We start from the raw sequence: 55,147 nt of genomic DNA, 5'->3' as shown, positions 1-55,147 counted from the left end.
GTTGCAAAGAAAGAGATCGAGCGCACATGGATCGTGAAACTGTCTGCAGTGGCCGTCATACTGGTCACGGTTTGGCTTCTCATTACCACGTTTGACAAAGGGGCGCTCTATTCGCCTGCTATTCCCGCCGAGCCGGTGGGGCTCGTCATGTTCATCCTCGAGATGCTGATCGCGGTTTTCATCCTCTATCTTGGTATCCGGCACCGGAAGTACCATGTAGTCGCTCTCATCCTCGTGCAATCCGTGATGATGATCTTCTTCGAGCTGACGTACGCCCACTCTGCCGATATCACGTCAAACCTGTTCGTGGACGAGTTCTCCAATATCCTGGCACTGATCATCGGTATCATCGGAAGCCTCATCTGCGTGTACTCGCTCGGCTACATGAAGCACTTCCACGAGCACCACGCCACAATTCCTGACAAACGAAACATCTTCTTCTTTGTGATGTTCGTCTTCATCTCCGCAATGTTCGGCCTCGTCTTTGCCAATAATATTCTCTGGGTCTACTTCTTCTGGGAAGTGACCACTCTCTGTTCGTTCCTGCTCATTGGTTATACGAAGACTGAGGAGGCAACCAACAATGCGTTCGATGCCCTCTGGATGAACCTGCTGGGCGGAATTGCCTTTGCCGGCGCCATCCTCTGGCTCGGTATGGCAGGCAACGGCGTGATGGGCATTGACCAGCTCCTGATCTCCGGCAAGGCAATCGCTCTGATTCCCGCAGCGCTTATCGGGTTTGCCGGCCTGACGAAAGCGGCCCAGATGCCCTTCTCGTCCTGGCTGGTTGGGGCGATGGTTGCACCCACACCGGTATCGGCACTCCTCCACTCCAGCACCATGGTGAAGGCCGGTGTCTATATCCTTGTCCGGCTGGCACCTGTCTTCCACGGGACCGTCACCGGCTATATGCTCGCCCTGGTAGGGGCACTCACCTTCCTGATCGCATCGGGGATTGCCATATCGCAGAGTAATGCGAAACGGGTGCTTGCATATTCAACGATCGCCAACCTCGGCCTGATCACGGCCTGCGCCGGTATCGGCACCTACGAGGCAATTTGGGCTGCTATCCTCCTGATTGTATTCCATGCGATCTCCAAGTCACTCCTCTTCCTTGCCGTGGGAACCGTGGAGCACCGGATCAGGAGCCGTGAGATCGACGATATGAACGGCCTGATCGTGCGGATGCCGAAGATCGCTGCGATGATGGTGATCGGTATCGCCGGCATGTTCCTTGCCCCGTTCGGTATGCTGATCTCGAAGTGGGCGGCGATACGGGCGTTCATCGATGCCCCGTTCGGCTTTATTTTCGTAGTCATCCTAGTGTTCGGCAGCGCAATGACGGTCTTTTTCTGGGCAAAGTGGATGGGAAAGCTCCTGACTGTCACGTCCGACAGCAAGCGGATCGAAGGGGAGGTGGACAGGAGCGAGTGGGCAGCTCTCGTCTCGCTGGCGGGACTCTCGTTCATCACTACGCTCGTCTTCCCGCTGGTTTCGGTTAAACTCCTCGAGCCGTTCCTGATGGAGAACTACGGGCAGGTGGCCCAGTTATCACAGGACAATATCCTCATCATGATCCTGATGCTCTTCCTGATCCTACTCCTGCCGCTCTCGATCCTGCTCCCCCACCGGCAGCACCGGCACCTTGCGCCTTACATGGGCGGCAGGACAACCACGCAGGACCTGCGCTTCTCGGGCTCGCTGGGAGTCCAGAAAAAAGCGATCATGTCTAACTACTACCTCATCCCTTACTTTGGTGAGGCGAAACTCCGGCCCCTCGGGGTCTGGATCTGTTCGGCCCTGATTGGCATCATGCTCATCGCTACGGTCTTACGGGGGGTGGTCATGTGATCAACCTCGTCTGGGGCCTCGTCTTTGTCCTCGTTGCTCCAGTTCTTGGGGGCCTCATTGCCGGTATCGACCGGAAGATCACCGCCCACATGCAGGGCAGGGTAGGTCCGTCCATCCTCCAGCCGTTTTGGGACGTGGGGAAGCTCTTCGAGAAAGAGAATGCGGTCGTGAATGAGACGCAAATCTTCTATGCAATCTGCTACGTGCTCTTCATGGCATTCACGGGAGCACTCTTCTTTGCCGGCGGGGACCTTCTGCTCGTGATCTTCGCTCTCACGCTTGCCCAGATCTTCCTCGTGCTCGGTGCCTATTCAGCGAATTCCCCCTACAGTTATGTCGGAGCGGAACGCGAGCTCCTCCAGATCATGGCTTATGAGCCGATGGTGATCCTGACGGCAGTCGGCATGTACGCGGCAACGAAGAGCTTCAACGTAAGTGATATCGCTGCAGCGACCACGCCGGTGGTTCTCCTCATCCCGGGGATCTTCCTCGGCTTCATCTATGTGCTGACCATCAAGCTCCGGAAGTCCCCGTTCGATATCTCCACCTCCCACCATGCCCACCAGGAGATCGTCAAGGGCGTGACCACGGAGTTCTCCGGCCCCTCGCTCGGCTGGATCGAGATCACCCACTGGTACGAGACGGTTTTCCTGCTGGGGTTCGTCTGGCTCTTCTTTGCGTTCAGCCCGGTCATTGCCGCAATCGCGGTAATCGTCATTTATCTCTTCGAGATCCTCATCGACAACACGAATGCCCGCGTCAAGTGGCAGCTCGCCGTGAAGAGCTCGTGGGCGATCGCGGCAGTTATGGGTATCCTCAACCTTGCCGCCCTCTACTTCCTGAACGGAGGCATCTCATGACCTTCATGGCAAAATCCCCCTGGATCATCCACTACGATGCGTCGAGTTGTAATGGCTGCGATATCGAGGTGCTGGCCTGTCTGACCCCGATGTATGACGTTGAGCGGTTCGGTATCATCAACACCGGCAACCCGAAACATGCCGACATCTTTGTCGTGACCGGCTCGATCAACGAGCAGAACCGGGAGGTAGTAAAGAACATCTACGACCAGATGCCCCGCCCGAACGTAGTTGTAGCCGTTGGTATCTGTGCCACATCAGGAGGGGTTTTCCGGGAGTGCTACAATGTTGCCGGCGGGATTGACAAGGTGATCCCGGTCGATGTGTATGTGATGGGCTGCGCGTGCCGTCCCGAATCCATCATCGATGGGATCGTAACGGCACTCGGGATCCTCGAGAAGAAACGGACGAAGATGGTGCTCGATACCGATGCAAAGGAAGACCACCGGCATGCAGGATTGCGTCCTGAACATATCTCGCAGACCGGAGGCGCAGAATGACGACAGGAAAGGCAGCACAGGTTATTACCCCGATTAGCGTTAGTGAAGTGGTGGCAAAGGCCGCACAGGCAAAGAAGGATGGTCACCGGCTCGTCCAGATCGGGTGCACGAAGATCGGGGATGATTACGAGATCATCTATGTGTATGACAAGGACTACCAGTTGCTGAACTACCGGATCACCGTGAAGCACGACGAGACGATCCCGAGCATCAGCGGGGTGTACTGGGGAGCATTTGTGTACGAGAACGAGATCCACGACCTCTATGGCCTTCACGTCAGCGGCATCAACATTGATTTCAAGGGCACGTTCTACAAGACGGCAATCAAACATCCGTTTTCTGTGACCATAACGAAGGAGGACGACGCATGTCAAAACAAATAATTGTTCCGTTCGGCCCGCAACACCCCGTCCTTCCAGAGCCCATCCACCTCGACCTTGTGCTTGAGGACGAGACTGTGGTGGATGTGATCCCCACGATCGGCTACGTGCACCGCGGGCTCGAGAAGCTCGTGGAGAAGCGGGAATATACAGAATATGTCTATATCGCGGAGCGGATCTGCGGGATCTGCAGTTACATCCATAGCCAGACCTATGTGCAGGGCATCGAGGCGATCATGGGTATCGAGGTGCCGGAGCGGACCCAGTACCTCAGGACTATCTGGTCGGAGTACTCGAGGCTGCACTCGCACCTTCTCTGGTTAGGACTCTTTGCGGACAGCATGGGATTCGAGAGCGTCTTCATGAACGCGTGGCGCCTGCGCGAGCATATCCTCGACGACCTCGAAGCAACCACGGGAGGACGTGTTATCCAGGGAGTTAACAAGGTTGGTGGCGTTCGCAGGGACATCTCTCCCGGGAAACTGGATGAGATGGTGAAGGGGCTCAAGGGAATGGAGAAAGATCTCCACGATCTCACGAACGTCTTCCTCCACGATAAATCGGTCAGCCACCGGCTAAAGGGTGTTGGCGTACTGGGGAAAGAGGACGCCTATTACCTCGGGGCTGTTGGACCAACAGCGAGGGGCAGTGGCGTCGCCATCGATATCCGTGAGACCGGTTACGCGGCATTCGGGAAGATCAATTTCAAACCGGTTGTCGAACACGGCGGCGACTGCTATGCCCGCTGCGCAGTCAGGGCAAAGGAGATGTTCACCTCGATTGATATTATCGATCAGTGTGTTAAAAAGATCCCCGACGGCCCCATAGATGTGAAAGTGACCGGTGCGCCTGACGGAGAATACTTCTCCCGGACCGAGCAGCCCCGGGGTGAAGTGATCCATTACATTAAGGGTAACGGGAAGAAGAACCTTGTGCGGCACCGGGTACGGACTCCGACGTTCACGAACATCCCGCCGCTCGTCAGGCTCCTCAAGGGTTGCGAGCTTGCGGACGTGCCGGTGATCGTCCTGTCCATCGATCCCTGTATCGGCTGTGCGGAGCGGTGAACACGATGACTTTCTTCCAGATGACCAAGACCGTCATAAAAAGTCTGTTCTCCCGCCCGTCAACGCTCATGTACCCGGCCAGACCGGCCAAGAAGACAAACCTCACCCGGGGCCATGTATCCATCAACCCGGCAGGGTGCATCACCTGCCGGTCCTGCCAGCGGAAATGCCCGACAGGGGCGATCTGCGTGGAAGTGAAGGAAAAGACCTGGCAGATCGACAATATGCGCTGCGTGGTCTGCTCTGCGTGCGTGGATGTCTGCCCCACCAAGTGCCTTACCATGGAGACCCAGTACCGTGCGCCCCTGACTGCCCGGGGCGGGAAAGAGATGTATACCGTGGCAGGGCCGAAGAAGAAGGAGCCGGTTGCTGAGAATAAGGAGTAATCCTTCTCTCCGCTCATTTTTGGGGTGTCTGATCACGTCGTGACATTTCCCACACCTTACGGGGTCACCCGGCTATATTTCGGGGCCTTGCTGGGCAGCGAAGTAAGTAATCCCCCTATTTCCACGTATGATATCGTTATGCAATTACGATGACCAATTCCCGGAAAAGTAATAGGGTGTAATCACCCTTGGGGAAGCAACAGCGACAGGGACTGCTGACTGCAGTGGAGAAGATTTTCATCAGAAATCCTGGACCGTGAAACCCCCGGGAGCAACTGAATACAGTCTCACGCGAAACTGAACGTCTCCGGTATCAGCGTCTGCAGGTCAACCGTCACCGCAAGCGCCGGTGTGGGATTCACGTTCATCTGCTTCTGGAACTTGGTCTGTGACTGCCAGGTCCCCGCATTGATCCCGAGCACGCCCCGGTACGTGGTTATGCCCTTGATGTGGACATGACCGGTATGCAGGATCTCGGGCAGGGGATCGATGATAAGCCGGTCGGTCTTGCTGGCGGCAATCGGGGTCCTGCGACCGTACGCGGGAGCAAGGTGGCGGCGCTGGAGCATCTCCTCCATCATAAGCCCGCTCTGGTCGTAGGATGCTCCCGGGATCAGGCCGATCATGTCGTCTATAGACCGTCCATGGTACATCAGGACACGGACACCCTGCAGGCGCACGAGCGCCGGGTTCTCGACGAGCACGCAGTTGGAGGGAAACCTCCGCGTGAACTGCTCGGGGAGGACCGGCTGCGGCTCTGCACCCCTTACCACATCGTGGTTACCGGGCGCGACGATGATCTTCATGCGGGAGGGAAGATTTCGCATCATTGTTGCAAACGCATCGTACTGTTCATAGATGTTCCTGATGGTCAGCTCCGTTTCCTGCCCCGGGTATATGCCGATACCGTCCACGAGATCGCCAGCAATGAGAAGATAGGAGTAATCGGAGTCCGAGAGCCAGTCCGCGAACTTGTTCCAGCATGTTTCAAGGAAAGTGTCGCTGCCCACGTGGACATCGGAGATGAACACGGCTTTTCCCGGCTGTTCGCTTTTAAACGGGGCGTTGTCGATCCGGATATCGGGGCGGTAGAGGATCTCGGCAAAAAAGAGCCTGCCATCGCTTGAGAGTTTTCCCTTGACCCCGATTACCTCGTCGGGAATGATCCGCTCGGCATCGGCAAAGGCCGGCCTGTCCTTGCGGAAGAGCACCGGAATGGTGCCTGAGGAGTCCTCGATCTCGGCGATTCGGTGGCCGTTTGTGGTGGTTTTCACCTCCACGACCATCCCGATGACCGTGCACTCCTCCTGCCGGTACCGGGTGTTCCTGATCAGTCCCTCTATAGGCATAGAGCCGGCCCTGCTCCGGATCATCCCACCGAGCCGGGCATACCGGTCCCGGAAATAATGGAGGTAGTCGCTTGTCCCGTTTATTGCGCCAGAGGTACCGGCGGAACCCGCGACCACTTCGACTTCGGGGTCGACAAGGAACCGGGTCCCGTCCCGGGTGGGTCGGATGCCCGGGATATGTTTTGCGGAGACGACAATCGCGTCCCTTGGTACCGAAGCGAGGATGCGCTCGATCAGATCCGGTTCGTTATTTTCCAGGATATAGCGGACCACCTCCGGGTGAACCTGCAGTTTGGTATCGAGGAACCGGTGGGTGATCTCCTGCGCATCCAACATACCAGATCATGGGCGGCCGGTAAAATATAGCCTGCCCTTCCTGCACGATTCCCCCCGCGGGAGCATGTGCGGCGTGCAGGTTGATATTGGAGGGCGGCGATATCTGGTACGGCCTCACCCGGATGGACTACGCACAATGTACGAGATTGCTTCCACGCTGGCGCTGGGATTTCTGATCGGGCTCACCGGGGCGCTCGCGCCCGGCCCCACGCTGGTAGCCACCATCAATGCCGCCCTTGCCGGGAACTGGACTGCGGGACTCAAGGTGTCCCTTGGGCACATCGTTGCGGAACTCGTTATCTTCCTGTTAATTATCCTCGGCCTCGCAAGCATGGCCGGTCCGTATACGACCGTTATTGCAGCGGTAGGCGGGATCGCTCTCGTGATCTTCGGCATCATGACCATTCTGGGAAGCAGGACCGCGACACTTGGTGCTGCGCCATCCCGTACCGTGTCCAGTCCCTACATGGCCGGGTTCCTGACCAGTGCAGCGAACCCCTTCTTCTGGATCTGGTGGCTCTCTGTCGGGAGTGCTCTCGTAATTAAAACCCTCGAGGGGGGCATCCTGCTCGCTTTCGTCTTCATGATCGGTCACTGGTGTGCCGATACCGGGTGGTTCACGTTTGTATCGACCGGCGTCTCCCGGGGAAAGACTGTTATTCCCGACACGACCTACCACCGGATCATGGCGGGCTGTGGGATCTTCCTCATCCTCTTTGGCCTCTATTACTTCTCGGGGGTCTTTGTTCCCCGTTGATCCGGCGCCCCATCATGGGTCCCAGTTTCGCGTACGCCCCCTTATCAGCACCCGTACGATGCCGCATGGTTAATGTGGAACAGGATTAACACTATACAGGCATTACAGGCTCGCTATGGCAGACAAGGAAAAATCCCGGGATATCCGCACGCTGATCGCACAGTTCAGGACCAGTGACAACTGGGTGGTCTCGCTTGCCCGCGACCTCCTATGGGTAGCCGGCGTTGTCGGCACCATCGCGCTCATCCTCTTCCTCGTCTGCGGCACGTGGCCCGCCGTGGTCACTATCGAGTCGGGAAGCATGACACCCAACATGAACATCGGCGACCTCGTGGTCGTGGTCCAGAAGGACCGGTACGGGGAGTTCATGACATGGGAGCAAGGGAAGCAGGCGAACGTCACCAGGTTCAACAGCTACGGTGACGTGATCATCTACAAGCCCAACGGGATGACCTCGGTCCACCCGATCATCCACCGGGCAGTAGCGTATGCCACAACCACCACCCCTCTGACCGAGATCCGTGGCAACCAGCTCAAGGAGAACTATACGGTCGCCCATGACGGGTACATCACGTGGGGTGACAATAATCCGATCCCGGACCAGTTCGCCTCATACGAGGGAATAGGTACACCGGAACCGGTAAAGGATGAGTGGATCGTGGGCAAGGCACTCTTTACCATCCCACTGGTCGGGTATCTCCCCCTTCACATCGTGGACGTGGTCATTGTTGTTGTCGTGATCATGATCCTCCACGAGCTCTATCTGCGGTCCCGCGAGAACAAGGGAACGGAAGAAACCGGCGGCAAACAGAAAAAGAAGGCCGGAAAGAAGAAAAATTAAGGAAAACTCAGATGGAATTGGACCGGCCCATGGCAGAAGTTAAAGGAAGAGAGATGATGCAGGAACACGGGCCATGACCACGATACAAGAACTTCTCGCGGATGTGCTCAGTGGCCACCGGCTTACGGAAGGCGAAGCAGAACTCCTGCTCAAAGCCCGGGGGAGGGACGTCTGGAATATCACTGCGGCCGCTGACGAAATGCGGGAGCGCCGGGCAGGGGATGTCGTCACGTATGTCAGGAACCAGAACCTGCATGTGACTAACATCTGCAAGAACCTCTGCGGGTTCTGCGGCTTTGGCAGGAAGACGACCGATCCCGGGGCGTACTGCCATGACAAAGACGGGATCCAGGCGCAGGCCCGGCTTGCGTACGAGCGGAAGGTGACAGAAATCTGTCTCCTCTCCGGGGTCCACCCCGCGTTCACCATCGATACCTTCGTTGATCTGATCCACTGGGTGCATGCAGCGGCACCTGGTGTCCATATCCATGCATTCAGCCCCGACGAGGTAGCCTTTGTGGCAAAGAAACTGCACTGCCCCACAACGGACGTGCTTGCCCGGTTGAAAGACGAGGGGCTCGGGACCATCCAGGGCACGGCAGCGGAGATCCTTGTCGATTCCGTCAGGGAAGTGATCTGCCCCCGCAAAGTGCCCACTGCCGACTGGGTTCGGATCATTAAGGAGGCGCACAGGATGGGCCTGAAGTCCACGGCGACCATCATGTACGGCTCGTACGAGTCACCGGCGGACCAGGCTGAGCACCTGGGACTCCTGAGAGATCTCCAGGATGATACGCACGGGTTCACGGAGCTGGTAACCCTGCCGTTTGTCCACACAAACACCCCGCTCTTCCAGCAGGGTATTGCCCGGGCCGGGCCCACCGGGCGCGAGGACCTCCTGATGATTGCGGTGTCCCGGCTGTTCCTTGATAACTTTGACAATATCCAGGTAGCGTGGGGAAAAGTCGGGCTGAAGATGACCCAGCTGGCCCTTCTTTCGGGGGCCAATGATCTTGCGGGAACCATGTTCACGGATGATGTGACCGGCGACGCAGGGGCTGCGGGTTCCGATTACCTGGATCCCAAAGATATGGAACGTATCGTCACCGATCTTGTGCGAAAGCTCCGGCAGCGGAGTACGCTGTACGAGCTGATCTAAACACAGCTCAGTCCTGTGTGCACCTGTAAAAAGGGTTTGAATAAAAAGAAGACGAAACAGAGGCCGGATAATCAGAGCAGTTCCAGCGCCTGCCGGCCGGTCATACCGGTTTTAATCCCGCGTCCCATGGCGGAGCGGTTCGCTTCCTTTACGATACCCATGAGGATATCGTTCGTATCCACGATTGACGGCCCGAGCACCGGCCGCACTTTCACTGCCGGGTAGCTGAATGAGTCGAGGGCTGCCACATCGAACGCCCCGCATCCCACCATTCCTATATCGGTCTTGATTGCAACAAGATTTGCCGGGCCAAGGGGAACGACAAATCCGACCGCTTTCTTGTTATTCAGTTGAATATCTACCTGATGCATAGCTCCCACAGATATAGTTGACGCACAGGATTATAATCCTGCGGCATGCGGATTCCCCGGGTACGACACAGGGTTCGATAGCTTTACCTCATCTGCGGGGCTACACTGCGTAAGAGAACCGGGGGAGCAGTCATGGATCAGACACTCAGGCGGATACTGGACGATGCGAGGGCCGGCTACCGGCTGGGGGAAGAGGAGGCACTTGCTCTTTTCTCGACCCGGGACCGGCATGTCTGGGCAGTTGCTGCCGCCGCAGACGAGGTGCGGGAGAAACGGGTAGGCAATGACGTAACCTGGGTCCGGAACCAGAACATCAACGTCACCAACCTCTGCGTGAACGCCTGCGGCTTCTGTGGTTTCTCAAAGAAACCCGGGGACGAGGGGATCTACTTCCATGACAGGGAGGAGATCCAGAGGAAGGCCCGGATGGCAAAGGAACGGCAGGTCACGGAGATCTGCACGGTGAGCGGCCTTCACCCGGCCTTCACCGCACAATCCTATATCGACGTGTACCGCTGGATTCACGAGGCAGCCCCCGGAGTGCACCTCCATGCGAGTAATCCGATGGAAGTGGCCTACGCGGCCCGGAAGAGCAGGATGACGAGCGGGGAGGTGCTGGCGGCGATGAAGATGGCAGGGCTCGACTCGATGTGCGGGACTGCCGCCGAGATCCTCGTGGACACGGTCCGGGACCGGATCTGCAAAGAGAAGATCCCGACACAAGAGTGGATCCGCATCGTCCGTGAGGCCCATACGATGGGGATCAAGACCACGGCAACCATCATGTACGGGCATTGCGAGACCGATACGGATATTGTGGCGCACCTTGCGATCCTGCGGAAGATCCAGGATGAGACACAGGGGTTTACTGAGTTTGTCCCTCTCTCATTCATCCACATGAACACGCCGATCTTCCGGGCAGGCAAAGCCCGGGCAGGGGCTACGGGCAGGCAGGACCTCCTGATGGTCGCCGTAGCACGGCTCTTCCTCGACAACTTCCGGAACATCCAGGTGAGCTGGGTGAAGGAAGGGATCAAGATGGCCCAGCTTGGGCTGATTGCGGGTGCCAATGATCTCGGGGGCACGATGTTCGAGGAGAGCATCTCCAAGGGTGCGGGAGCCACAAATACCGACTACCTCGATCCTGCCGAGATGCAGCGGGTGGCAGAAGACATAGGCCGGCCCCTGCGCAGGCGCACGACGCTTTACGATCTCGTATAAATGGAAGGGCAGGAATACGTGCGATCATGAGGAGAAAAGACCGGGAGATCACGGGCCGGGCAGAGATGGAAGCGATTCTTGCAGAGGCACCGGTCTGCCGGGTGGCAATGGCTGACGAGGGAGAGCCCTATGTTGTCCCTCTCTGTTTCGGTTACGAGGATAATGCAATCTATTTCCACTCCGCGAGGGAGGGAAAGAAGATCGCCATGCTCGCACAGAACCCGCGCTGCTGCGTCGAGGTGGATATCTGCGGCGGCCCCCTTCCGGACAAAAATCCCTGCAGCTGGGAATTCCGGTACAAAAGTGTCGTCTGCACCGGGACTGCACGCATGCTGTCTGATCCAGAAGAGAAGAACCGGGCGCTCAACTGTATTATCCGGCATTACGGGGAGAACGACCACCAGTTCACGGAAAAGGAGCTGGAGCGGGTCTACGTCATCAAAATATCGATCGGGGAGATGACCGGGAAGAAGCACGGGTACTGACGGCGATTAAAAGCCGCCAGGAGATTCAATCATGGTGAGGCTTGAGAAGCCTCACGATACGGTCTCCGATCTTCCGGGCCCGCTTTAATGCCTCATCATCATTTAGTATGTCCCCTTCGTGGTACCCGGTCCCCTTCACCGACCCGAGAGACGAGAACTCATGGGTGGAGAGGAATCCTTCGATCGTCTGGACGGTCCGGCTTGCTCCCTTGTTGGCGTGCACGGCCACCGCGACTCCCTTCTTCCCTGCCAGTTTCCGGTCATGGTAGAGGGAGTACGTGCGGTCGATAAAGTTCTTCAGATGGCCGCTGACATCGTAATAATATGTTGGCGACCCGATGACGAGTACATCGCACTCCATGACCTTCGCGATGATCTCGTTCCAGTCATCGTTCTCGATGATGCACCACTTCTTCTCTTTGCACTTCTCGCAGCCAAGGCAGGGGTGGATCTTCATACCGGCCAGCGAGACGAACTCGGTCTTCACACCCCCGTCCTCGCAGCGCCTGAGGATCTCCCTGACAAGGATCGCAGTATTCCCGTTCCTCCGCATGCTTCCCGACAAACCCAGGACTTTCATAGGTTACCCTTACTGCATTATGGGCTGATGATGGTTTTGGTGACCGGGACAAGGCCGAGACCCCGGAACGCGGAGAGAATCTCTTGATTGGGATCCGTTCTTCGGGAGAGGAGGTGCGATGGGCATGTGCAGTCGCTGCACCCAAAGCGGGGGATGCCCGGGCCCCCGAGTGCCTCTGCGAGCCGGCACTCGAACCGGTTATCCTTTACCGCGTGGATTGTATACCTGAGCACAAAGTGGTTGTTTGTTGAAAGATAATCAACATGCCACGTCGGCGTCCTGTCTTTTCCTCTTGAGAGGGTAACATGGCGGAAGAGCCGGGCAAGGCCGCCGCTCCCGAGTGCTGAACCGATATAGATGTGCCAGCCGGCAGGGAACGGGACCGGACCGAGTGCGCCGATCCCGATCGTGCAGGTCGGGTTCTCAAAAATGAGGCAGTAAATTCCCTTATCCATACCCGCTCTTCATCAGGCCCTGAGCCGCGGCAATGCACCGGCTCCCGCCTTCATCCGTCGGATCCCCGTGGCCCGCGTATAAGCCCTCTACATCGAGCACCGAGAGACGGTCGAGCGACCGGGCCAGCTCGGTTCTGCTCCCGCCAGGGAAGTCGTACCTCCCGAAGTAGCCATCGGCAAAGACCGTGTCTCCTGATATGAGGACATGGTCAGCCTCCGACCAGAGGCAGATACTTCCCGGAGTATGGCCCGGGGTATGGATGACCAGGAGGTCACCTACCGTATCCCCATCTGCCAGTTTGATGTCGGGCAGGATTCCCGGCGATCGCGCCCCGAAATGCATCGAGAGGCTCCGGGCATCCTCGACAAGGCCGGCTGCATCGTTTGCATGAATGGCGACCTTGGCCTTGCACATGTGCGCGATCTCCTTTACCCGTGCAATATGATCGAAATGGCAGTGCGAGAGAACGATCGTCTCGATCTGTTCCTTGTACGGAGCCACTGCCATCGGCATCACCCCCGCGTCCACGAGCACGCTCCCGTAAAGGTACGCGTTGGCAAATGCCGATTCACCGGCAATCCACCTGACCTGCATGCACAATAATAAGGACTCCCGACAGATGTTTCTTATGGATTTGCTCATCCGCAGGTGCCGTAAGGGGCTTCCCCGGGAACTGGAGGCAGTGGCACGGGCGGAAGGAATGGAAACGGCACAGCTTGCCCGGGGCATCGCGGACGGACGGATCGTTGTTCCGCACAACCCTGGCCGGAAGCACAAGCCCTGCGCGATCGGCGAGGGATGCACGGTCAAGATCAATATCAATATCGGGACCTCGGGCTCCCGCTGCGATCCCGCGCTCGAGATGAAGAAGGCGCAGGCCGCGCTCGACAACGGCGCCGACGCGCTCATGGACCTCTCCACGGGAGGCGATCTTGTCGCAATCCGGAAAAAGATCCTGAAGCTCGATACCACGGTCGGTACGGTCCCCGTATACGAGGCAGTCCGCAGGGCGGGCAATGCCGGCGACGTGACCGCGGATCTGCTCTTTAAGGTCATACGGGAGCATTGCAAACAGGGCGTGGACTTCCTCACCCTCCACTGCGGCGTGAACCGGCAGGCGCTCGATGCGCTCAAGGCTGACCCCCGGCTGATGGGTGTCGTGAGCAGGGGGGGGTCGTTCCACTGCGCGATGATGATGCAGCGGGAGGAGGAGAACCCGCTCTATGCCGAGTACGACTACCTGCTGGAGATCTTGGCGGAGTATGACGTCACAGTCAGTCTCGGCGACGGGATGCGGCCCGGTTGTTTGCAGGACGCGGAGAAACTGGCGAAATCGGTGGAATACAATACCCTCGGCCTTCTGGCCAAGCGGGCGCAAGCCGCCGGTGTCCAGCGGATGATCGAGGGTCCCGGTCACATGCCCCTCGACCAGGTGGGCTACAATGTGCGGATGATCAAGGAGATCACCGATCACGCCCCGCTCTACCTGCTCGGCCCGCTCGTCACTGATATCGCGCCGGGCTATGACCACGTGGTCGCGGCGATCGGCGGGGCAACGGCCTGCCTGAACGGCGCCGACTTCCTCTGCATGGTCTCGCCGAGCGAACACCTCGCCCTCCCTGACGTTTCGGATATCATCGAAGGCACCCGGATCGCGAAGATCGCGGCGCATGTCGGCGATACCGTACGCAGGCCGGAAGGGTTCCGGATGGAACGCGAGGTGGAGATGGCGGAGGCCCGGCACAACCTCGACTGGGACGAACAGTTCCGGCTTGCTTTGTATGGGGAGCATGCCCGGAAGATCCACGAGCGGGATGGGGAGACGGATACCTGTTCGATGTGTGGGGACCTCTGTGCGGTCAAGATGGTGAATGAGCTGTTCGGGACTGGAGCGAAAAAGAAGGGGAAGAAGTAATTTTTTGATTTGGGTAATGCAGAATATTTTTTTATCAGATCTTAAATGTCCGATGGCAATCCGGACGCTCTCGGGAGCTTCATCCCCGCCGCTGTGGCATCCCCCGATTGCGATAACGCCCGAACAGGTAACTCCCGCAGCATCGCAAAGCGCAGGGGCGGTGCGGGGGGACAGGCACTGTCCCCTCCGTCAACCTGCGGCTGATTAAAAGGATAGAGCAGGGGAATTCTCCGCCCCGTTTGTTCATCGTGCGATCCCTATAGGTGATAAGATCGCCTCGTCCGAGAATGAGGTGAGGGTCACCTGCCTGCGACTGAAGTTCACGAAGTAGATCTCGTCATTGGCATCGTGGCACCACAAGGTGGCCGTGAACCGCTCGTTCCCGGAGTCCCGGGTCGCCCCTAGATCGGATGATCTGTCCCCCATGGATCAACCTCCAGCCCGTATTTCTGGATATCTGCCACTGTATCGTTGCTAAATGTGGCTATTTCTCTGCCCATAAAGGCATTCAGATCGCCAATACGCGGCTGAAATGGCCGTTTCCTGAAATCAGAGGGCGTCATTTCGCTGAAATGTTGTCTGCCGGACTCCCGGAGGGGGTAATCGGAGGCTGAAATGGGCTCTGTTGAATGCATCTCAGATTCCCTTCCCCTGGTACAGGTAGTGGGGGTTACCGGCATACCCCCCTTCACGGGTGCGCCGGGCCGGCACTCACTCTTTCTTCGTCTGCCCGGCAAGGGAATCTGCAATCTGCTCAATCGTGACCGGCAGGGATTTTGAAAAAAGTACCGACCAGCCGAACAGGAGGCAGTCGATGATCGCTGTCCCCGTGATCGTGACCTGCACGCTTCCCCGGGTCACGAAGGCGGCAAGCGCCCCGATGAGTGCCGCGTTCTGCGACCTGACCGGGACATGAAGCAGGGTGCTGTCCCGGGCAGCGATCTTCACCCGGCCCATATTCCCGGCAGCGATCTGCAATTCCCGGTCGCCAGCATAGCATAGTACGGTGAACGGCAGTTCCCGCAGGGTCACGCCAAGAGGATTTGCGTTCTGCACCCGGATCGCCACGTCCAGCTCAAGGGACGAGAGCGAGAGGGTCCGGAGCTTCACGTCTTCAAGGCTGACGACCGGTTCGTGCAGGACGGGCATTGTTAGGAAGTTCGACGAATGTGTTCATAATCCTGTCCATGCTCCGAATGATTTCCCCGCCCGTTGCACGTTGTCTTCCTGTAAAAATGGTGCAGTATTATTTCAGTTTCAGTATCCGGATCGCCAGCCACGCGGCATTGTCCCCGTTGTCCACGCCCACGCAGGCGACCGGCACGCCTTTTGGCATCTGGGCGATCGCGAGGAGTGCATCGAGCCCGTTCAGTGTCCCGCTGACAGGAACGCCGATGACGGGTTTATCGGTCTTTGAGGCGATCACGCCGGGCAGGGCGGCGGAAAGTCCCGCAATCGCGATAAAAACCTTCGCCTTACTGCCCTTTAGGTATGCATCGAGCTTATCGGGATCACGGTGGGCCGAGATGATCTGGGCGTCGTACGACACATTGTTCTCTTCAAGGACTTTGGTTACTTTGTCCGTGATCTTAGCGTCAGAAGCGGATCCTGAAATAACTGCAACGTCAGCCATACTAGCCATCCAAACATATATTGTGCTTATCCAGATATACTATGAGCAGATCCACATGGAAAAAGAACCACTCCTGATGCTGCCGGGCCCGGTGCCGATGCCGGAACGGGTCAGATTCGCGATGTCGCGTCAGGCAATAAACCACCGCAGCGCCGAGTTCGGCGCTGCATATGCCGACTGTGTTCGGGTACTGAAGACCACGTTTGGGACCGCAAACGATCTTTTTGTCATCAGCGGGTCCGGCACGGCCGGCATGGAAGCCGCGGTCGGAAATGTGGGAAAGGACAAGGAGATCGCCTGCCTCGTGAACGGTAAGTTCGGCGAGCGGCTCTTCAAGATCAGCCAGCGCTATGGCAAGGCGCACGAGATCAAGTCCGAGTGGGGCACCCCGCTCGATCTCGCGGCCCTTGAAGCGCAGCTCGAGAAAGGAGCAGAAGTCGTCACGCTCGTCCACAACGAGACCTCGGCGGGTATCAAAAACCCGGCGCAGGAAGTCGGCAGGCTCGCCCGGAAGCACGATGCGCTCTTCATCATGGACGGTATCACCTCCATCGGCGGCGATCTGGTCGAAGCCGACAAGTGGGGTGTTGATATCACCATCACCGGCTCTCAGAAGTGCCTTGCAGCACCCGCCGGCCTTGCGATGGTCTCGGTGAGCAACCGGGCATGGGAACGACTCACGAAGAACCCGCCCTATTACCTCGATCTTGCCGCATACCGGAAGAGCGCCGCAGGTACCCCGATGGAGACGCCATACACCCCTGCCGTGCCGCTCTTCCTCGCGCTTCGCGAGGCGTGCCTGATCATCGAGGAGGAAGGCCTCCCCGCACGGATCGCCCGCCACCAGAAGATGTCGCAGGCAGTCCAGGCAGCAGCAAAGGCATGGGGCCTCTCCCTCTTCCCGAAGACCGATACGCTGCACGGATATTCGACAACCGTGACGGCAGTGGAGTACCCCGCGGGAGTCAAGGACGCCGATATGAGGGGACACATCAAGAAGATGGGCATCATCATCGCGGGCGGCCAGGACCACCTGAACGGGAAGATCTTCCGGATCGGGAACATGGGCGCAGTGAGCGCACCCGAGATACTTGCCACCCTCGCCGCGACCCAGATCGCGCTGAAAAAGTCGGGATACACGCCAAAAGGCGACGGTGTCCTGGCAGCCGGCGAGGTGCTGGTATGAAGGTGGGCGTGGCCGATACCACCTTCTCACGCGTCAACATGGGAGCTGTTGCCATAGACGAGCTCAAAAAACATGCAAGTATTGCGATTGAACGGGTGACCGTGCCCGGTATCAAAGACCTGCCGGTAGCCTGCAAGAAACTGATCGAAGAGCGCAGGTGCGATATCGTGTTGGCGCTCGGCATGCCCGGGGGAAAAGACAAGGACCGGATGTGCGCCCACGAGGCCTCGCAGGGCCTTATCATGTGCCAGCTCATGACGAACACCCATATCATCGAAGTGTTCGTGCACGAGGACGAGGCAAAGGACGGCAAGGAGCTGGCATGGCTTGCCGAGCAGCGCACCCGGGAGCACGCGGTCAACGCGATCAAACTGGTGCTCCACCCAAAAGACCTGGAAAAGGAGGCTGGTACCGGCCAGCGGCAGGGATTTGCCGACGCCGGTCCAGCCCGCCGCTGACCGTTCGCTCATGACCGGGCGTACGGATTTATGACCATTCACAAGAGATGATCTGCTATGTGTGATACAAACCCGATAAAACTGGGATTCGTGGTCGCGGAGTTCAACCGCGACATCACGTACATGATGGAGATTGAAGGCCGCGAACATGCAGCATTCCTCGGCGCGGAAGTGACCGAGACCCTGTATGTCCCCGGGGCATACGACATGCCGCTTGCGATAAAGAAGATGCTGACTGGCGGCAAGGTGGACGCGGTCGTGACGATCGGCTGCGTTATCGAGGGATCGACCCAGCACGACGAGATCGTGGTCCAGCATGCGGCCCGGAAGATCATCGACCTCTCGCTTGAGTTCGGCAAGCCGGTCACGCTCGGCATATCAGGGCCCGGCATGACCCGGCTCGAAGCGAACGAGCGGATCGATTACGCGAAGCGGGCCGTTGAATCCGCCATCAAACTTGTCAAGCGATTGAAATGAAGTCCCTCTCGGCAAAGATCGCGGCCGTGGCACCATCCGCCACTATCGCCATCTCCGATAAGGCAAAAAAGATGGAGCGGGAAGGCATCGACGTCATCAGCATGTCGATCGGCGAGCCGGATTTCGATACCCCGAAACACATCACCGATGCCTGCATCGATGCCCTGAAGCGGGGGGAGACCCATTACGCCCCGAGCAACGGGATCCCCGAACTGCTCAGTGCGATCAGCGAGAAGATCAACCGCGAGAACGGCTTCCCCTGCACTCCCCAGCAGGTGATCGTTGCCTGCGGGGCAAAGGACGCGATCTATGAGGCGATGGAAGCCGTCCTGAATCCCGGAGACGAGACGATCCTGCTTACCCCGGCGTGGGTCTCTTATGAGCCCTGCGTCCAGATCGCAGGCGGGAAAGTTGTCAAGCACGCCGTCAACCAGAAGACGTTCCAGCTTGACGATTCGATCCTCGAATGGGTCACGGCAAAGACCAAGATGATCGTGGTCAACTCCCCGTCCAATCCCTCGGGGGCTGTCTTGGATAAGGGCTCGCTGAAGCTCGTGGCCGATCTCTGCCTGGACAAGGATATCTACGCGATGTCCGACGAGATTTATGAGAAACTGGTGTACGGGAAGGAACACATTTCGCTCGCGTCCATCGGGGACATGGCGCAGCGCACGATTACCATCAACGGTTTCTCGAAATCCTATGCAATGACCGGGTGGAGGCTTGGTTACGCGGTGGCCCCGGTCGAGATCATCAAAGCGATGTCCAAGGTTCAGCAGCACTCCATCAGTCAGGCCACGACCTTTGCTATGTTTGGCGGGGTCGCCGCGCTCAGGGGTGACCAGCTGTGCGTTGAGGAAATGCGGAAGGAGTTTGATCGGCGGCGGAAATACGTGATCTCCGAACTGAACGCGATGGGATACGAGACTGCACCCGCAGACGGGGCGTTCTATGCCTTCGTCAAAGTGGCGGGAGATGACACGGAGATTGCCACCCGCTGGCTTGAGAAGGCCCATGTGGCGGTTACCCCCGGCAGTGCGTTCGATGCGCCGGGATGGCTCAGGCTGTCTTACGCCACTTCGATGGAACGGTTAAAGGAAGCGATGGACCGGATCCGTAAGATCGACGCACATTAAAATATCTTTTTTTACTGCTTTTTCCACCAGATCTTCGCGAATGTGGAGTCCCCGGAGATCACAATCTCGTGCCCCACCTCCCGGATCAGCGGCGTGAGGTATTTTTTCACGACCTTCTGCTGCTCCGCGGACTGTGCATTGAACCGCTGGTTGAAGAAAGCACTCATCTCATCCCGAGAAGAGAACCGGTACTCCTTTGAGAGCGGCATCATCTCCACGTTAGCATAGATCCCCATCTGGTACAGGACATTGAAGAGACAGTCTGCCTTCGGGCCGGAATAATACAGGCTCCCGTGGAGGGGCTCCCAGAGATCCGCATACATCCGCTCCCAGAACGGCATGTCCACAAACCAGTAGAGGCAGACGAAACCTTTCGCCACAGAGTCCATCTTTTCGAGGGCTGCCTGGATATCTTCCATAGTCAATGAGAGAGAGGCGATCACGACGTCATAGGGACCGAAGAGATTCCGGGCTGGATCGACGTCCTCCCACTGTTTTTGTACGCAGCTGATGTTCGTGATCCTCTCACGTGCAGCCCGCTCCTGCATGATGGACACCATGCCGGAGCCGGGTTCGACAGCTGTAACGCTCTTCACCCTGGGTGCAAGCGGGATCGCGAGCGTGCCCGGCCCGGCGCCGATGTCCAGTACCCGTGAATCCCGGGTAACCGCGAGCCCGTTGAGAGTCATGCGGATGCGGGCATCGTACTCGCCACGGGAATTCGCATCATACCGCTCTGCATTCTCCCGCTTGTCCCAGTTGTGGGTTTTGTCCTCAGTAACTTTGGAGATTTCATGGTTGGCCTGGCGACACTTCCAGATCTCGTTCCAGTCGGGTTCGGCACATTCATGTCCGGGAGTGCGGCTCATCACACTGAGTATCCCTCTGGCCGGTAATAGTTGTTTTCCAAGAGGAATGGAGAGAAAACACTACCGGAACGGGATCTGTTCCTCTTTGAAAACCAGAAATGTCGCGAAAAAGAGGGGGAATTACCCCCCATCCGGGGAGGGGGAGTCCGGTCACTCGTGCCTGAGTGCATCGATGGGATTCAGGTTTGCCGCCCGCCAGGCCGGGTAAAGACCACAGGCAAGGCAGATCATGATCCCGAATCCCATGCCTTCGGCGACAGACAAGGCATTTGCAACCGTGAACAGGTGCTTGGTGGTGTTCAGGACCAGGGCGCTGATCGCATAGCCGGCCATGACACTCAGGACTCCCCCGATAGTGCTGCCGACGACCCCGATAATCGCAGCCTCGTAGATGAACATACTCATCACCTCTTTTTTCTGCGTGCCGATGCTCCGCATGATGCCGATCTCTTTAATCCGTTCAGTCACGGACATCATCATGACGTTGAAGATCGAGACGCCCGCGACAACCATGGAGATACCGCCAATAGCAGTGACGAATGTCGTTACCATACCAAATGTAGAATAAATGGTCGCCAGCGTTGCTTTGCTGTCCATCACGGTGACGATCTTCTGGTCCTTTCGCTTGTTGAGCTGATTCTCTATGGCGGTTTTCATGCCCGCTGTGTCACCATTCTTGACTTTCACGACAACTTCGTCGTAATCGGCATTCCGGTTATACGTATTTTCAAACCACTCTTTGGTAACGACAACGGCACTATCAGTGCTTATATCGAAACTCATGCCCCGCTCCTCAATAATCCCCGTGACCCTCAGCGTGCCCTTCTCGCCATCGGTACCGATCGAGATCCGGGATCCCACTTTGAGATTGTGATCTTTGGCAAAGGTGGGCCCAATGAGACAGCCGGAATTCCCGTTGTTGTAAACCCCGTCCTGGAGTTTCAGCAGGTCCGGGACGTCTTCTGAGGGAAGACCATAGATGACTGCTACAATGTCATCGCCACCGACACCGATCTTCATATGTTCGGCAGTCTGGTACACGGGTATTGCCACGTTCGGTGCAACGACCCGTTTGATCTGCTGGAAATTCTGGTCGGTGATCTTCAGGCTGTCGGAACTGCCTGCAGAACTGAAACCCTGCCCTCCCCCGCCACTATAGGGGGTAACAATTACGCTGTCACCGACAGAACTCAGGCTGTCGGCGACTGAGGCAACCAGGCTGTTACCTAAGATTCCCATGGATGCAATGGCAACCACGCCGATGACAATCCCCAGCATAGCGAGGGAAGATCGAAGCACGTTGATCCTGATATTCCGTTTCGCGATCTCCCAGAAGATCATGGGACGATCCTCCCGTCAGCAATGCGGATCGTCCGCCGCGAGTATTCAGCGATATGCGGATCATGGGTGACCATGATGATGGTGGTTCCTTTCCGGTTGAGCTCGGTCATCAGGTCCATGATACCGGCGCCGGTCTTTGAATCGAGGTTCCCGGTCGGTTCATCGCACAGAAGAATATCCGGATCATTAATGAGGGCCCGGGCGATCGCGACGCGCTGCTGCTGACCGCCGGAGAGCTCGGTGGGAGTATGGGTAAAGAGCGCATCGTCCAGCTGGACTGACCGGAGCACTTCCCTGCCTCTCTCCGGGTCCACGGCCCTCTGGGACTTGAGCATCATGGGGAACGTCACGTTCTCGATGATGTTGAGGAGGGGGAAGAGGTTGAAGTACTGGAAGATGAACCCGATCCGGTCCCTGCGGAGGCTCGTAAGTTCCGTGTCGGGCATATCCCCGATATGAGTTCCGCTGATGAAGATATCGCCGGTAGTCGGGGTATCGAGGCATCCCATCAGGTTGAGGAGTGTTGACTTCCCTGAGCCGGAGGGTCCCATCACCGAGATGAACTCCCCCCGGTCCACCTGGAACGAGACTCCGTCCAGTGCCGTTACGTCCCCGGCCGGGAGGGGGTACACCTTGGTCACGTCCCGGAAGAGCATGACCGGCTGGGTTTCCATGGGAGGGCTCACTGCTTTTTCTTCCTGAGGTAAACGAACCAGCCACCGATGAATACTACAAGGATAACGATACCGGCAATAACCGGGACCGTGGGGGGATCGCTGTTCTTCTGCTGGGTGAGCCCGGCCGAGGCGATATTCACGTCCTGGCTCGCATTGTAGATGTTACCGTCATCGTCCTTGTAGGAGAGCTGGATGGGAACGCTCGTCACTGCCGGATCTGCCGTGAACGTCACTTCAAAACTCCCGAAGTCATCGGGCTTGAGCGCCCCGACCACGTAGGTTTTGTAGGGGTCCTGCGGAACCGCGGGTGAGAGTGCAGAGACGGTTACCGTATTTGCGTTTTCAAGGCCTGCGTTGTTCACATCGCCGGTCACATGAATAACAGTCCCGTCATTCTTGACGAGGACATTGCTCATGACCGGGTTTGCCAGCATCTTGTCAGTTCCAAATGCGATCGGGATATTCAGGGTGACTGTGTGGGGATTGTTACCGTTGTCGTAGTTAAGGGTCAGGTCAAGGGTCGTCTCCTTATCCGGTGTCATGGATACATTCACCGGTATGCTTTCACCCTGGTCGAGGTCACCGATAAAGGTCCGTGATGGTATTGCGGTGATCCCGTCACCTGACACCTCCAGTACGACATTCCTGACATCATTTTTCCGGGGATTTGAGACCTTCAGGTAGATCGTCTTCTTCTTTCCGTGCGTGAAGGCATCCGGCTGGTCAACAACGGTCAGCTCCAGCGGCCGGTTATCGATCTCCACCGTAGCCCGGTAATAGAAGCTGTCGGCGTCCCGGAAGTTCATGGAGAACGTGGGGTAATACGTACCCTCAAGAGCATCCGCAGTGACGGAGAACACGAACGGCTGTGTCTGGAGCGGTCCGATGTTGGTAGTGCTGTCGTACTGTTTGCTGGTCATCTTGATATTCTGGTCCCCGAAGGAGGCGTGATTCACCACAGAGCTGATGTTGTTGTTGCTGTTGGTGACCGCTACATTGACCGTCCCGGTATCACCGGTGAAAAATGCCCCCGGATCGAATGTGATCGAGGAGATGTAGACTTTGCTCGCGGCAACAATGGATTCAGGCGTCTCGTACGCGCTTGCTGTTCCGAGGATGGCGCATAGTGATAGGAGTATGCAGGTGAAGATAACAATACGGCTGACTTTCATTTATTGTGCTCCGAGTTTGTAGATTAGGAAAATAACATATAATACGACAGGAATGCCAACACAGAGAGCCGCGTCCCGGGGTGATAATTTCCGCGCGTGCTTTATACCGAAGATCCAGATGTGGGCACTCCAGAGCAGGAAGACGATGGTAACGAGGCTCGTGATCTGGATGAACTCTGCCATGGCAGGATCGTGCATCATTGCGTTTGTGGCGTCCTGGACTACTTGGCCAAGTTGATCAGCGGAAACACCCGCAGTCGAAATTGCAGTTACATGGACTTTTGGCAGGTACTCAAGTGCTGCACCGAGGGTGATCACCGAACCGATCACCTGAGGAAGGAATCCGTATCCAATGAATTCCAGGGTCCTCCGGAACGACCCCTCTCCTTTAAAAGCCGACGAAATACCATAGATCAATCCTGCCCAGATGAGCCATAATATGAATGTGCCAATCAGGGCTCCCGCGAGGGCGGCGATCAGGATGATCGATTCAATCCCCGGCATCATCGTTGACATCATCCTTGCGGAGAGCTGTGCCATCAGTACTGCATAGATAGCACCCACGACTCCCGCAACAAGTACGATAAGGGCAGGTATCCTGAGATCTTCTTTACTGTTGACCTTTTCCTGGAAAAATGCATCCGGATTTATGAGAATGGACAATATGGAATTATTCATGGATTCTCCGTAAGAACGCATCTGGTTTTTCTCGTTTCCCGTATTTCCTGTCAGCTCTTTGAAAGTGCTGCACTAAAATTTTTCTGGTGAAATATGCGTCATTGGAATATAAGCTGCAGATTGAAGGTTGTTCCAGCGTTTTCGGCAGGGTTTTTTGTTACAATATTTCCCGACGCGCAGGATCTGCTGTGATTTTTTCAGCAAATTTCACTTATGTTGGTGCAGTATGGCGATAATTCTATGGATGGCTGTCTTAAAACCGAGATCATATCAGGTAGTTGCTGGGAATATCCCGGATTCAGAAGTTTCAGAATCCCGACTCTGTTATCCTGTGACCGATTTCGCCGAATGGCAATATTGGTCCTTCTGATAATATATTTGGCATAATTCTGAAATCCTTTCCTGATTTTCCCGATCGAGTGAGAACGAAAAAATGTATAACAATCCACGTTAATACGCAATTCTGTTCCACAATGTATTTATTTATACAAAGTAAGTATTGTATATGCAGACAAAAATCCTCCTCGATGAGGAGCAGATGCCAAAGAAATGGTATAATGTCCAGGCAGATCTGCCCTCCCCGCTCGATCCCCCGCTTCATCCCGCCACGCACAAGCCCATAGGCCCTGACGACCTGAAGGCAATATTCCCAATGGAACTGATCCGGCAGGAAGTGACCACGGATCGTCATATCGATATCCCCGAAGAGGTGCAGGATGTCCTGCACCTCTGGAGGCCCAGCCCCCTGTACCGTGCCCACCGCCTGGAGAAATTTCTCAAGACCCCGGCGAAAATCTTCTACAAGTGGGAAGGAGTCAGCCCTGCAGGGAGCCACAAGACCAACACCTCCATACCCCAGGCATATTATAACATGAAGGCCGGGATCGAGAGGATCGCCACCGAGACCGGCGCAGGGCAGTGGGGATCGGCGCTTGCCTTTGCCACGATGCTCTACGATATCGAGTGTACGATCTACATGGTAAGGTCAAGCTATACCCAGAAACCCTACCGGAAATCGATGATGCAGGTCTGGGGAGCGGAGTGCATCCCGAGCCCCAGCACCACAACGAATGCCGGGCGTGCGGTACTTGAAAAAGATCCGGATACACCGGGTGCGCTGGGTATCGCTATCTCCGAGGCAGTTGAAGACGCGGCAACGCATGACAACACCAACTATGCTCTGGGCTCCGTGCTGAACCATGTCTGCCTCCACCAGACCGTGATCGGGCTCGAATGCCGCGAGCAGCTGGCGATGGTGGATGAGTATCCCGATGTGGTGATCGGCTGTGTCGGTGGCGGTTCAAACTTTGCCGGGATCTCGTTCCCGTTCGCAGGTGACAAGATGACCGGAAAGCACAAGGATGTGGATCTCATCGGTGTCGAACCCGCTTCGTGCCCCACGCTCACGAAGGGGCTCTACACGTACGATTTCGGCGATGTGGCCGGTCTCACGCCGCTCATGAAGATGTTCACGCTGGGCCATGATTTCGTCCCACCGTCAATTCATGCCGGGGGCCTCCGCTACCATGGGGATTCCCCGATTGTCTCACGTCTTGTTCATGACGGTGTAATGCGGGCAGTAGCCTATCACCAGAGCGAAGTCTTTGAGGCGGCCCAGACCTTTGCCCGGACGGAAGGGATCATCGTTGCACCCGAGACCTCCCACGCGGTCAGATCCGCGATTGACGAGGCGCTGAAGTGCAAAAAGAGTGGGGAGGAGAAGACGATCCTCTTCAACTGCTCGGGCCATGGCAATTTCGACATGTCGGCGTATGATGCCTACTATGCCGGCAAGCTGGTGGACTATGAATACCCGGACGAGCTGATCAAACAGGCCATCGGACGGATCCCCAAAATCTAGATCTTTTTTATGTACCGGATCGGTTTTGTCATCAATCCCGTAGCTGGCATGGGAGGAGCAGTCGGCCTCAAGGGAACCGATGGCAGGGTCGGCGAGGCCAGATCGCTGGGAGCGATACCGCAGGCGGGGAACCGTGCGAAGATGACCATCGACCTGCTGAAAACGGATCAGGATCTGCTCTTTTTGACCTGCTCGGGTGATATGGGAGAGACGATCCTCAAAGAGGCCGGGATACCCGGCTTCAGGGTAGTTTTTACCGGTAAGAACGAGAGTTCCGCGGATGATACAAAAGCTGCCGTGCAAAAGTTCCTCGTTGAGGGTGTGGATCTCGTCCTTTTCTGCGGGGGAGACGGGACGGCACGGGATGTTTTTTCTGTCGCAGGAAGGACATTACCCATGCTCGGAATACCCGCCGGCGTGAAGATGTACTCGGGAATTTTTGCGATCACTCCCGCTGCGGCATCCGAATTGGTCGCCGGGTCAGGAATGACTACCTTGCGGGATGCAGAGATCATGGATGTGGACGAAGAGGCTTACCGGTCCGGGCTCCTCACTACCCGGCTGTTTGGTGTCGCCCGGGTCCCCACCCTCGCCGGTATGGTCCAGGTTTCCAAGCAGGTGTTTGAAGAGGCGGACGAGGAGCGTGCAAAGAACGAGATCGCCCGGTTCATCCGCGAAGTGATGTTACCGGACACGCTCTACATTCTTGGGGCCGGTACGACAACAGAAGCGATTGCGCGGAACCTTGGGGTTCCAAAAACCCTCCTTGGCGTTGACGTGATAAAAAACGGAGCGGTTGTAACTCAGGATGCCAATGAAAAAACTCTCCGTAAACTGGTGGAAACAGAGAAGGACATCCGGATCATCATCAGCCCTATCGGGGCTCAGGGGTTCATTCTCGGACGGGGGAACCAGCAGATCAGCGCAGCGATCGTCAGGAGTGCGGGAATACAGAATATTATCGTCGTTGCCACACCGCACAAGCTCCAGGAGACACCGGAACTGCTGGTGGATACCGGTGACAGTGAGCTCGACCGGGAATTTGGGGATTCGATCCAGGTAATTTCGGGATACAGGATTGCGCAGCGAAAAAGGATCCGACAACTATCCTGAGCGTCAGCAGTCTCTTGTATGTGAACACGATAAACCTGATTTTTTTAGGATCTACAGGATATTTTTCGGTATTGATCCGGAAAAAGAGTTAATTTTTAATTACCTGAGAAGGTGATTATCCGAGCGGTGCAACCGTCCATTTGTACATCTCGTTGAGCACCTGTGCAAGTCCGGCATAGATCGCGGAGAAGCCGCAGAGGAGCCCTTCGTATCCAGCGATCATGGTGACGGTCCCATTACCCGTTGCCTCCCCAAGCGCGAGGAGGATGAACAGGATTGTCAGCGAGCCAAAGACGAACTGCAGTGCCCTGTTCGCCCGGAGGGTCCCGATGAACATGACCGCGGTGAAGAGCCCCCACATGAGGAGGTAGGCAGCCATCGCGTCCTTCGAAGTGGCATCGGCAAGTCCCATCTTCGGGAGCATGATCAGGGCAACAAGGGAGAGCCAAAAGAACCCATACGAGAGGAATGCGGTCATCCCAAATGTGTTGTTCTTTTTCCACTCCATGATCCCTGCAACGATCTGGGCGAGTCCCCCGTAGAAGATCCCCATGGCGAGGATCATCGATCCCAGTTCAAAGAACCCGGCATTGTGCAGGTTCAGGAGAACCGTAGTTATCCCGAACGCTGTCAGTCCGAGGGGTGCCGGGTTTGCAGTCAGGTCGAGATTTTTTACAGTAGTTGCGGTTGTTTCTTTTGTTTCCATGGTTTTTCATCTCCTTGTTTGTTTACAGTTTCCACTTTCGGATCTTCCAGTGAATCCGTTGTTTATAGTTCTTTTGCGCCTTACTCTTCCAGTGTCGAGATGTCGCCTGGATCTATGCCCATCTCTTTTGCCTTGAGGACCCGGCGCATGATCTTGCCGCTGCGTGTCTTGGGTAGTTTCTCCACGAATTCGATCTCGTGTGGAACTGCGATGGGCCCGAGTGTCATCCGGACATGGTAGATCAGCTCCTGCAGGAGCTTGTCGGTTGGCTTGTTACCAACCCTCAGGATGACGAATGCCTTGATGGAGTTTCCTTTCACCGCATCCGGCTTGCCGATGACCGCCGCTTCTGCAACGGCCTGGTGGGAGACTAACGCACTTTCCACCTCCGCGGTGCCGATGTTATGCCCGGCGACAATGATGATGTCGTCAGACCTGCCCAGCACCATGATGTACCCGTCTTTTCCCTTGACAGCAAGGTCACCTGCAGCATAACAGTCCTTTATCGTGTACCAATATTTCTGGTACCGCTCATCATTGTTATACACGGTGCGGAACATGGCCGGCCAGGGTGCTTTTATCACAAGGAACCCTCCAGTGCCGGGTGGCACGGAATTCCCATCCTTGTCTACTACATCGGCAATCACACCAGGTATTGCCTTTCCGGCAAACCCGGGACGCATGGATTCCCCTACCATGGTCGTAATCATCTGCATTCCGGTTTCGGTCTGCCACCAGGTATCAACAATGGGGCACCGATCTCCACCGATTGCGTGGTGATACCATACGAAGGCCTCGGGATTGAGGGGCTCACCAACGGATCCGATCACACGGAGGGAGCTGAGGTCGTACTTCTTTGGCCATTCCTCTCCCATCTTCATGAACATCCGGATCGCAGTCGGGGCCGTATAGAAGATATTGATCTTCTGCTCCTCGATTAATTTCCACCAGATTCCGGGATCCGGGTGGTCGGGTGTCATCTCGGTGACAAATATCGTGGCTCCTACCGCGAGAGGGCCGTAGACGATGTAACTGTGGCCGGTGATCCAGCCGGGATCGGCCGTGCACCAGAAGATGTCGTTCTCCTTGAGATCGAAGACGTACTTTGTTGTATAGTAGGTCCCGACCATGTAACCGGCGCAGGTATGCACGATACCCTTGGGAGATCCCGTGGATCCGCTCGTGTAGAGCATGAACAAAGGATCTTCCGCATCCATGACCTCCGGTTCGCAGACCGCGGGAGCTCCTTCCATCAAGCCGTAGAAGTCGATCTCGAAGTCGGCCCGGATCTCGACAGGCGGCTCTCTCCTTCGCCGGTAGATAATGAGATGTTCGACGCTCGGGGCGTGAAGGATCGACTCCTGGACGGTTGTAATGAGCGGGATTGCCTTACCTCTGCGAATCGAGATATCCGCTGTGATGACAACTTTTGCCTCCGCCTCCCGGATACGCATATTCAATGCGGTCACGCCGAACCCGGCGAAGACCACGCTATGGATGGCACCGATCCGGGCGCATGCCAGCATCGCGATGATCTGCTCGGGTACCATTGGCATGTAGATGCATACCCGGTCACCTTTCTTCACGCCGATCTTCTTCAAGCCACTCGCAAACCGCATCACGTCCGAGAGAAGTTTCTGGTACGTGTAGATTCTCTCCGCACCCCCCTCACCTCTCCAGATGAGTGCTACCTTGTTGCGCCGGTGGGACTTCACATGGCGATCGAGACAGTTGGCCGTTATGTTGAGTTTCGCGTTCACGAACCATTTTGCATAAGGATAATTCCATTCCTTCACTGCATCCCATGAACGGATCCAGTCTAGGTCGTGGGCAATCCTGCTCCAGAAGGCATCAGGATCGGCAAGGAACTCCCGGTATGCTGTTTCATAGTCACCCAGCCAAGAATTCTGTTTGTATTCCGGGCCCGGTATATAGCGAACGGTACTCTCAACCAGTTTGACATCGAAGTTCTCTGTCATGGTCCTCCCATTTTACATTATTAATCATGTTAAACATTCTATATAAAAATTACGCTGGTTGCAAATTTGTAAAAATAAAATAGATCAGTTTCCCGTGAATCCGGCATATTTATGGCTGACACCTTCTGAATTGTGAAACGAGGCTCTTCGGGCTTCTGCTGCTTTATCAAAATGAGGTCGATATACGAAGGGTTATCTATCCGGGTTTTTCAATATAAGATCGATGCTCAAGAAATTCAAGGGGTGCCTGCTGGGTGCGGCGATTGGCGATGCACTGGGTATGCCCAATGAGAGTACCTCTCCCAACCTGAATAAAATGAAATACGGGTACCGCCGCCCGTACAAGGGGCATCCCAACGAGGGACTGAACCCGGGGCAATATACTGATGATACCCAGATGATGATTCTCGCGGGAACACTTCTCGCTGACGGCAAATACAATGAGGACCGCTATGCCACAGCACTTAAGGAGCTCTATACCCGTGGAGCGATGCGTTTTCCCGATGGATCGATTTCTGCGGCCTGCGAGCACTTGGTGAAGAACGCGGCTGGCCAGAAAGGCGTCAAGTCTACAACTTCGGGCTGTCTCCCCCTTGCAGCCCCTTTCGCTCTTGCCTTCCCCGATATGAATGAAGCCTGTGAGCGTGCAGTCCGGGCAGCAAACGTCACCCACACCCATCCTGCGGCCCATGCGGCGGTCTCCACATTTGTCACCCTGCTCTACCACTCGCTCCACGAAACCCCCGATGCCATCGAGCGGGCAGTGCAGAAGGCACTTGTGGAAGATGAAGTGCTGGGGGGAAAAATCCGGAATGCGCTCGCCCTTGAGAAAGATGGCATGGAAACGGAAACGGCACTCCTCAAGATCGGCAACGACGTATCAGTATTCCAGACCTTACCCATCGCGTTCTTCCTGATCAGCCGCTACACCCACCCGCCGGATCTTCTCACCGTATCCGCAAATACGGGAGGTAACACCGATACCATCGCGTTCCTCTGCGGCGCTTATCTTGGGGTGACCCGGGGAATGGATGCACTCCCGCAGGACCTGCTTGAGGGCCTCGAGGACCGGGACCGGATCGAGCTGCTCGGGCAGCGCCTCTATAACGTCTGTTGCCGGAAACTCGAGTAAATACGGCCCGGAATTACAATATACTTTTATTAAACGCCCTCACTGCCGGAAAGACGGGTTAAAAAGGATTAAATTTTTACAGCCGGATATGAGTGTATGAAAGTTGCGATTGTCGGGGCCTCCGGTTATGCCGGAGGCGAGCTGATTCGCCTCCTCGTTCACCACTCTGCAGCAAAGGTTACCTGCGCCACATCGCGCACACTTGCAGGGACACCTCTCGACCAGATCCATCCCCATCTCAAGGGCTTCACTGATCTCCGGTTCGAGAACCCTGCCATCGATGACATCGATGCTGACGTTGCCTTCCTCGCCGTCCCCCATACCGCGGCGATGACCTACGCCGGGAAACTACTCTCCCGGGGCATAAAAGTGGTCGACCTGAGTGCGGACTACCGTCTGCCAAAAGACGTTTTCGAGAAAGTCTACGGTGTTCCCCATACCGACTTTTTCCCTGCACCCTACGGCATCCCGGAACTTCACCGCAAAGACTGCATGAATGCAAAATTTGTGGCAAACCCCGGCTGTTTCCCGACCGGGGCAACCCTTGCCGCTGCCCCGCTAGCAAAATATGCCCATACCGTGATATTCGACTCCAAGACCGGTGTCAGCGGAGCGGGTGACAACCCCTCTGCGACAACACACTATCCGAATGTGGGTGACAATGTCGGGCCGTACAAGTGGACGAGCCATCGCCATCTTGCCGAGATGAAGCAGGAGCTCGCGTTCCTTGGCTCGAAGGCGAAATGCTACTTCACCCCTCACCTTGTCCCGGTCAACCGCGGTATCCTGACCACCGCCCACATCCTGCTCAATGAGTCTCTCGAACAAAAAGATGTGGAGAAGATCTACAGGGACTTCTACAAGGACGAGTACTTCGTCCGCTACCAGAAACCCTCGCTCGCCGCGGTCCGCGGGAGTAACTTCTGCGACCTGATGGTGGAGAGCGAAGGGCTGCGGGTCGTTGCGGTATCTGCAATCGACAATCTTGTGAAAGGTGCCAGCGGCCAGGCCATCCAGAACATGAACCTGATGTGCGGGTATCCCGAGAATGACGGCCTTGTCGGAGCCGGGATGCTTCCCTGAGGTGTGGACAATTATGCTTGTAAAAGATGCAATGACAAAAGATCCGGTGGTCTGCATGGCAACCACCCCCCTCCGGGATGTAGTTGCGCTCTTCCGGAAACACCATATCGGTGGTCTGCCGGTCATGGAAGGAAAAGAACTCGTCGGCATGGTCACGGAGTCCGATCTCATCTCCCTCCTCAGGACAGAGCGGATCTCCGACGATCTCTGGCTCCCGTCCCCGTTTGAGATCATCGAGGTTCCCATCCGCGAATTCATCAACTGGGAAAAGACAAAGGAGGCGCTGACGAATATCGGCGACATGCCGGTGAAAAAAGTGATGACCCACCGGGTGATCACGGCGACAGAAGAGATGACTGTCGAAGCCGCGGCAGCCCTCATGCTCAGGGAAGGGATCTCACGCCTGCCGGTCCTCAAGGAAAAAAAGATCGCAGGAATCATCACCCGGGCCGATATCATTAACGCCGTAGGTGCAACCTATGCCGGTGAAGGGGAAACTGGTGCATAAATGACATTCAAAAGTATCTGTGCTATCGAAGGCGTAAAAACCTGGGGAATGAAGGAAAGTAAGTTCGGCCTCGCCCTGATCGAAGCCCGTGGAACCGCAGCCGGCGTCTTCACCCGGAACTTGGCCCGGGCTGCACCCGTTGAACTGATGCGCAAACAGATCAAGGCGGGGAAGCTCGAAGCGGTCATCGTGAACAGCGGTTGTGCAAATGCCTATACCGGGAAGAGGGGGTACGACGATGCCGTTACTATGACCGAGTACGCGGGATCGGCTCTTGGCGTGAAACCCAGGCATGTCGGTGTTGCAAGCACCGGTGTCATAGGGCGGTATCTAGATCTCCCGCTGATAAAGCGCCAGTGCGAGACTGTTGCTCCGAAGATCGATCACACGCCGGAAGCAGAGATCCTCGCGGCCCAAGCGATTATGACAACGGACACATTTCCCAAACACGCCCTCATCGAGAAGGAAACCTTCCGGGTCGGGGGCATAGCCAAGGGCAGCGGCATGATCGCCCCGAACATGGGCACCATGCTCGCATTCATCTATACCGATGTTGAGATCGACGCAAAATCTCTGGCGGACTCCCTGAAGCAGGCTACCCGACGGTCCTTCAACCGGGTCGTGGTGGATGGCGATACCAGCACCAACGACATTGCCCTTTGCACCGCCACCGGCTCAGCAGGAAAAGTGAAGCACGCGGAGTTCTCTGCAGCGCTTGAAGCGTGCTGTCGGTCCCTTGCAGAGCAGATCGCTACCGATGGTGAAGGGGCAACGAAACTGATCGAAGTGACGGTCAGGAGTGCTAAGAAAGAGGAAGATGCGGCGAAAGTAGCCCGCACGGTCATCGAATCTCCTCTCGTGAAGACTGCGGTATATGGTGAAGACCCCAACTGGGGCCGGGTTGTCGCGGCAGCAGGACGGGCCGGCGTGAAGTTCGATCCGAATGCCGTCTCCCTGTGGATCAGCGATGGCAAAAAGAAACACCCGCTCGTGAAATCCGGAGAGATCATCGCTGACCTGGATGCGGCAAAGAAAGCGATGCATGGCAGGAAAGTGATCTTTATCCTCGACCTCGCAACCGGCAAAGAGGAAGCAACTGCCTGGGGCTGCGATCTCACCGAGCGCTACGTGGAGATCAACGGGAGGTACACCACATGATGAAACGAGAGGACGTCCTGATGGAGGCGCTGCCGTACATCCAGCAGTTCCATGGAAAGACCATCGTGATCAAACTCGGCGGCCACGCGATGGTGGATCCCGTGGTCCTGGAAAACGCGATACGGGACGCGGTCCTCCTCCACTACGTTGGCATCCGGGTGGTGCTGGTCCATGGCGGCGGCCCGGAGATCAGCGAGAAGATGAAACAGATGGGCAAGGAATCAGTCTTTGTCGGGGGCCTGCGGGTGACCGATGAGGAGACCCTCGAGATCGCCCAGATGGTGCTCGTCGGCAAGATCAACAAGGGTATCGTCTCCCTGATCGCCAAGTGCGGCGCCCGGGGGGTCGGCCTCTCCGGCAGCGACGGGAACCTGATCCTCGCAAAGAAGATGGATCTCCAGAAGGTCGAGATCGAAGGCGTCCAGAAGGAAGTGGACCTCGGGCACGTGGGCGAAATTGAGTGGATCGATCCCACGATCCTTAACACCCTCCTCGACAAGGACTACATTCCGGTAGTGTCACCCATTGCAATCGATAAGTACGGTGGCAGCCTGAATATCAATGCCGATACCGCGGCCGGGGACATTGCGATCGCGCTCCATGCATACAAGCTCGTTAATATGACCGATGTCGATGGGGTCATGGACAAAGCCCGCACGCAGGTCTTCCGGAAACTGACCATCCGCGAGGCGAATGATCTGCAGAAGTCCGGGGCGATCGGAGAAGGGATGATCCCAAAGGTCATGTCTATAACAAAGGCCGTGGAGAACGGTGTCAGCTATGCCCATATTATCAACGGGAACATCGAGCACAACCTTATTCTCGAACTCTTCACGCATGACGGCGTCGGGACGATGATCTCCCTCACCTGATTCCACATTTTTTTGAAGCTTGCCGGTATAGGCATTTTATTAAATCAGGAGTTTTCAAAATAAGTAACAGGTTTCTTATTTATGGACAAGACCATCAAGATTGCCGCCGGATTGTTCGTTGCCGTTGTTGTCGCGAGTCTCGTATTATTCCTTGCCGGTTCCCCCCAGGCGGCAGTCCCCTCCGCTTCACCTACGATCATATCCTCCACGACCATCTATTATTTCTGGGGAGACGGATGTCCTCACTGTGAAGCTATCAAGCCATTCATAGACAATCTCACACAGAAATATCCGGATGCCAATATCCAGGTTCTCGAAGTCTGGAAAAACCAGACCAACCAGAATATCTACACTCAGGCAAACGCTGCAGCTGGATTATCCACACCGCCCGGCGTACCTGAAGTAGTCATCGGCAAGACGGTACTTGTGGGAGAAAAGGATATCCCCGACAAGCTCGAGGCACTGGTTCAGGATTACCTCAAAAAAAAACAGTAAATAATCCCCCCCCTCCGTCCCCGCTACCGGGGAATACCACCCCGGGAAACCTCACTTCCTCCAATGTCACCGTTAGTGCCGTTTATTTTTATGGCGACGGGTGTGAGCACTGCGAACGGCTGAAACCCCTCATTGCAGATCTTCAGGTGCGTTATCCTGCACTTCACCTTGAATCCCTGGAAGTCTACCATAATACCACGAACCAGCAGCGGTTCATCGAGATGAACCGCCAGTATACCACGGGAAACTCCGGTATCCCGATCGTGTTCATCGGGGACACTGCTCTTGTGGGGGAAGATCAGATCCGGGATCATTTTGAGGAACAGATCCGTGCAGAACTGCAGCGCAACGGATGTAACACAACTGCTGCCCCCGCCCCCTCACAGCCCAGTTGTACTACCGCCCCGCTCTCCCTGTCACCCGGCCTGGTCATCCTCTCTGCCCTGGCCGACAGCGCAAATCCCTGTGCATTGTCGGTCCTGATCTTCCTCCTGATCTCCATGGCCGCGGCAGAGAACCGGAAACGCCTCCTTCTTATTGGCGGCACGTATGTGTCCGCCGTCTTCCTCTTCCATCTCTTCATGGGAATCGGTCTCTTCTCAGTGGTCTCCCTGTCCGGTCTCTCAAAAATCTTCTCCCTCCTCGGGGGAGCAGTCGCGCTCATCCTTGGCCTGATCACGATCATTGATGTGGCCCGGAACAAAGAGCACTACCTCCTCTCTATTCCCAATGCAGGAAAAGGGCTCATCGGCCGGTATATCCGGCAGGCCTCCCTTCCCGCTGCATTTGCCCTCGGTATCCTTGCCGGGCTGTTCGGGTTCTCCTGCACCGGCGGGATCTACATCAGCATCCTGGGTCTCATGGGCAGGAGTCTGAGCCTTGCAGAAGGGCTTCCATACCTGATCCTGTATAATATCGTCTTTGTCCTGCCTCTCGTGCTCGTAACGCTCCTCGTGGCCTACGGGATTCCCCCGGAGCGGGCAGAGCAGTGGAGAAGCGATAACAAGCGGATCCTCCGGCTGGTCATCGGCCTTATTATGATCACGCTCGGTGCGGTGATCTTCCTCGGGTGGCTTGGGTAAATTTTTTTTTGAAACGAATTTCAAAACGGATTAAAAAAGTATTACGGCAGATCCCCGTCGTCGGTGAATTCTTTCTGGCGTTCTTCGCTCATGGTGATAAGGATCTCAAAGATCTTCCTGACGGCAACAGGGTCGATCTTACGCTCGACCGCTTGGTCAAAGACCAAGGACAGCACTTCTGCACTTCGCTTCTCATCATGGACAGCAATCCCGTTTTTAATCTTGATATGCGCGACCTGGTTTGCCAGCTCCTGCCGCTCTGCAATCAACCGGATGATCCCGGCGTCCACCCGGGAGATCTCGGTGCGCACCTGTTCAAGGGACATATCATATACATTCCTTTCGCATTTGCATAAACGTAATCCTTACGAGCAGGGACACCCAACCTATAAGGCAGAACATTCTCTCTGGTGAATTTTAGTATGTTTGAACGAATTACCCGGCGTGAAGAAGCCGACCTGTTTGTGGCCTGGATGGCCATCGCAATCTCCTTTACTATCATCAAAATTGCTCCCTATGGAATAACCGGTCCGGTCTCGCGCCTTGACCCCGTGGTCATGCTGCTCTATTTCGGGATCTCCTTAATCACGGTCGGTATCGGGTTCATCCTCCATGAGATGGCCCACAAGTTTACCGCGATCCGGTACGGGTACTGGGCGGAATTCCGGAAAGATAATATCATGCTCATGATCGCAATCGTGATGGCTGCGCTCGTGGGTTTTGTCTTTGCTGCACCCGGAGCAACTGTCATCTATTCCAATACCGGCGACGGCAGAATCATGACCCGGGAGCAGAACGGGATCATCTCCGCCTCCGGCCCGGTAGTGAACCTCCTGCTCTGCATCCCGTTTTTGATTATGGTATTCCTTGGTGGAATATCCTTTGATTCCCCGACATACCTGCTCAGGGTCATCGGGATCTTCGGGATTCAGATCAACGCGATGATCGCCGCATTCAATCTCCTGCCGATCAGTATCCTCGACGGGAGAAAGGTGTTCGCGTGGAATATACCGGTATTCCTGGTACTGATCGTTGCGTCCTTTGGGACGCTCCTTGCCTCGTTCTACCTGCTCTGAACTCAGGCAATCTCTTTTTTAGCAAATACTGTGGATCGCGTCAACGATTATTGTGTTTTTAATCTCTCAAGAACCCTGACTACATCCTGCCCCTTGGCGTAGGCGTCTTTCAGTGCGGTCGGGTGGTTTTTGATTCCCTTGTACTCATCCATGTTGTTGGCGATGATATTGTCGTAATATTCAAAACCCGTGCCATTGAAAATCGCCGTAATTGCGGGAAATGCTCCGTCGAACACATGATCCCAGTTCTGCCCGGCTGTTGAGACAAACAGCGCCTTATGGCGCCTGATATGGTCATTGGAAAAATACAGGGTTTTCAATATAAATTTCCGGGCCCAGAGATATTGTCCCCTGTCGATCAACCCTTTGAGTTCTGCGGTGATACCCATCGTATAGATCGGAGATGCTACTGCGATACAATCCACAGCCAGTATTTTCTCAAAAAGGGATATTGCATCGTCTTTCACAACGCACTCCCCGGTTTTATGGCAGGCATTACATCCCCGGCATGGTGTATAGGTTAGATCTTTAAGTACAACTTTCTCCACGGACGCCCCGGCCGATCGTGCGCCGTCAAGGAAGCTGTCCAGCAACGTCTCGGTGTTCCCGTGCCGGTGCGGACTTCCCGATATTCCCAGAACCGTAACAACCATGGTATCCTCAGGTAACGAGCCGCTTCTTCAACTCGGCGATCACGGTCTTGCCGAGTTTCGTTGCATCGGCTTTTGCGGTAGGGTGCCGCTCAATCGCCCCTTTCTCATCCACGCCATTGATCATCAGGTAGCTGATATCCTCGTTTTTGATATCAATCACATGGTAGAAGCACTTCACTGATGGAACGGCCGCATCGAAGACATAGCTCCAGGTCTGGCCGGCGCTCGCGAGGAAGACCCCGAGCCGCTTTCCCTTCCGTTCTGGAGGAATAACCGGAAGCTTGAGTACGTACTTCCGGGACCGGAATACCTGTGCCCGGTCGATCAGCGCCTTGGGGAGAGCGGCGATCCCCATGCAGTAGATCGGTGAGGAGAGGATGATGCAGTCGGCCTCGATGATCTTGTCGTGGTAGACGTCCATCCCGTCTCGCTGGACACACTTGTTGAGCTTCTCGCAGGCATTGCACCCCCGGCATATATTTATATTTGCCTCGGTGAGGGGGACTTTCTGGATGGATACCTCCGGGTCTTCGGCCATTGATGCAAGAATCCAGTCGAGCAGTGTCTCCGAGTTCCCGTTCCGGCGCGGGCTTCCGGCAAAGGCGAGAACCTTGATCGTCATTACACTGTTCTATGTCATCCTCGTTGAAAAATAATTGGATGCGGGATACCGGGAGTATGCACTTTTCATAAAACGGCCAGGACTTTTGTTAAGGATCCGTTTGGATATGCTGCAATATCCGGATGTTCTAGCTCTCCCGGCTCTGGCCGTAATGCACATTGCGGAACCGGATCAGCTCATTGCAGAACTCACCCAGGTACTCGTCCATCGACAGGCTGCCCTCCTCGAATACGCAGTCACCTTCCTCCACGACCTTGTTGATCATGTCCCGGGTGGGGAGGATCAGATCGATCTTCACACCGGACTTTTCCGAACCCCGGATCAGTGCTTCACGGAAGAGCCCGATGCAGTACCCGATCCGGTAGGTGTAGGTATGCCGGGTCTTTTCGAGATACCCGGCGACACGGTCTGTCTCGATGCGGAGGAAGTCCTCGAGGATTTTGTGATCTTTGCACTTCCCGAGCATGTACTTGTAATGGGCGTATGGGTACATCTCCTCGAGTTCTGCGGGGACGATCCCGCAGGTGCCGAAGATAACGACATGGTACTGTGATTCGTCAAAGACCTGCCCGATGATCATCCGGATCAACTGGTGACTGGGGCTTGCACTGTAGGGTTTCCTGACTGCACAGGGCATGAAAATGGCAATATCTTTGGGAGCCACGTCATACTCATCGATGATATACCGGTACGACTGCTCAAATTCCGGAAGGTAGAACGGGGGATCGGTGAGAATCGGTTGTGAGCCTGCATTTTTATCTTCCGGTCCATTGTCTGCCATCGTCTTCCATATCAGATCGTCCCGGGATCACATGAACCAACCGCCCGCGGATCGCATTGCCAATCGTACTGATATCCGCCGGGTTATTAGCGAAGTCATTCCGGGATTGTATGATGGTTGAAAAAAGGATTTCCGGTAAGGGTTTACCGGGCCTCCCGGGTCTTGACCGGACGCTATACTTTCTTGAAACAGAGGTACCAGTCTTTGCACTCGTACCCCTCGGTTGGCCGCTTCTCCATCTCGGCTGCAGTCTTGGGCGCCGGGATGACAACCTTGTCACCCGGCTGCCAGTTGGCCGGGGTCGAGACCTTGTACTTGTCCGTGGTCTGGAGTGCCTTGACAAGCCTGATGATCTCCGGCATGAACCGGCCGTTCTGCAGGGGATAGTAGATCATCGCCCGCATGACCCCTTTGTCATCGATGAAGAAGACGCAGCGGACCGTGGCAGTCGAGCTCTGGCCCGGATGGATCATCCCGTACTTGTGGGCGACTTTCATGTTCAGGTCCGCAATGACCGGGAATGGGATCTGGACACCCATCTTCTCTTTGATGTCATGGATCCAGGCAAGGTGGGCGGAGATGCTGTCAACCGAGAGCCCGAGCAGCTGGACATTCAGGGCCTTGAGTTCATCGTAGATCGATGCGAAAGCCATGAACTCCGTTGTACAGACCGGTGTGAAATCCGCCGGATGGGAGAACATCACCACCCACTTTCCCTTCAGTCCTGAAAGGGTAATGGGCCCCTGGGTGGTCTCCGCTTCGAAATCCGGTGCTGGTTCCCCGAGGACCGGAAACGAGATGCAACTTTCGATGTCCATCGCAGATTCCTCCTTACTTCTTCATCACTTCGTCGAGCTGGGCCTTCCCGTACACATACGCCGGCATGCCCGAGAGCAGGAACGTGACGCGGAGCGCTTCTTCCACTTCCGCCTTGGTGACACCGAGGTTTGCAGCACCCATAAGCTGGGCCCTGACCGCGTGCTGGTCCCGGAGGGCAGCGGCGATCGCGATCGCGATCAGCTTCTTGGTCTTCTTCGTAAGCTTGCCATCATCCCATATGTGCTGCTCGAACTTCATCACGAGCTCGAACATCTCAGGATCGTTCGTGGTCAGTTCTTTGAAGAATTTCGGTACTTTACCGATCTTCTTTTCAAGGTCATTGAGGCTCTTCTTTGTTGCTGCTTTCTTTGCAGCAGGAACGTTCCTGGTTACCGGTACTTTCTTTGTTACAGTTTTTGCCATATTCTTTTCACTCCACAAGTTGCATTGGTTCCCCGCAGCAGATCAGTTCTCCGCCGCCGGCTTCTTTCACGATCACAACATTTCCGCAGATCTCGCATTTGAAGACCTGCCCTTCCTTGGATACATTAACCATGGTAGCCTTCTCCACATACTGGGTATTCCTGGAGCTGAACGCCGGCTGATTTAAGCGTTCACTGGCTGCCCGTGGTGTTCAACACCAGTAGTCGCAATGACGGTACGGTGCCTGGAAAAAATAAGGAATTACTGGAAGCTCTTCCCGCGTTTTGGCGGGTTCTTGGCATCTTCCGGGGTCTTTACATCCGGCCGGATGTGGGTCATCGGGAAACACTGGTATTCGGCACAGGAGCAGGCAGGGCACTTCCTGAGGTCCTGCTCGCTCTTGTCGAGAGTAAGTTCCTTTCCGCAATCGAGACAGACGTATTTGCCCGGGCCCACTTTCTGCCCTGCACTGTAGGACTTCTGTTCGGTCAAATGATTCACCAGAACTCACATTCACGTCAAAGATATATATGGATTGTGTTCGTGCACACCTGAAATAACGGGTCCTCTTTCTGGTAATCCGGGTCGTATCGAACCCCCGCCGGGCTCCCGTTTTCTGCACAACTATTATCGCCTGCCTCCCTCAAGTTGTATTATGACAGGCAGGGTCCTCGGAATTCTCGGCAGCCCGCTGGCTGACGGGAATACGGCACATTTGTTCGAGCAGGCACTCAAAGGTGCAGAGGATGCCGGCTGTACAGTTGAGAAAATTCAGGTGACTAACCTCTGTTTTGAAGCGTGCCAGGAGATGATGTTCTGCAGGGACCACGAGACCTGCATCATGGACGATGATATGCAGCAGCTGTACCCGAAGGTCCGGGAAGCAGACGCGTTCATCATTGCCACTCCCGTGATGTGCATGGGGATTCCGGGGAAGCTCAAGTCATTCATGGACCGCTGCCAGATCTTTTTCATGGCGAAGTACCTGCGCAAGGACTCGCTTGTAGCACCGGAGAAGAGGGGATCAAGGAGCGCTCTGTTCATCTGCATCTCCGGCATGAATGTCCCGGAAGTGTTCGTAGGCCCGAAACTCACCGTACGGGCGTTCCTGGATATCATCGACTGTCGTTTCGGGGACGAGCTGCTGGTGAGCGATATGGACACCATCCGGGATATTGCAACGCAGCCCGGGCTCCTCAAAGCCGCATATACAAAAGGGTTCGCACTCGGGAAGATGCAGAATCCCTGAGGCCCGGTTATTACATGAAGAAATGTCAGATCAGCCCGCGTTCCCGCAGGCTCAGGTGCCCGGTCTTTGTCACGATCACGTGGTCTACCAGCTGGATGCCAATGAGGGACCCGGCCTCTTTAAGCTGGGCAGTGATTGCGATGTCCTGGCTGCTCGGCTCAAGGGAACCCGAAGGATGGTTGTGGACACAGATAACCGACGCCGCCCTGTCCGTGATTGCGTCGGCAAATACCTCCCGCGGATGGACGAGGCTGTGGTTTAAGAGGCCGACGGTAATGACCCGGTTCCCCAGCACTTCCCCCGCACCGTTGAGGGTGATGCAGATGAAGTGCTCCTGCCGCTTGTCCCGGAGATGGGCGACCAGCGGGAGGATATCTTCCGGTTTTGTGACACGGCTCGCTGGTGCTGTCTCAAAGTAGCGCCGTCCCATCTCGAAGCAGGCCATGATCTGGGATGCCTTGCCGGGACCGATCCCCCCGATTGCGCACAGGTCCTCGTACCGGATACCCTGCCGACGGTCCCTGAGGATCCCGCAGATCTCCTGCGAGATCATCCGCACATCCTTTGCCCGCGTCCCTCTGCCGATGATCGCCTCGATCAGCTCGTTATCTGAGAGAGCGGATACACCTCGTTTTGCAATCTTCTCCCGCGGCCGATCCTGCAGGGGCACGTCTTTCATCTTTCGCATGGTATCCTGTCATGGCCTCCCGGGGGCATTCCCTGTCTTTTTCCTGGCTGTTGCTGGATGGCTTCCGGATCAACGCCCGGGTGGTACGAACCAACTGGACGTGCATCTGCAGTAGTTTTATTCTCTTTTTTATCTATTTTAAATTATTCTATTTACCGTATGTGAAAGTTCCCGGGATCCGGTCTCTCCATAACATGCAATTGTTCCCTGGTGCCCCATGAAGAATCTTTAAATTAAAATCCCGCCATACCATTCCCTTATGGCAACAAGTGACAATGCAAAGGAGGCGTTTGCCGGGGAATCGCAGGCAAGCCGGAAATACCAGGCTTTCTCTGAGAAAGCTGCCGAGGAAGGATTCAAGAACGTGGCTACGCTCTTCAAAGCAGCGTCTGAAGCTGAGATGATCCATGCGAAAAAGCTGTTAAAAGTGCTCGCTATGATCGGCCCGACCGAGAAGAACCTGGACGTGAGCATTGCAGGAGAAACCCACGAATTTACCTCCATGTATCCCGGTTTCATCAAGGTAGCAGAGGATGAGAAGAAGACCGATGCGATCCTCGCATTCACCCATGCCATGAAGGCGGAGCAGGTGCATGCGGCACTCTACAAGAAGGCCCTCGATGCGATCAAGGCAGGCCATGACCTCGGGAGGGAGAAGATCTTCCTCTGTCCGGTCTGTGGCAATATCGAATTTGGCAAAGCACCCGACAAGTGCCCGATCTGCGGGGTATTTGGCAAGCAGTTCCGGGAAATTACCCTATAATCCTCTTTTACTCTTTCTGTATCCCGTCACCGGTCTCTGCTGCTTCTTTCCGGCGTTGTGACCTGCGCCTGTGCAGCCAGATGACCACGAACAGGACCGCGATAAGGGTCGCCCATGAGGCCGAATAGATCACGATGATGGGGTTGGCCAGGATGTTCTGAGGGGTGATTACCGGTGGAAGTACGGGGGTCTGGACCGACTGGAACCAGACCGCAACGCTGGCCGGGAACCGGTACCCGCCATCGAAATAGCGGACCGTAACGGTTGCGTTCCCTGACGGTATAACTCCTTCAATCGGGGTATTGTGGGTGTTGGGGAAGGCCACCGACCGATCGATCCTTCCTTTGGAATCTGCGATCTCGATATACCACGAATCGGGACTTGCTGTCGAATAGCGATCGTCTGCCCCCACAACCAGCCTGGAACCCGGCGGAACAGAGACCTGCCAGGTCCCGTTCTGGTTTTTGTCGGTAAAAACGAGGGTCCGCGCAATCGTTTCATCGTTTTTGAGCTGGACCGATCCGGAATTAACTGTGCATGCAGGTGAAATGGCAGTTGTATCCGGGACCTCCTGCGATAGGACCCCCGGCTCTGCCGAGCACCGGAACCGGTCGTCCATCACCTGGCTGTATCCCAACGCCACATCGTAGATCTTGACCTCGTCAAGTCCCCCTTTCAGGTAGTGCGGACAGGGTGTGTCCGGCGTTGAATCCGTACCGGCATCGGCTCCGAGAATGACATAATTATTGTATTCGTAATGAATCGTGCCCGATGCATTGACTTGGTTCCTCAGCACGCCATCAAGGTAGATCCTGGCGGTCGTCCCATCATACGTGCCGGTAACATAGTGCCACTGGCGGGGAGTGATCCCCTCGTGCAGGACCGCAACCGAGACATCCCCGGTCCCCTCGAGGTTCACTGTCCAGTACAGGTCGTTGCCATCGTCAAATCCCAGCTGGTACCCCCCATCCCTGTAGCTTGAGATCAATGTCTGGGGTTCGAGGTTATCTACGTAAAACCATGTTGATACCGTGATCTCCTTTGTCGGGTGGTTCAGGGTGCCCGGGGGAATGCTGACATACGCATTCTCGCCGCTGAATACTAATGCGCTCCCGCATCCCCCACTTTCGATACGTGTGGGACCATAGAGGGTTCCCGCATTCCCGTGGCCCGATTCATCGAGCGCAATATTTCCACTTCCTTCATTGAAGTCCAGGTAAACCCCAGGTTCTGCCTGTGTGCTTGTTGTGGTACTGGTGGGAACGGCATGAACACACCCGGCAAGGACCAGCAGAGCAAGGCATATGATGACGTACCGGTGCAACCTCGGTGTCGGGTGCGGGGGACTCATACGGGTATCTCTAGTGGTGTATAGGGAGTAGTCCAAAAAGAAGATTGCGTTTGACCGGATAAAAATGGTGCCGGTTGTCCCAGTCAACATGTTTATATTTTTCCGGAACGTTTACGGCTTAATGACCAAAGTCACCGTATACTCGACGAAAAACTGCCCGTACTGCCGGATGGCCAAGGCCTTCCTGGAGAAATATGGCGTCCCGTACGAAAGCATCGATGTCGGCACGGATGAGAATGCGGCACTGAAGATGATCGAACTGTCGGGCCAGCGCGGGGTCCCGGTCATCATGGTTGATAACGAAGTGATTGTCGGGTTCGATGCACCCCGACTCAATGAGCTCTTCGGGGAGACCGAGGCCACGGATATCTATGGGGTCCTGATCGTAGGTGCAGGCCCGGCAGGACTGACGGCGGCCGTCTACTGCGCACGGAAGATGCTTAATACCATGGTCATCAGCGAGAATATCGGCGGGCAGGCGCTGGAATCGTGGGCGATCGAGAACTACATGGGCTACCGGATGATCTCCGGCGAGGATCTGATGAAGAAGTTCGAGGAGCACGTCAGGACCCTCAACATTCGCCTGGAGCTGGACAAGGTCGTGTCCATCACCCGGGAGGAGGATGTATTCGTTGTTAAAACCCTCTCGGACAATACAATCCGGGCCAGGGTAGTGATCCTTACTCAGGGGAACCGGCCGAAAAAGCTGGGAGTGGCAAACGAGGAACATTACCTTGGCCGCGGCCTCTCGATCTGCTCCACCTGCGACGGTCCGCTTTACAAGGGCAAGATGGTAGCAGTGGTCGGCGGCGGCAACTCCGCACTCCAGACCGCTCTTGAGATGAGTGATATTGCAAAGTCGGTAAGCCTGATCGTCCGGAGCTCGATCCGGGCCGACCCGGTCTACGTTGAGAAGCTGAACACCAGGAAGAATATCACGGTGCACAAGAACACCATGATCACAGCCCTGCATGGAGAGAAGTTCCTTTCCGGTGTCACCATAAAGGATGAATTGGGTACTGAGCAGAAGATAAGTCTTGACGGGGTCTTCATCGAGATCGGCTGGCTCCCCAACAGCGAGATGCTCGAAGGCTTGGTCGATATGAACGATAAAAAGGAGGTAGTGGTGGATATCAACGGCTGCACCAGCGCCCCCGGCATCTTTGCGGCCGGTGATATCACGAGCGCGAAGAGCAAGCAGATAATCATCGCAGCCGGTGACGGGGCGAAGGCGGCACTTGAGGCGTTCGAGTATCTCGTGAAGCAGTAACGGGAAGCTGCGGATAGAAAAATTCTTTTTTTTTAATTTTTGTAAGCGTTCGTGAAAATTTTTCTGAATGTCCGGAATTATTTTCGGGGCAATTGAATTATAGAAGGATGAGCCAGGTTGCCGGGCTCTTTTGGTCACAGGAGCCGTTTTCCTGATCACTGACAAGCGGACCAACGGGATTCCCATCGTCGGGAATGTCCATTCCGGTTCACTCCTCCGTCGGAGAAACACCTCATTTTGGGGATAGGCAAATCCGGGCCCTGTAAGGGCTCCGTTTACCCCTTTTTGCGGATCATGAGGCAATAATTCCGGAGAACAGGGTAATAAGTGAGGCAATAGTGTGAATTTTACGCCGGAGGAGGGAGACAGTATCTGGCAGTATTTGGTGAGGCGATCGGGCAGGGAAACGGGTTTCAGGACGTGCCATGGGGGGTGATCGCGGAATCCTGGGTCATTATTGAATGAAACCGACTATGTTCATTTTATAAAATACAAATATGGTCTAGTAAGTGAATTGGAAAATATGAAAGTTAATTTTTCAGATTTGGTTTTTTTTGAAAATTTAAATTGCAAAGAGAAAAAAATTTTATGCAAAACCCTCGCGAAAATATTTGCAAAACGCTTTTTAAAATCTGAATCCCTTATATCTTAAAAATGGTGAGACTGTAGACAGGATTGAACGAGGCCTTCCCGAAAATTTCACAATACCTGGCCCGTCGTATATGCCTTATGGTTGGATTGCCGACGAAAAATTTAAAGTTTTTACAAGATCCGATTCTTCAAATTTTCAGAATGATCGATATGTTGCAGTCTGGTTAGATATCCTGGTGGGTGAGGAAGCTGCTTTTGATAAAGCAAAAATGGATATCATGAATTATGTCAGTAAGCGGCAGGATGACCTTGTATTTTCTTGTTTTGTTCATTCAGATTTTGATCAATCAAAACTAAGTTTTCAGTTTTATTATTTACAACCGGATTTTGGTTGGAAAAAAATAATGACTCAGATTTATTCAAGTAACTCAGATTTCAATCAATTGTCTCCTTTTGAACGTGGGCAGATTGGCGAAGCATTAGGAAATATTTTCACTGAACGTCTTCTCTACATGGATCGATCTTCATTCTTTCCAGAATTGAAAAACGAAAATCTGTTAATCGAAGAATGTATTCTCACAAGAAGATGTGAAAAAACCTTAAATTCAATGAACAGTTGGATTCCGGATGCTGTTTTCCAAGTATTTTCCAATCCGGATCCTGGTGAATTAAAGTATGAATTTAATCCAAAAAAGTTCGTTTATGTTGAAGTAAAGACCGGAAAAAGTGCAAAATTCGAAAGATGGCAGAAGGAAGAAATTATTCAGTATAGTAAATTTCCGGATTCAATTGTGTTGTTTTGCGAGGTCATTCCCGATTCAATAACTGAGGCCATCAAATTAAATGTGAAAAAATTAATTGATGAAGAATGGAAGACGATTAAAACTTTTAAGTATTCTGATTTCTCGGACCCTAATGCAGGACCTCCGAATCAAAACTAAAATTTATTCTCTATTCTCCTTTCTGAAATAAGACTAGAAAGTAAACTATTAGAAAATTTCTACCAAACTGTAATGCTCCTCTCACTTCTTCCCGCTCTTACGGTCCTTCTCCCGGTACCCTTCCAGCAGCACGGTCGCCACATGCTTCACCGGCTTGTCCGTGTGGCCGGCAATGTGGAACTCACAGAACGGGCAGGAGGTGATGACCACTTCAGCGCCGGTCTTTTTGATCTCCTCGCCCCGGCGCTTTCCGAGCGCTGCCGCCTCGTCCGGGTTGCCGGCCCGGACACCGCCGCCGCTGCCGCAGCAGATGGATGGCATCTCCACAAGGTCCACGACCTGCCGGATCAGCTCCCGGGGCTGGTCGCGGATGCCCTGGCCCCGCAGGAGGTGGCAGGGGTCGTGGTACGTGGCTTTGACCGGGAGCTTTGCCGGGGGCTCGATGCCGTACTGCGTGAGGAGCTCGTTGATGTCAATTACCTTGAATGGTGTTTTGTAATCGTTCTTGAGCGTGGAGCCGCAGCCGGCGCACATGGTGAGGACCGTGTCGATGCCCCGGGATTGGTAGGTTTCGATATTCCGCTTCCTGAGCGTGTCCACGTAATCGAGCTGCCCGGTACGTATCAGGGGCGAGCCGCAGCAGATCTGCTCTTTGGGGATGATGACGCGGATGCCATTCCTCCTGAGCACCTCCATTGCGTCAAGGGCCGACTGCTGCTGCCGGAGGTTGTACATGCAACCCACGAAGAACCCGACCGTGGCCTTCACGGGGCCGTACGGCTCGATGGTCCCGCCAGCTTTTTCGAGGAACGATTCCGCTGTGCGGGGAACGCTCCGTCCCGTTTCCTTAATAAGGGCCGCGACTTCGAGATGCCGGGGGAGGGTGAGCCCCTTCCGGTTCGCGTGGGCCCGGAGCTTCTCGATCGCCTTTGCCGGGATCTCGATCTCCTTGGGGCAGACCTTCCAGCAGGCCTGGCAGCTGGTGCACGTGAAAAGCCCGTCACAGACTGCGTCGGGAACCCGGTCGCCGCTGTCCCGGGGATCGAGGACAAGGCGCATCTCCTGCCGCATCGCGGTCGGGCCGAGGAACTTCGTCACGTCCACCGCTGGGCAGACCGAGACGCAGCAGAGGCACTCGATGCAGTCCTTGAGCGGTTTCATCGCATCAATATCCGCCTTCTTCGGGAGCACGGTCTCCTTCTTCGGCACGAGCGAGGCGATCTGTTCGAGGCGCGGCACGAGGTCGGTGACGAGGTCCTTCTTGACGTCAAGTTTCAGGGGCTCGATCGTGATCCCGTCCCTTGCCTCCTCCATGCAGGCCAGGACCGGCTCGCCGTTCACCCGGACCGCACAGGACCCGCACTGGCCCGAAGAGCAGGAGTAGCGGTACGAGAGGGTCGGATCAATCTCATCGTGGATCGCGTGGAGCACGTTGAGGACCCGGGCGCCTTCATTGACCTTCACGGTATACGTCTCCATATGCGGGGCCTTGTCCTCTTCCGGATCGAACCGGGAGACCCGGACCGTGAACTCCTTCATGGCTGCACCTCGCGGGGCTCGATCCCTTCGCGGGACTGCGAGATGAACGTGTGGCCGAAGGGCGAATGCTCAGCGTCATGCGCCTGCGTGATGTCGGTACGGACGTGCGCCCCCCGGGACTCGGGCCGGAGCAGGGCGCTGCGGCAGACGAGTGATGCTGTGCAGCACATGTTCTGGACAATGCAGCACTCGGCGAGGTTCCGGTCCGAGACTGCCTGGAGATGGACAGCCGCCAGCTGTGTCGCCGTGGCCAGTGTCTCTTCGAGATCCCCGGCGGTCCGGAAGATGCCGGCCCCCTGCCACATCGCAAGCTGGAGGTCCCTCTTCACGAGTGCCGGGTTCGTGTTCCCGGCACAGAAGCCGGCAAGCCGCCCCAGCTGGGCCCCGACCTGGTCTCTGTCAACGGTTTTCTTCCGCTTACCGGCCTTTCCTGCAGCCTCACCGGCCCGCTTCCCGAATACCTGGGTGTCGGCGAGAGCATTGCCGCCGAGCCTGTTTGCGCCGTGGACCCCTCCCGCCACCTCCCCGCAGGCAAAGAGCCCGGGGAGCGTGGTCTGCCCGTGGGGCGTGATACGGAGGCCTCCCATGACGTGGTGGGCAGTGGGGGCGACTTCCATGGGCGTGGTCCGGATATCCACACCGAACCGGAGGAACTGCTCGAGCATCACCGGGAGGCGTGTCTCGATCTGCTCCCGGGGGAGGTGGGTCACGTCAAGGTACACCCCGCCGTGCGGTGTGCCCCGGCCCTGCAGGATCTCGGTTGCGATCGCCCGGGCAACCACGTCCCGGGTGGAGAGTTCCATCCGTGCGGGATCGTAGTTCTTCATGAACCGCTCGCCCTTCACGTTCTTCAGGATCCCGCCCTCGCCCCGGACCGCTTCGGTCACGAGCCGGCCCCGGGCATCGTAAGGATAGACCGCACCGGTCGGGTGGAACTGGACCATCTCCATGTCGATCAGCTCCGCGCCGGCCCGGTAGCCCATCGCGAACCCGTCGCCGGTGCCGCTCGCGGAGTTGGTGGAGATATCGTAGATCTTCGCACCCCCTCCTGTGGCTAGGATCGTGCTGTCCGCTTTCAGGAGGACGAGGTCGCCTTTCTCGTCCAGCGCCATCGCCCCGATCACAGCCTTCCCGTCTTTGTCTTTCAGCAAGTCGATAACCGTGTATTCCTGGAGGGTCGTGACATCCGTGCTGTCGAGCCGCTCGACCAGGGTCACCATCATCTCGTGGCCGGTCCGGTCACCGGCATAGCAGGTGCGCGGGAACCGCTGGCCCCCGAACGGCCGCTGGGCCAGTTCGTCAGCCTCGGTAACGTCAAAGACAGCGCCCCACTTCACGAGGTCTCCCATGCGGAGCGGCGATTCCCTGACAAGGTGGTTGACCAGTTCCGGATTGTTGAGGTACGCCCCGCCTTTCAGGGTGTCCTCGAAGTGGATCCCGCAGGCATCCCCTTCCTGCAGGACCGCGTTGTATCCCCCTTCCGCCATCGGGGTGCATCCGCCTTTTCCCACGATGGTCTTGGAGATGAGGACGGTCGCGCCATGCTTCGAAGCCTCGATCGCTGCGCGGACCCCTGCCCCGCCGCTCCCGATCACGAGCACGTGGCAGTCACAAACCTCATCTGCAAGCATCTTATTATTTTGTGGATCGTATAGTTACATAAATAAATGGCCCGTCCGGAAGCGAAGACGGCCAGAAGTGAGCGAAAGAATGAGATTCCTGATGAAATTCGGTGGGACATCCGTTGCCGATGCCCAGTGTATCCAGCGTGTTGTCGATATCCTTGAGAAACACCACAAAGCAGGAGATGAACTCGCCGTTGTCGTATCGGCCCAGCGCGGTGTTACCGACCAGCTCATCCAGATCGCCACAACCCTCCCGACCGCAAAGGATGACACTGCCATAGCCCCCCTGATCCAGGCACTCAGCAAACGTCATATCACCACACTCGAAGGGGCGGCGCCCGATTTCGTGGGAGAGGTCGGTGCGGAGATGGAAGAGCAGCTCATAAGGCTCCAGAATATTCTCTTTGCGATCTACAACCTGCGGGAACTCACTCCCCGCTCAAAGGACTATGTCATCTCGTTCGGAGAGCGCCTTCTCGCCCCCATCCTCTCCGCGGCCATCAGGCAGCGGGGCATTGCTTCGACTGTGATGGATGGTTGCGAAGCCGGCATCCTCACCACCTCCCAGCACGGGGAATCCACGTCACTTCCTGAGAGCGACGAACGAATCATGCGCCGGATCGGTCCCCTGCTCGGGAAAGAGATCCCGGTGATCATGGGGTTCATGGGCTGCACCCGGGAGGGTGTCCTCACCACGCTCGGGCGGAGCGGCTCGGACTACTCGGCTTCCATCCTCGGAGCCGGTATCGATGCAGATGAGATCTGGATCTGGACCGATGTCGATGGCATCATGACGTGCGATCCCCGCGTGATCAACGATGCCCGGGTGATGCCTTCACTCTCGTATCTCGAAGTGATGGAACTCTCGTATTTCGGTGCAAAGGTAATGCATCCCCGTTCAATCGAGCCCGCGATGCGTAAGAACATCCTCGTTCGGGTCAAGAACACCTTCAACCCCTCCCATCCCGGAACGGTCATCGTACGCAACGGCAAGCGGGACAACCGCGTGGTAAAAGCCCTGACCTACATCGACAAGGTTGCGGCCATCAATATCAACGGCGCCCAGATGATCGGGCGACCCGGCGTGGCAAAGGCGATCTTCACGATCCTTGCCGACCATGAAGTGAACGTGATGATGATCTCGCAGGGATCGAGTGAGGCGAACATCTCGCTGATCGTAGACGAATCGCACTTATCAGCCGCGGTAAAAGCACTGTCCGAGCTCATGAAGCAGGGTGTGGTGCGGGAAGTCTCCCACAACCACGATGTCTGTGCTGTCGCGGTAGTCGGGGCCGGCATGGCGGGTGCCCCGGGCACCGGGGGGAGAATCTTCACAGCGCTCGGCCATGCTGAAGTGAACGTGATGATGATCTCGCAGGGGTCGAGCGAGGCGAACATCTCGTTTGTCGTAAGCCAGAACGACGGGCCCCGGGCGGTCCGTGTGCTCCATGACGAGTTCCGTCTCTCGGAGGAAAGCGATGAGTAAGAATACCTATGCAGAAGCCGGCGTGGATATCGATCTCGAAGCAACGGCTATAAAAGCGCTGATCAGCAACCTTGGCTACAAGCGCAAGGGAACCACAAAGATGATGGGATCCGTCGGGCATTTCGCCGGCCTGATCGACTTCGGCGACATGGCCCTTGCCCTGACCACGGATGGAGTCGGGACGAAGATGCTCGTTGCCGATCAGCAGGGAGACTGGAGCACGGTGGGTATCGACTGCATAGCGATGAACGTCAACGACCTCTACGTGATGAACGTGGAACCGATTGCGTTCGTCGATTACATAGCAACCGACAAACTCTCGATTGAGAAGATGGCCCAGATCGGTATCGGCCTCAACGAGGGAGCAAAGCAGGCGAACATCGATATTGTGGGTGGCGAAACCGCGTCCCTCAAAGGCCTCGTGAACGGCCTCGACCTTGCCGGCACCTGCCTCGGGATGCAGAAGAAGGATAAGATCATCGCCGGTGACAAGATCAAGCCGGGCGATGTGATCATCGGCGTCTCATCGACCGGTGTCCACAGCAACGGTCTCTCCCTTGCCCGCCGCGTGGTGGAGAAGTATGCCGGCTACAACAAGAAGTTCAAAGGGAAGAAAACCTTCGGCGAGGAACTCCTCACCCCGACCCGGATCTATTCCGAGAGCCTGAAAGTCGCGGCATCCTGCACGGTGCATGGCATGTGCCACGTCACCGGCGGCGGCCTCCTCAACTTCACCCGGCTCAGCAAGTACGGGTTCCGGTTCGACACCCCCATCACTCCGCCGGAGATCTTCACGTGGATCCAGAAAGCCGGCGATATCTCTGCGGTCGAGATGTACCGCACGTTCAACATGGGTATGGGCTATGCGTATGTCGTGCCGAAGGGCAGCGTTGACTGCGTCTTTAAGATGGTAAAGGGAGCGCACATTGTCGGCAGGGTCGTGAAGGAGCCTGGGGCATGGCTTGGGAAGACGGAGATTACGTAATTTTTTTGGGAAATTCAGACTTATTGGGAATTTCAAAGGGTAACGAGAATCTTTCGCCCCCCTCTTGTGCCACCAGTCCCCCATTGGGGGACGGGGCACAATTATGATAGCCTAGAACAGGAATTATCCATTCTCATTTTTCTATAGATCTTCTTCGGTAATACGGCACTATCGCAATCGGGGGAGAAGCAGCGGCGGGGGCGGAGCCCCCGGGAGCGTAAAAAATATGCTCCATCAATACATTTCCTGAAAAAGATTCCGAAAAAAGCTCAAAACTTACCCCTGCTGAGGATAATCCTCTTCCGGTACGTACGCCTCTTTCTCAGCCTTCTCAGAAATAATTCCGCTATTCCCGCACGGATCTTCGAGGATAAGCGTGAGCGGGAACGTCCCGGCCTTCACCCGGACAATATCTGCGAGGAGTGCCGCTGCATTCTCCTTCTCCACGTCCGTTCCCCATGTGAGTGCTCCCTTCACGACCGTCTCGATCCGGTCAAGCACACCTTCCACGTTCGACACGAATCCCTGGCACGATGGACCGGGATCGATCCTTACGCCTAGCTCCGGGATCTCGATGGCAGCGCTCATGCTCCGCACAACACGGACCGAGAGATCGTCGACCGTCCCGACTGCCATGCTGTACCGTGCGGGATCGGCCTGTTTGAGGAGCTGGGTATCAACGAATTTGTACCCGCAGGAGGGGCAGACCGCCGAAATAATGAGGATATCAGAAAAATAGGGAATATTTTCCGTCTTATACAGGTATTCGATTTCAGTATTACAACAGGGACACGGACCCGGGACGACTGTCTTGATTTCTGCCTGCACTTATGCTCCACCGATCTTGTCGCGCGAGATCTTCACCGACATAGGGGTCAGCACTACGTAGCGCTGGTCGCCGAGACCGATGATATCGCCGTTGACATCCTTTGCCACTTCTTTTAAGTCCTTGAGCACACGCTCGTAGGAGATCTTGTCCATTTTCAGGCGGGAGATATCCACGATCACGATGTTGCCGGAGTATACCTCGTCCTTGACGCGGGGAGTGTCCTTGAGGTCGGTGATGGTAGCAATCTTTACGAGCAGTGCCGGGGATGATCCCCCATGTTCCTCGTACGATGCGAGGTCAAGTTCCATGTAATCGTCGTCCGAGTTCGCGGAACTCTTGCCAAGAAGGGTGTCTATGATCTTAACCATAAAAAAACTGTATGATGAAACTTATTTAATAGTATCTATTTTGAAGCCGTCTTGGGTGCTTTTATGCAAAAAAAATGGGCAAAACTGCCCGTTTCCCGCACGTGAAAAGAGGAAGGTAACGATCAGATTTCCATGGTCCAGATCTCGTCACCGACGTGATGGAACTTTTTTACCATTTTTCCTGCCGTACTGGCACGCAGATCGGGCGCATCCATGAGAGCAATACCGATCGCAAGCGGCTTACCGTGCCGCTCATCCACGATCTGCACGGGGCTGCCCGCCTTCACGTCATCCGTGCACGAGACAATACCGGGCCGCATGATGTCCGCTCCGTTCACTACGTAGGGGATTGCCCCGGCATCGACTACCACCCGGCGCTCAGGAAATGGTAACTGGACCGCGCCCTTAAGCGTCGGAAAGACCCAGTCGTCTGTGGCCATCAGGAGCGGTTTCTTGCCGACCATGAAGAGTGAGACATTTGCGTTCGTTTCCAGTACCTCGATCATCTCCGCATGGAAGAGGTTTGCCGACGGTCCGATCTGGGCTTCAAGCCGCGTCAGCAATTCCTGTGCCTGGCTCTTGCGGATCGAATGGCGTTTCTTTACGACAATCTTTTTCATCGTTCTGCTTCAATATTCAGAGCGCAGGCCTGAAAAAAATATGCATCCCAAATGCATTTCAGGGCCCGTCCATGCGCACCGGGTATCCGCAGCAATTCGCATTATCCCCGTTCTTCCCCGGCAGCAGGAAACCTTATTGCCCTCAAGGGATCTACGGTATGTTTAAGTAAACCGCTCGCACATATATGTTACTCCAGAGCGATGGTAACAGGGTATTATTATGACCAAAAGGCCGTTGGATATTTTGGATCTGGTGCTGAACCGTCAGCCCGTTATTGTATCTCTCAAAGGCGGGAGAGAAATACGGGGCGTTCTCCAGGGATATGACGTACATATGA

General features: G+C 55.8%; 63 protein-coding genes (1 of these 63 cut by a window edge). 33 read left to right on the top strand and 30 right to left on the bottom strand.

Annotated features, from left to right (window positions below; all coding sequences use genetic code 11):
- The 6 genes in view from ABSE13_RS07670 to ABSE13_RS07645 are tightly spaced (at most 5 nt apart) and all read left to right on the top strand, a layout consistent with a single transcriptional unit that may run on beyond the window.
- Positions 1-1,851: the 3' portion of an NADH-quinone oxidoreductase subunit 5 family protein gene (locus ABSE13_RS07670; protein ID WP_424027924.1), read on the top strand. The gene continues 66 nt to the left of window position 1, outside the view; only the last 1,851 of its 1,917 coding nucleotides appear in the window; its start codon lies off the left edge, out of view; the stop codon is at positions 1,849-1,851.
- Complete coding sequence (locus tag ABSE13_RS07665; protein ID WP_424027923.1) at positions 1,848-2,711, top strand: respiratory chain complex I subunit 1 family protein; 864 nt, start codon at positions 1,848-1,850, stop codon at positions 2,709-2,711. Before ABSE13_RS07670 ends, ABSE13_RS07665 begins: the two co-directional genes overlap by 4 nt.
- A complete protein-coding gene (locus ABSE13_RS07660) occupies positions 2,708-3,211 on the top strand; it encodes an NADH-quinone oxidoreductase subunit B family protein (RefSeq protein WP_424027922.1) in 504 nt (167 codons plus the stop codon). The genes ABSE13_RS07665 and ABSE13_RS07660 overlap by 4 nt, the downstream gene beginning before the upstream one ends.
- Positions 3,208-3,594, top strand: a complete 387-nt coding sequence (locus ABSE13_RS07655; RefSeq protein WP_424027921.1) for an NADH-quinone oxidoreductase subunit C — start codon at positions 3,208-3,210, stop codon at positions 3,592-3,594. Before ABSE13_RS07660 ends, ABSE13_RS07655 begins: the two co-directional genes overlap by 4 nt.
- Positions 3,579-4,658, top strand: coding sequence for a hydrogenase large subunit (locus tag ABSE13_RS07650; RefSeq protein WP_424027920.1), 1,080 nt, complete (start codon positions 3,579-3,581; stop codon positions 4,656-4,658). The genes ABSE13_RS07655 and ABSE13_RS07650 overlap by 16 nt, the downstream gene beginning before the upstream one ends.
- A gap of 5 nt (positions 4,659-4,663) precedes the next feature.
- The gene (locus ABSE13_RS07645; protein WP_424027919.1) at positions 4,664-5,044 is read left to right on the top strand and encodes a 4Fe-4S dicluster domain-containing protein; all 381 of its coding nucleotides are present in this window, start codon (positions 4,664-4,666) and stop codon (positions 5,042-5,044) included.
- A 287-nt stretch (positions 5,045-5,331) separates the two neighbouring features.
- On the opposite strand, the gene ABSE13_RS07640 is transcribed toward ABSE13_RS07645, so the two are convergent.
- Entirely contained in the window at positions 5,332-6,729 is a 1,398-nt protein-coding gene (locus ABSE13_RS07640) for a DNA-directed DNA polymerase II small subunit (RefSeq protein WP_424027918.1), read from the bottom strand.
- Between the two features lie 136 nt (positions 6,730-6,865).
- Between ABSE13_RS07640 and ABSE13_RS07635 the strand changes: the two genes are divergently transcribed.
- The 3 genes from ABSE13_RS07635 to cofH (ABSE13_RS07625) all read left to right on the top strand — a co-directional run bounded on the left by ABSE13_RS07635 (position 6,866) and on the right by cofH (ABSE13_RS07625) (position 9,486).
- Entirely contained in the window at positions 6,866-7,486 is a 621-nt protein-coding gene (locus ABSE13_RS07635) for a LysE family transporter (RefSeq protein WP_424027917.1), read from the top strand.
- A gap of 115 nt (positions 7,487-7,601) precedes the next feature.
- Positions 7,602-8,327 (top strand): signal peptidase I, encoded by a 726-nt coding sequence (locus tag ABSE13_RS07630; protein ID WP_424027916.1) that lies wholly within the window; start codon positions 7,602-7,604, stop codon positions 8,325-8,327.
- Between the two features lie 73 nt (positions 8,328-8,400).
- Positions 8,401-9,486: a 5-amino-6-(D-ribitylamino)uracil--L-tyrosine 4-hydroxyphenyl transferase CofH gene (gene cofH / locus ABSE13_RS07625; protein ID WP_424027915.1), complete on the top strand. Its 1,086-nt coding sequence runs from the start codon at positions 8,401-8,403 to the stop codon at positions 9,484-9,486.
- Between the two features lie 71 nt (positions 9,487-9,557).
- Here the strand turns inward: cofH (ABSE13_RS07625) and ABSE13_RS07620 are convergent, their stop codons facing one another.
- On the bottom strand, positions 9,558-9,857 hold the full coding sequence (locus tag ABSE13_RS07620) for a YunC family protein (RefSeq protein ID WP_424027914.1): 300 nt from the start codon (positions 9,855-9,857) through the stop codon (positions 9,558-9,560).
- A gap of 132 nt (positions 9,858-9,989) precedes the next feature.
- On the opposite strand from ABSE13_RS07620, the gene cofH (ABSE13_RS07615) reads away from it, so the two are divergent.
- Positions 9,990-11,078, top strand: coding sequence for a 5-amino-6-(D-ribitylamino)uracil--L-tyrosine 4-hydroxyphenyl transferase CofH (gene cofH / locus ABSE13_RS07615; protein ID WP_424027913.1), 1,089 nt, complete (start codon positions 9,990-9,992; stop codon positions 11,076-11,078).
- Between the two features lie 26 nt (positions 11,079-11,104).
- Entirely contained in the window at positions 11,105-11,563 is a 459-nt protein-coding gene (locus ABSE13_RS07610; RefSeq protein WP_424027912.1) for a pyridoxamine 5'-phosphate oxidase family protein, read from the top strand.
- A 25-nt stretch (positions 11,564-11,588) separates the two neighbouring features.
- Here ABSE13_RS07610 and ABSE13_RS07605 read toward each other — a convergent pair whose 3' ends face one another.
- Genes ABSE13_RS07605 through ABSE13_RS07595 form a run of 3 tightly spaced genes read right to left on the bottom strand, consistent with a single transcriptional unit; the run spans position 11,589 to position 13,193 of the window.
- On the bottom strand, positions 11,589-12,143 hold the full coding sequence (locus ABSE13_RS07605; RefSeq protein ID WP_424027911.1) for a flavodoxin family protein: 555 nt from the start codon (positions 12,141-12,143) through the stop codon (positions 11,589-11,591).
- A gap of 17 nt (positions 12,144-12,160) precedes the next feature.
- The gene (locus ABSE13_RS07600; protein WP_424027910.1) at positions 12,161-12,598 is read right to left on the bottom strand and encodes a GIY-YIG nuclease family protein; all 438 of its coding nucleotides are present in this window, start codon (positions 12,596-12,598) and stop codon (positions 12,161-12,163) included.
- Positions 12,591-13,193: an MBL fold metallo-hydrolase gene (locus ABSE13_RS07595; RefSeq protein WP_424027909.1), complete on the bottom strand. Its 603-nt coding sequence runs from the start codon at positions 13,191-13,193 to the stop codon at positions 12,591-12,593. The genes ABSE13_RS07600 and ABSE13_RS07595 overlap by 8 nt, the downstream gene beginning before the upstream one ends.
- Before the next feature lie 25 nt (positions 13,194-13,218).
- Between ABSE13_RS07595 and thiC the strand changes: the two genes are divergently transcribed.
- Positions 13,219-14,514, top strand: a complete 1,296-nt coding sequence (gene thiC, locus ABSE13_RS07590) for a phosphomethylpyrimidine synthase ThiC (protein ID WP_424027908.1) — start codon at positions 13,219-13,221, stop codon at positions 14,512-14,514.
- Positions 14,515-14,757: 243 nt separating this feature from the next.
- Here the strand turns inward: thiC and ABSE13_RS07585 are convergent, their stop codons facing one another.
- From ABSE13_RS07585 to ABSE13_RS07575, 3 genes are all read right to left on the bottom strand, one after another.
- Positions 14,758-14,940 (bottom strand): hypothetical protein, encoded by a 183-nt coding sequence (locus ABSE13_RS07585; RefSeq protein ID WP_424027907.1) that lies wholly within the window; start codon positions 14,938-14,940, stop codon positions 14,758-14,760.
- A gap of 285 nt (positions 14,941-15,225) precedes the next feature.
- A complete protein-coding gene (locus tag ABSE13_RS07580; RefSeq protein ID WP_424027906.1) occupies positions 15,226-15,663 on the bottom strand; it encodes an LEA type 2 family protein in 438 nt (145 codons plus the stop codon).
- Between the two features lie 97 nt (positions 15,664-15,760).
- The gene (locus tag ABSE13_RS07575; RefSeq protein ID WP_424027905.1) at positions 15,761-16,147 is read right to left on the bottom strand and encodes a 5-(carboxyamino)imidazole ribonucleotide mutase; all 387 of its coding nucleotides are present in this window, start codon (positions 16,145-16,147) and stop codon (positions 15,761-15,763) included.
- Positions 16,148-16,202: 55 nt separating this feature from the next.
- Between ABSE13_RS07575 and ABSE13_RS07570 the strand changes: the two genes are divergently transcribed.
- The 4 genes from ABSE13_RS07570 to ABSE13_RS07555 are packed head-to-tail and all read left to right on the top strand — an operon-like array spanning position 16,203 to position 19,404.
- On the top strand, positions 16,203-17,333 hold the full coding sequence (locus tag ABSE13_RS07570) for a pyridoxal-phosphate-dependent aminotransferase family protein (RefSeq protein ID WP_424027904.1): 1,131 nt from the start codon (positions 16,203-16,205) through the stop codon (positions 17,331-17,333).
- The gene (gene ribC / locus ABSE13_RS07565) at positions 17,330-17,791 is read left to right on the top strand and encodes a riboflavin synthase (protein ID WP_424027903.1); all 462 of its coding nucleotides are present in this window, start codon (positions 17,330-17,332) and stop codon (positions 17,789-17,791) included. Before ABSE13_RS07570 ends, ribC begins: the two co-directional genes overlap by 4 nt.
- 57 nt (positions 17,792-17,848) lie before the next feature.
- Positions 17,849-18,268 (top strand): 6,7-dimethyl-8-ribityllumazine synthase, encoded by a 420-nt coding sequence (gene ribH / locus ABSE13_RS07560; protein WP_424027902.1) that lies wholly within the window; start codon positions 17,849-17,851, stop codon positions 18,266-18,268.
- Positions 18,265-19,404, top strand: coding sequence for a pyridoxal phosphate-dependent aminotransferase (locus ABSE13_RS07555; RefSeq protein WP_424027901.1), 1,140 nt, complete (start codon positions 18,265-18,267; stop codon positions 19,402-19,404). Before ribH ends, ABSE13_RS07555 begins: the two co-directional genes overlap by 4 nt.
- Positions 19,405-19,415: 11 nt before the next feature.
- On the opposite strand, the gene ABSE13_RS07550 is transcribed toward ABSE13_RS07555, so the two are convergent.
- From ABSE13_RS07550 to ABSE13_RS07530, 5 genes are all read right to left on the bottom strand, one after another.
- Positions 19,416-20,273, bottom strand: a complete 858-nt coding sequence (locus ABSE13_RS07550; RefSeq protein ID WP_424027900.1) for a class I SAM-dependent methyltransferase — start codon at positions 20,271-20,273, stop codon at positions 19,416-19,418.
- A gap of 150 nt (positions 20,274-20,423) precedes the next feature.
- Positions 20,424-21,614 (bottom strand): ABC transporter permease, encoded by a 1,191-nt coding sequence (locus tag ABSE13_RS07545; protein ID WP_424027899.1) that lies wholly within the window; start codon positions 21,612-21,614, stop codon positions 20,424-20,426.
- The gene (locus tag ABSE13_RS07540; protein WP_424027898.1) at positions 21,611-22,288 is read right to left on the bottom strand and encodes an ABC transporter ATP-binding protein; all 678 of its coding nucleotides are present in this window, start codon (positions 22,286-22,288) and stop codon (positions 21,611-21,613) included. The genes ABSE13_RS07545 and ABSE13_RS07540 overlap by 4 nt, the downstream gene beginning before the upstream one ends.
- Positions 22,289-22,296: 8 nt before the next feature.
- Entirely contained in the window at positions 22,297-23,463 is a 1,167-nt protein-coding gene (locus tag ABSE13_RS07535) for a COG1361 S-layer family protein (protein WP_424027897.1), read from the bottom strand.
- Entirely contained in the window at positions 23,464-24,141 is a 678-nt protein-coding gene (locus ABSE13_RS07530) for a YIP1 family protein (protein ID WP_424027896.1), read from the bottom strand.
- A 505-nt stretch (positions 24,142-24,646) separates the two neighbouring features.
- On the opposite strand from ABSE13_RS07530, the gene ABSE13_RS07525 reads away from it, so the two are divergent.
- Positions 24,647-26,002, top strand: a complete 1,356-nt coding sequence (locus tag ABSE13_RS07525) for a TrpB-like pyridoxal phosphate-dependent enzyme (protein ID WP_424027895.1) — start codon at positions 24,647-24,649, stop codon at positions 26,000-26,002.
- A gap of 9 nt (positions 26,003-26,011) precedes the next feature.
- Complete coding sequence (locus tag ABSE13_RS07520) at positions 26,012-27,115, top strand: ATP-NAD kinase family protein (protein ID WP_424027894.1); 1,104 nt, start codon at positions 26,012-26,014, stop codon at positions 27,113-27,115.
- A gap of 115 nt (positions 27,116-27,230) precedes the next feature.
- Here the strand turns inward: ABSE13_RS07520 and ABSE13_RS07515 are convergent, their stop codons facing one another.
- Positions 27,231-27,821, bottom strand: a complete 591-nt coding sequence (locus ABSE13_RS07515) for an acetate uptake transporter (protein ID WP_424027893.1) — start codon at positions 27,819-27,821, stop codon at positions 27,231-27,233.
- A gap of 80 nt (positions 27,822-27,901) precedes the next feature.
- Complete coding sequence (gene acs / locus ABSE13_RS07510) at positions 27,902-29,800, bottom strand: acetate--CoA ligase (RefSeq protein ID WP_424027892.1); 1,899 nt, start codon at positions 29,798-29,800, stop codon at positions 27,902-27,904.
- Between the two features lie 223 nt (positions 29,801-30,023).
- Between acs and ABSE13_RS07505 the strand changes: the two genes are divergently transcribed.
- The 7 genes from ABSE13_RS07505 (at position 30,024) to ABSE13_RS07475 (ending at position 36,130) form a co-directional block, all read left to right on the top strand.
- The gene (locus ABSE13_RS07505) at positions 30,024-30,932 is read left to right on the top strand and encodes an ADP-ribosylglycohydrolase family protein (RefSeq protein WP_424027891.1); all 909 of its coding nucleotides are present in this window, start codon (positions 30,024-30,026) and stop codon (positions 30,930-30,932) included.
- A gap of 96 nt (positions 30,933-31,028) precedes the next feature.
- Complete coding sequence (gene argC, locus ABSE13_RS07500; protein WP_424027890.1) at positions 31,029-32,015, top strand: N-acetyl-gamma-glutamyl-phosphate reductase; 987 nt, start codon at positions 31,029-31,031, stop codon at positions 32,013-32,015.
- Positions 32,016-32,028: 13 nt separating this feature from the next.
- A complete protein-coding gene (locus ABSE13_RS07495) occupies positions 32,029-32,523 on the top strand; it encodes a CBS domain-containing protein (RefSeq protein WP_424027889.1) in 495 nt (164 codons plus the stop codon).
- Complete coding sequence (gene argJ, locus ABSE13_RS07490) at positions 32,524-33,681, top strand: bifunctional ornithine acetyltransferase/N-acetylglutamate synthase (RefSeq protein WP_424027888.1); 1,158 nt, start codon at positions 32,524-32,526, stop codon at positions 33,679-33,681.
- Entirely contained in the window at positions 33,681-34,553 is an 873-nt protein-coding gene (gene argB / locus ABSE13_RS07485; protein WP_424027947.1) for an acetylglutamate kinase, read from the top strand. Before argJ ends, argB begins: the two co-directional genes overlap by 1 nt.
- An 81-nt stretch (positions 34,554-34,634) precedes the next feature.
- On the top strand, positions 34,635-35,048 hold the full coding sequence (locus ABSE13_RS07480; RefSeq protein WP_424027887.1) for a thioredoxin domain-containing protein: 414 nt from the start codon (positions 34,635-34,637) through the stop codon (positions 35,046-35,048).
- A 146-nt stretch (positions 35,049-35,194) separates the two neighbouring features.
- Positions 35,195-36,130, top strand: coding sequence for a cytochrome c biogenesis CcdA family protein (locus ABSE13_RS07475; RefSeq protein ID WP_424027886.1), 936 nt, complete (start codon positions 35,195-35,197; stop codon positions 36,128-36,130).
- 41 nt (positions 36,131-36,171) lie between these two features.
- Here the strand turns inward: ABSE13_RS07475 and ABSE13_RS07470 are convergent, their stop codons facing one another.
- Positions 36,172-36,456, bottom strand: a complete 285-nt coding sequence (locus ABSE13_RS07470; RefSeq protein ID WP_424027885.1) for a chorismate mutase — start codon at positions 36,454-36,456, stop codon at positions 36,172-36,174.
- Positions 36,457-36,552: 96 nt separating this feature from the next.
- Between ABSE13_RS07470 and ABSE13_RS07465 the strand changes: the two genes are divergently transcribed.
- Positions 36,553-37,206 (top strand): zinc metalloprotease, encoded by a 654-nt coding sequence (locus tag ABSE13_RS07465; RefSeq protein WP_424027884.1) that lies wholly within the window; start codon positions 36,553-36,555, stop codon positions 37,204-37,206.
- A gap of 47 nt (positions 37,207-37,253) precedes the next feature.
- On the opposite strand, the gene ABSE13_RS07460 is transcribed toward ABSE13_RS07465, so the two are convergent.
- From ABSE13_RS07460 to ABSE13_RS07430, 7 genes are all read right to left on the bottom strand, one after another.
- Positions 37,254-37,859, bottom strand: a complete 606-nt coding sequence (locus tag ABSE13_RS07460) for a flavodoxin family protein (protein WP_424027883.1) — start codon at positions 37,857-37,859, stop codon at positions 37,254-37,256.
- Between the two features lie 7 nt (positions 37,860-37,866).
- Complete coding sequence (locus ABSE13_RS07455) at positions 37,867-38,481, bottom strand: flavodoxin family protein (RefSeq protein ID WP_424027882.1); 615 nt, start codon at positions 38,479-38,481, stop codon at positions 37,867-37,869.
- A 127-nt stretch (positions 38,482-38,608) separates the two neighbouring features.
- On the bottom strand, positions 38,609-39,262 hold the full coding sequence (locus ABSE13_RS07450) for a DUF5591 domain-containing protein (RefSeq protein WP_424027881.1): 654 nt from the start codon (positions 39,260-39,262) through the stop codon (positions 38,609-38,611).
- Positions 39,263-39,435: 173 nt separating this feature from the next.
- Positions 39,436-40,080, bottom strand: coding sequence for a peroxiredoxin (locus ABSE13_RS07445; RefSeq protein WP_424027880.1), 645 nt, complete (start codon positions 40,078-40,080; stop codon positions 39,436-39,438).
- Positions 40,081-40,093: 13 nt separating this feature from the next.
- On the bottom strand, positions 40,094-40,504 hold the full coding sequence (locus ABSE13_RS07440) for a carboxymuconolactone decarboxylase family protein (protein ID WP_424027879.1): 411 nt from the start codon (positions 40,502-40,504) through the stop codon (positions 40,094-40,096).
- A 7-nt stretch (positions 40,505-40,511) separates the two neighbouring features.
- Positions 40,512-40,637: a desulfoferrodoxin FeS4 iron-binding domain-containing protein gene (locus ABSE13_RS07435; RefSeq protein ID WP_424027878.1), complete on the bottom strand. Its 126-nt coding sequence runs from the start codon at positions 40,635-40,637 to the stop codon at positions 40,512-40,514.
- Positions 40,638-40,765: 128 nt separating this feature from the next.
- Entirely contained in the window at positions 40,766-41,005 is a 240-nt protein-coding gene (locus tag ABSE13_RS07430; protein WP_424027877.1) for a zinc ribbon-containing protein, read from the bottom strand.
- 154 nt (positions 41,006-41,159) lie between these two features.
- Between ABSE13_RS07430 and ABSE13_RS07425 the strand changes: the two genes are divergently transcribed.
- Positions 41,160-41,753, top strand: a complete 594-nt coding sequence (locus ABSE13_RS07425) for a flavodoxin family protein (RefSeq protein WP_424027876.1) — start codon at positions 41,160-41,162, stop codon at positions 41,751-41,753.
- A 25-nt stretch (positions 41,754-41,778) separates the two neighbouring features.
- Here the strand turns inward: ABSE13_RS07425 and radC are convergent, their stop codons facing one another.
- Positions 41,779-42,441, bottom strand: a complete 663-nt coding sequence (radC, locus tag ABSE13_RS07420) for a RadC family protein (RefSeq protein ID WP_424027875.1) — start codon at positions 42,439-42,441, stop codon at positions 41,779-41,781.
- Between the two features lie 259 nt (positions 42,442-42,700).
- On the opposite strand from radC, the gene ABSE13_RS07415 reads away from it, so the two are divergent.
- Entirely contained in the window at positions 42,701-43,204 is a 504-nt protein-coding gene (locus tag ABSE13_RS07415; RefSeq protein WP_424027874.1) for a rubrerythrin family protein, read from the top strand.
- A gap of 7 nt (positions 43,205-43,211) precedes the next feature.
- Here the strand turns inward: ABSE13_RS07415 and ABSE13_RS07410 are convergent, their stop codons facing one another.
- Positions 43,212-44,555: a LamG domain-containing protein gene (locus tag ABSE13_RS07410; RefSeq protein WP_424027873.1), complete on the bottom strand. Its 1,344-nt coding sequence runs from the start codon at positions 44,553-44,555 to the stop codon at positions 43,212-43,214.
- Between the two features lie 121 nt (positions 44,556-44,676).
- Between ABSE13_RS07410 and ABSE13_RS07405 the strand changes: the two genes are divergently transcribed.
- Both ABSE13_RS07405 and ABSE13_RS07400 read left to right on the top strand, forming a co-directional pair.
- A complete protein-coding gene (locus ABSE13_RS07405) occupies positions 44,677-45,825 on the top strand; it encodes an FAD-dependent oxidoreductase (protein WP_424027872.1) in 1,149 nt (382 codons plus the stop codon).
- A 722-nt stretch (positions 45,826-46,547) separates the two neighbouring features.
- Positions 46,548-47,357: a hypothetical protein gene (locus ABSE13_RS07400; RefSeq protein WP_424027871.1), complete on the top strand. Its 810-nt coding sequence runs from the start codon at positions 46,548-46,550 to the stop codon at positions 47,355-47,357.
- Positions 47,358-47,438: 81 nt separating this feature from the next.
- On the opposite strand, the gene tfrB is transcribed toward ABSE13_RS07400, so the two are convergent.
- Together tfrB and tfrA are read right to left on the bottom strand one after the other, a co-directional pair.
- Positions 47,439-48,896 (bottom strand): fumarate reductase (CoM/CoB) subunit TfrB, encoded by a 1,458-nt coding sequence (gene tfrB / locus ABSE13_RS07395; RefSeq protein ID WP_424027870.1) that lies wholly within the window; start codon positions 48,894-48,896, stop codon positions 47,439-47,441.
- The gene (tfrA, locus tag ABSE13_RS07390; RefSeq protein ID WP_424027869.1) at positions 48,893-50,527 is read right to left on the bottom strand and encodes a fumarate reductase (CoM/CoB) subunit TfrA; all 1,635 of its coding nucleotides are present in this window, start codon (positions 50,525-50,527) and stop codon (positions 48,893-48,895) included. The genes tfrB and tfrA overlap by 4 nt, the downstream gene beginning before the upstream one ends.
- A gap of 91 nt (positions 50,528-50,618) precedes the next feature.
- On the opposite strand from tfrA, the gene ABSE13_RS07385 reads away from it, so the two are divergent.
- Both ABSE13_RS07385 and purM read left to right on the top strand, forming a co-directional pair.
- Complete coding sequence (locus ABSE13_RS07385) at positions 50,619-52,007, top strand: aspartate kinase (RefSeq protein ID WP_424027868.1); 1,389 nt, start codon at positions 50,619-50,621, stop codon at positions 52,005-52,007.
- The gene (purM, locus tag ABSE13_RS07380; protein WP_424027867.1) at positions 52,000-52,992 is read left to right on the top strand and encodes a phosphoribosylformylglycinamidine cyclo-ligase; all 993 of its coding nucleotides are present in this window, start codon (positions 52,000-52,002) and stop codon (positions 52,990-52,992) included. The genes ABSE13_RS07385 and purM overlap by 8 nt, the downstream gene beginning before the upstream one ends.
- A 276-nt stretch (positions 52,993-53,268) precedes the next feature.
- Here purM and ABSE13_RS07375 read toward each other — a convergent pair whose 3' ends face one another.
- The 3 genes from ABSE13_RS07375 to ABSE13_RS07365 all read right to left on the bottom strand — a co-directional run bounded on the left by ABSE13_RS07375 (position 53,269) and on the right by ABSE13_RS07365 (position 54,809).
- Positions 53,269-53,820, bottom strand: coding sequence for a ZPR1 zinc finger domain-containing protein (locus tag ABSE13_RS07375; protein ID WP_424027866.1), 552 nt, complete (start codon positions 53,818-53,820; stop codon positions 53,269-53,271).
- Positions 53,821-54,189, bottom strand: a complete 369-nt coding sequence (locus tag ABSE13_RS07370; protein ID WP_424024062.1) for a cell division protein SepF — start codon at positions 54,187-54,189, stop codon at positions 53,821-53,823. It abuts the gene before it with no gap.
- Positions 54,190-54,311: 122 nt separating this feature from the next.
- Positions 54,312-54,809, bottom strand: coding sequence for an RNA-binding protein (locus ABSE13_RS07365; RefSeq protein ID WP_424027865.1), 498 nt, complete (start codon positions 54,807-54,809; stop codon positions 54,312-54,314).
- 220 nt (positions 54,810-55,029) lie between these two features.
- Here ABSE13_RS07365 and ABSE13_RS07360 point away from each other — a divergent pair.
- Positions 55,030-55,147, top strand: a 118-nt coding sequence (locus ABSE13_RS07360; protein ID WP_424027946.1) for an LSM domain-containing protein, incomplete at its 3' end; no start/stop codon positions are given.

Source organism: Methanoregula sp. (assembly GCF_049518935.1).
Lineage (GTDB): Archaea > Halobacteriota > Methanomicrobia > Methanomicrobiales > Methanospirillaceae > Methanoregula.
Note: the sequence above shows the minus strand (reverse complement) of the source record. Positions and strands in the feature narration are given on the sequence as shown.

Bases quoted from the DNA above. Each gene is read 5' to 3' on its own strand.
- ABSE13_RS07580 (WP_424027906.1), bottom strand. From the start codon at position 15,663: ATGCCCGTCCTGCACGAACCGGTCGTCAGCCTTGAAGACGTGAAGCTC.
- ABSE13_RS07495 (WP_424027889.1), top strand. From the start codon at position 32,029: ATGCTTGTAAAAGATGCAATGACAAAAGATCCGGTGGTCTGCATGGCA.
- argB (WP_424027947.1), top strand. From the start codon at position 33,681: ATGAAACGAGAGGACGTCCTGATGGAGGCGCTGCCGTACATCCAGCAG.
- ABSE13_RS07480 (WP_424027887.1), top strand. From the start codon at position 34,635: ATGGACAAGACCATCAAGATTGCCGCCGGATTGTTCGTTGCCGTTGTT.
- ABSE13_RS07530 (WP_424027896.1), bottom strand. From the start codon at position 24,141: ATGAATAATTCCATATTGTCCATTCTCATAAATCCGGATGCATTTTTC.
- ABSE13_RS07535 (WP_424027897.1), bottom strand. From the start codon at position 23,463: ATGAAAGTCAGCCGTATTGTTATCTTCACCTGCATACTCCTATCACTA.
- acs (WP_424027892.1), bottom strand. From the start codon at position 29,800: ATGACAGAGAACTTCGATGTCAAACTGGTTGAGAGTACCGTTCGCTAT.
- ABSE13_RS07385 (WP_424027868.1), top strand. From the start codon at position 50,619: ATGAAATTCGGTGGGACATCCGTTGCCGATGCCCAGTGTATCCAGCGT.
- ribC (WP_424027903.1), top strand. From the start codon at position 17,330: ATGAAGGTGGGCGTGGCCGATACCACCTTCTCACGCGTCAACATGGGA.
- ABSE13_RS07610 (WP_424027912.1), top strand. From the start codon at position 11,105: ATGAGGAGAAAAGACCGGGAGATCACGGGCCGGGCAGAGATGGAAGCG.
- ABSE13_RS07540 (WP_424027898.1), bottom strand. From the start codon at position 22,288: ATGGAAACCCAGCCGGTCATGCTCTTCCGGGACGTGACCAAGGTGTAC.
- cofH (WP_424027915.1), top strand. From the start codon at position 8,401: ATGACCACGATACAAGAACTTCTCGCGGATGTGCTCAGTGGCCACCGG.
- ABSE13_RS07405 (WP_424027872.1), top strand. From the start codon at position 44,677: ATGACCAAAGTCACCGTATACTCGACGAAAAACTGCCCGTACTGCCGG.
- ABSE13_RS07440 (WP_424027879.1), bottom strand. From the start codon at position 40,504: ATGGCAAAAACTGTAACAAAGAAAGTACCGGTAACCAGGAACGTTCCT.
- ABSE13_RS07645 (WP_424027919.1), top strand. From the start codon at position 4,664: ATGACTTTCTTCCAGATGACCAAGACCGTCATAAAAAGTCTGTTCTCC.
- ABSE13_RS07400 (WP_424027871.1), top strand. From the start codon at position 46,548: ATGCCTTATGGTTGGATTGCCGACGAAAAATTTAAAGTTTTTACAAGA.
- ABSE13_RS07570 (WP_424027904.1), top strand. From the start codon at position 16,203: ATGGAAAAAGAACCACTCCTGATGCTGCCGGGCCCGGTGCCGATGCCG.
- ABSE13_RS07640 (WP_424027918.1), bottom strand. From the start codon at position 6,729: ATGTTGGATGCGCAGGAGATCACCCACCGGTTCCTCGATACCAAACTG.
- ABSE13_RS07605 (WP_424027911.1), bottom strand. From the start codon at position 12,143: ATGAAAGTCCTGGGTTTGTCGGGAAGCATGCGGAGGAACGGGAATACT.
- ABSE13_RS07370 (WP_424024062.1), bottom strand. From the start codon at position 54,189: ATGGTTAAGATCATAGACACCCTTCTTGGCAAGAGTTCCGCGAACTCG.
- tfrB (WP_424027870.1), bottom strand. From the start codon at position 48,896: ATGAAGGAGTTCACGGTCCGGGTCTCCCGGTTCGATCCGGAAGAGGAC.
- ABSE13_RS07595 (WP_424027909.1), bottom strand. From the start codon at position 13,193: ATGCAGGTCAGGTGGATTGCCGGTGAATCGGCATTTGCCAACGCGTAC.
- ABSE13_RS07655 (WP_424027921.1), top strand. From the start codon at position 3,208: ATGACGACAGGAAAGGCAGCACAGGTTATTACCCCGATTAGCGTTAGT.
- ABSE13_RS07545 (WP_424027899.1), bottom strand. From the start codon at position 21,614: ATGATCTTCTGGGAGATCGCGAAACGGAATATCAGGATCAACGTGCTT.
- radC (WP_424027875.1), bottom strand. From the start codon at position 42,441: ATGCGAAAGATGAAAGACGTGCCCCTGCAGGATCGGCCGCGGGAGAAG.
- ribH (WP_424027902.1), top strand. From the start codon at position 17,849: ATGTGTGATACAAACCCGATAAAACTGGGATTCGTGGTCGCGGAGTTC.
- ABSE13_RS07550 (WP_424027900.1), bottom strand. From the start codon at position 20,273: ATGAGCCGCACTCCCGGACATGAATGTGCCGAACCCGACTGGAACGAG.
- ABSE13_RS07455 (WP_424027882.1), bottom strand. From the start codon at position 38,481: ATGACGATCAAGGTTCTCGCCTTTGCCGGAAGCCCGCGCCGGAACGGG.
- ABSE13_RS07620 (WP_424027914.1), bottom strand. From the start codon at position 9,857: ATGCATCAGGTAGATATTCAACTGAATAACAAGAAAGCGGTCGGATTT.
- ABSE13_RS07585 (WP_424027907.1), bottom strand. From the start codon at position 14,940: ATGGGGGACAGATCATCCGATCTAGGGGCGACCCGGGACTCCGGGAAC.
- ABSE13_RS07435 (WP_424027878.1), bottom strand. From the start codon at position 40,637: ATGGTTAATGTATCCAAGGAAGGGCAGGTCTTCAAATGCGAGATCTGC.
- ABSE13_RS07415 (WP_424027874.1), top strand. From the start codon at position 42,701: ATGGCAACAAGTGACAATGCAAAGGAGGCGTTTGCCGGGGAATCGCAG.
- ABSE13_RS07460 (WP_424027883.1), bottom strand. From the start codon at position 37,859: ATGGTTGTTACGGTTCTGGGAATATCGGGAAGTCCGCACCGGCACGGG.
- ABSE13_RS07505 (WP_424027891.1), top strand. From the start codon at position 30,024: ATGCTCAAGAAATTCAAGGGGTGCCTGCTGGGTGCGGCGATTGGCGAT.
- argC (WP_424027890.1), top strand. From the start codon at position 31,029: ATGAAAGTTGCGATTGTCGGGGCCTCCGGTTATGCCGGAGGCGAGCTG.
- ABSE13_RS07470 (WP_424027885.1), bottom strand. From the start codon at position 36,456: ATGTCCCTTGAACAGGTGCGCACCGAGATCTCCCGGGTGGACGCCGGG.
- purM (WP_424027867.1), top strand. From the start codon at position 52,000: ATGAGTAAGAATACCTATGCAGAAGCCGGCGTGGATATCGATCTCGAA.
- ABSE13_RS07465 (WP_424027884.1), top strand. From the start codon at position 36,553: ATGTTTGAACGAATTACCCGGCGTGAAGAAGCCGACCTGTTTGTGGCC.
- thiC (WP_424027908.1), top strand. From the start codon at position 13,219: ATGTTTCTTATGGATTTGCTCATCCGCAGGTGCCGTAAGGGGCTTCCC.
- ABSE13_RS07660 (WP_424027922.1), top strand. From the start codon at position 2,708: ATGACCTTCATGGCAAAATCCCCCTGGATCATCCACTACGATGCGTCG.
- ABSE13_RS07600 (WP_424027910.1), bottom strand. From the start codon at position 12,598: ATGGATAAGGGAATTTACTGCCTCATTTTTGAGAACCCGACCTGCACG.
- ABSE13_RS07450 (WP_424027881.1), bottom strand. From the start codon at position 39,262: ATGGCAGACAATGGACCGGAAGATAAAAATGCAGGCTCACAACCGATT.
- argJ (WP_424027888.1), top strand. From the start codon at position 32,524: ATGACATTCAAAAGTATCTGTGCTATCGAAGGCGTAAAAACCTGGGGA.
- ABSE13_RS07630 (WP_424027916.1), top strand. From the start codon at position 7,602: ATGGCAGACAAGGAAAAATCCCGGGATATCCGCACGCTGATCGCACAG.
- ABSE13_RS07575 (WP_424027905.1), bottom strand. From the start codon at position 16,147: ATGGCTGACGTTGCAGTTATTTCAGGATCCGCTTCTGACGCTAAGATC.
- ABSE13_RS07650 (WP_424027920.1), top strand. From the start codon at position 3,579: ATGTCAAAACAAATAATTGTTCCGTTCGGCCCGCAACACCCCGTCCTT.
- ABSE13_RS07425 (WP_424027876.1), top strand. From the start codon at position 41,160: ATGACAGGCAGGGTCCTCGGAATTCTCGGCAGCCCGCTGGCTGACGGG.
- ABSE13_RS07635 (WP_424027917.1), top strand. From the start codon at position 6,866: ATGTACGAGATTGCTTCCACGCTGGCGCTGGGATTTCTGATCGGGCTC.
- ABSE13_RS07445 (WP_424027880.1), bottom strand. From the start codon at position 40,080: ATGGACATCGAAAGTTGCATCTCGTTTCCGGTCCTCGGGGAACCAGCA.
- cofH (WP_424027913.1), top strand. From the start codon at position 9,990: ATGGATCAGACACTCAGGCGGATACTGGACGATGCGAGGGCCGGCTAC.
- ABSE13_RS07410 (WP_424027873.1), bottom strand. From the start codon at position 44,555: ATGAGTCCCCCGCACCCGACACCGAGGTTGCACCGGTACGTCATCATA.
- ABSE13_RS07515 (WP_424027893.1), bottom strand. From the start codon at position 27,821: ATGGAAACAAAAGAAACAACCGCAACTACTGTAAAAAATCTCGACCTG.
- ABSE13_RS07365 (WP_424027865.1), bottom strand. From the start codon at position 54,809: ATGAAAAAGATTGTCGTAAAGAAACGCCATTCGATCCGCAAGAGCCAG.
- ABSE13_RS07555 (WP_424027901.1), top strand. From the start codon at position 18,265: ATGAAGTCCCTCTCGGCAAAGATCGCGGCCGTGGCACCATCCGCCACT.
- ABSE13_RS07525 (WP_424027895.1), top strand. From the start codon at position 24,647: ATGCAGACAAAAATCCTCCTCGATGAGGAGCAGATGCCAAAGAAATGG.
- ABSE13_RS07520 (WP_424027894.1), top strand. From the start codon at position 26,012: ATGTACCGGATCGGTTTTGTCATCAATCCCGTAGCTGGCATGGGAGGA.
- tfrA (WP_424027869.1), bottom strand. From the start codon at position 50,527: ATGCTTGCAGATGAGGTTTGTGACTGCCACGTGCTCGTGATCGGGAGC.